The following is a 56,471-nucleotide window of genomic DNA, read 5'->3' as shown; positions in this document are numbered from 1 at the left end:
GAGTGTCTCGGCCTGCCTTTCACCGAGGCTGAGAACCTGCGCTGGCTCGGCGTAGATGGTCGCCGCGAAGTCCTGAGCATCAAGCCGATCCCGCACGAGCCCAGCGTGCTGCCAGTAGACCTGATCGATCACATAGTCCGTATCCGCATGGATCGTGGTCAAGGTGATGTGGCCCTCAGGCTCGCTTCCGCACAGGACGTTTGCTGCAAGGAGGACCACATCCCCCGTCTTCACAAGCCTTTGCCCCAACTCGCCAACGAGGAGTGCGCTACCACTACGGATCACGATGACTCTGACACAATCGAGAGCCGCGGGGCCGATGGGGCGAGAGCCGGCGTACGTGCATGCCCAAACCGGCCAGTAGTCGCTGCCGACCCGCAGTGGCTCAGACATGTAGGCAGTACCGCACCCGCAGCGGTCTACTCAGCGAGCGCCTGGTCGAGCATGGTGGTGAGGTCATCAAGGGTCTCAGGACTGATCAACTCTGCATTGAGGAAGAAGGTTGGCGTACCAGTCACGCCCAGGGCCACACCGTCGTTGAAGTCGTTGCGGATGAACTGGAGCGTGGCCTCAGAGTTGTACGCGGCGTCCCATTGCTCAAGGTCGAGGCCGAGTTCTTGGGCGTACTGGCGGAACAGGTCGTCTTTGGGTATCTGCTGTTCACCCCACTCGGTCTGGGTCTGGTACATCTTGGTGTACATCGCTTCAAGTTCTCCTTGCTGAGCGGCGGCTTCGACCGCTCTGGCCGCGCGTTCGCTGTTGAAGTGGCTGGGTAGCGGGAAGTACCGGATGACAAAGGACACTCGATCGCCGTAGGTCTGCCGGAGTTGCTCGATCGCCGGGAAGACCGCGGCGCAGGCCTCGCACTCGAAGTCCAGGAACTCTACGAAGGTCACAGTGGCATCTGGCACGTCGTTGAGTCGGCGGGAGTCTTCGCGTACCACGAGCGCGCCGGAGGTTTCGGTGGGGACGGGTGTGGACGGCTCGACGACGGCGGCGGGCTGGCGACTGGCTTGGATGATGCCGAAGATGACCACCGAGATCACCAGCACCGCGCAGATCAAGATGATGGTTCTTCGGGCGCCACGTTCCCCTGGTTCGGGGCGTTCGTCGACGATTGGCTTCTTGGGCTTCTGATTGCTGGGCATGTAGGGCTCCTTGCCGGAAGATGTGGGTAGGACGCGTGCTGACTGGCGGCGACGCGGTGTGTGGGCAGGTCGTTTGGTTGGGGTCCTTACCCGAAGAGGGCTGGACCGTATTTGGCGAGCACCAAGGTGGTGATCGCTCCGAGCCAGAGCACGACGAGCAGGTTGTCGACTCCCAGGCGAAGCCCTTTGGTCAAGGTCTTGTGCAGGCTCGTTGGGAGGAACAGGTTGTTGTCGCGCAGGTTGACGTGGGTGAGTGATGCGAACACCAAGGTGGTGGACACAGTCACCAACAGGCACCAGGGGCACAGCGCCCCGATGACAAAAGTGGACTCAAAGAACAGCCAGTAGGCGAACACGAAGCCCAGGCCATAGACGATCTGGGCGGCGAGCATGAAGCCTCGCGGAAACCTGACGCCGGCGAGGCTGGCGACCGCGATGGTGATGACTACGGGCTCGGCCATCAGGCCGAGGAACGCGTTCGGGAATCCGAACAGTCCGGCCTGCCAGGATCTGGCGACTGCGCTGCAGTTGATGACCTCGTTGAGGTTGCATGGGAGTCCGACTTTGGGGTTGGCCGCTAGCCGGATGGCGTCGGTTGACAGGACGAAGGAGGCGTACAGGCTGAGGCAGGCCGAGAAGAGCATGGTGGAGAAGATCCACCTGTCGGTCTGTCTGAAACGGTGGATGCGCTCCAAAAGGTCGTCTGATGTGGTCAAGGTGGTTGGACCTGTCTGTCGTCGTTCGGACGCACCGCAGCGCCGCGCCGAGCACCAGGACCTCGGCGTTCACCGAAAGGGCGCTCGTCTGCGCACGGGTGCGAGTTGAGTCGATCAGCAGGACAGGGCGGGTGGGCCTCGGCGTTGAAGCGGGTGATAGGGGCGACGTCCGGGGGTGGCCACCACGAGGGCCGTGACGGCAACGTGGGTAGGCACGGTAAGGGTCGCCGGCCTGGCATCACTTAGGCGTGTCCGGAACCAGTCGCGGGCCGTCTTTGCTGCCTGGCGGGCGTAGAGTCCCACGCCGAGCCCGAGCAGCAGAACGACCAGGCCGGCGATCAAGGTGGTTGCTGAGAGCACCATGAAGGACTGTGCGAAGCGTCCGAAGTTCAGCCCTGGCAGGTAGCTGTGCTCTGGGCACAGCTCGGACTCGACCAACAGATCGAGGTGGACGCCGAACGGCGCGATCAGGGGCACCTGCGGCATACAGGCTGTATCGGCGATGTTCACCGATCTCACTCCGGTAGCAAGGTTGCTCGCACCGATGAGCATCAACGCGGCGGCGCCTGCGGCGCCGCCGCGTTGTGATCTCATGCTCGCTCCTCGGGTTGTCGATGAGTCTAGCTACTGGCCGAAGCGTGCCGCTGCGCTCTGTCCGACGACGGCAGTACTCGCAGCGATAGAGGGTTGACGCGAGATCACGTGGCTGATGGGGTTTGACTACCAGGCCACGAAGCTGCTTGCCGGAGGCCCTTTTCGGCTGTGGCAGTCTTGTGGGCCAGGGACGGTCCCTGGCAGTGGTCGGGACCGCAACTGTGACTCTGAGAGGTTGGATCAGTGCAACGGTCGCACATTGGGAGCCTTCCGCACACGGTCAGGCGCCGGCTCTGGAGCGCGGCCGTTGCGATCGCGTCGGGTGTTCTGCTCGCGGGTTGCGGGTCGACACAAGCCAACACTGGAGGGTTCGTGTCGGGTGATGGCAGCCTGACGGTGCTGCCTGCCGATGAGCGTCCGCAGGCGCCCGTGATCGAGGGCGTCACGCTGGATGACGAGCGGTGGACGAGTGCTGACGTCTCCGGGAAGGTGATCGTCTACAACGTGTGGGGTTCCTGGTGCGCGCCATGCCGCTCCGAGGCGCCCGCGCTCGTGGCCGCCAGCCAGAAGCTTGCCGACCAGGCAGTCTTCGTCGGGTTGAACACCCGAGACTTCGACAAGGCCGCGCCCCGTGCGTTCGTGCGGGCATTCGAGGTTCCCTATGTGAACCTGTTCGACCCTGAGGGTGCGCTTCTGCTGAACTTCTCCGGCGAGTTGCCGCCCAACGCCATCCCAAGCACGATCGTGGTCGACCTGGAGGGCCGGGTCGCTGCCCGGATCATCGGCGAGACCACAGAATCGACCCTGGTGGGTCTGATCCAAGACGTGGCAGCGGGCAAGTGATCCCGCTGGAGTTGGGCGACTGGATCCGCCAGGCTGTGGGCGGCTCGGTCGCATTGGGTTTGCCGATCGCGCTCCTCGCCGGGCTGGTGTCGTTCTTCTCACCGTGCGTGCTGCCGCTGCTGCCTGGCTACCTGTCGTACGCCACCGGGATGGGGGCTGCGGACATCACTACCGGCCAGAGCGCGAAAGGGGTGGCCGGGCGGGGTCGCGTACTGCTCGGGACGCTGGGGTTCGTGGGCGGTTTCGCGGCGGTGTTCGTCGCCACCGGAGCGCTGATGGGTTCGGTGGGTGCCGCGCTCTTCGCGTGGCAGCGGCCATTGATGGTGGCTGCCGGCGTGTTGAGCATCGCCCTGGGATTAGTGTTCACCGACTGGCTGCCGTGGGGTCGCGGGACGTGGCGGCTGCAAGTGCTCCCCCGAGCCGGCGTGGCGGCGTCGCCGCTGCTGGGAATCGTGTTCGGGCTGGGGTGGACGCCATGTATCGGCCCGGCGCTATCGGTCGTGCTCACGTTGGCCCTGAACGAGGGCACTGCGCTGCGCGGCGCCGTGCTTGCCTTCGCTTACGCGCTCGGCCTCGGGCTGCCGTTCATTGTCGCTGGACTGGCCTTCGACCGGCTGGGCGGCACGCTGGGCTGGGTGCGCCGCCACCATCGTGCCATTCAGGTCACCGGCGGGGTGACCATGATGGTGATCGGGGTGCTGCTGATCACCGGCTGGTGGGACATCGCAATGGCCGGTGTACGGCAGTGGGCGAGCAGTTTTGCACTGCCGGTCTGACCCGACACCGATCCACGTACTCACCGCCGGGATCAGCGTGAGCCACGTTGCGGCGTCAAAAGAAACCGGGCTGCCTGGGTGACCCATCCTCACGCATAAGGTCAGCATCCGATGTATGGTCAGTGTGTGCTGACTCTTGCTTCCCGGTTGGACGTGATGAATCGGTTGGGCCGGGCGATGGCCGATCCGACCCGTTCGCGGATTCTGCTCCAGTTGCTGGAGGCGCCGGGGTACCCGGCTCGGTTGTCGGAGTCACTGGGCCTGACCCGCACCAATGTGTCGAACCATCTGGCCTGCCTGCGCGGCTGCGGATTGGTGGTGGCAACGCCCGAGGGCCGGCAGACGCGGTACGAGATCGCTGACCCGCATCTGACGCGAGCGCTGGAGTTGCTGGTGGAGGCGGTGGTCGCCTACGACGACGGCGTGTCCTGTGTGAATGAGGACTGTGACGTGCCGTTGTGCTGTGGCCCGGGTGCTGGCAGGACGGGAGAGGCCCGGTGAGCAGGGAGTGCTGCGGCGAGGACGCTCCACGTGGGGACGGCTCCTTGCCGATGAGTCTGCTGCGGGAACCTGGAACAAACCAACCCGGACCCGCCGGAGACCTGAGAGTTGCGGCGCACACACCGGGCGGCGCGTGCTGCGAGCCGGCTTCCAATGGTCGCGGCGAGCGCGACGAGGACACTGAGGGGGTGCGGCCACCGTGGTGGCGGGATCCCGCTTTGCTGCCGTCGCTGGTCTCTGGGGTGTTTCTGCTTGCCGGTTATGGTCTGGCATGGGCCGGGCTCGACCTGGCCGCTGGAGGGCTTCAGGCCGTTGCCCTGGCGGCTGGGGCCTACACCTTCGTGCCGGGCGCTCTCCGGCGGCTGGCTCGCGGCCGACTCGGCGTAGGCCTGCTCATGACGATCGCGGCGGTCGGGGCGGTTCTTCTGGGACATGTCGGGGAGGCGGCTGCGCTGGCCTTCTTGTTCTCGTTGGCCGAGGCTCTTGAGGACCGGGCGATGGATCGTGCGAAGGACGGTCTGCGGGGGCTGCTGGCGCTGATTCCGCAGACCGTTCGTATCTCGCGGCTGGGCGGAGACGTGACGGTCCCGGCCGCGGAGGTGCAGGTGCTGGACATCCTGGTGGTCGGCGCTGGTGAGCGGGTTGCGACCGATGGGGTCGTGGTGATGGGCCGATCGAGCATCGACACATCGGCAGTGACTGGAGAGTCGATCCCGGTGGAGGTGGGTCCGGGCGATGAGGTGCCGGCGGGGTCGGTGAACGGCTCGGCGACCCTGCAGGTCGAGGCCACCGCGGATGGCCGGGATAACTCGCTGACTCAGATCGTGGCGCTGGTCGAGCAGGCCCACGCCCGCAAGGGGAACGGGCGCGTTTGTCGGATCGGATCGCCCGCCCGCTGGTGCCCGTGGTGCTGGTCGTGGCGGTCCTGGTGGTTGTCTTCGGGTTCATCGTCGGTGATCCATGGACCTGGACCGAACGAGCTCTGGTGGTGCTGGTCGCGGCGTCACCGTGCGCTTTAGCCATCGCGGTGCCGGTGACCGTGATCAGCGCGATCGGCGCGGCGTCGAAGTTCGGTGTCGTGATCAAGTCGGGCGAAGCGTTCGAACAATTGGGGACCATTCGCACGATCGCGCTGGACAAGACCGGCACCCTGACCCGGAACGACCCCGCGGTGGTGGACGTACGAACCTCGCCTGGCATCTCGCGGGGGGACTTGTTGTCGCTGGCTGGGGCTTTGGAGGCATCCAGCGCCCACCCGTTGGCGGCGGCGATCGCCGCGACCGTATCGGGCGCGCCCGCGGCATCCGGGGTGGTCGAAGAAGCCGGCTGCGGCATCACCGGTCAGGTCGGAGATGCCCGGGTCAGGGTCGGTAACGTTCGATGGATCGACCCCGCAGGGCTTTCGCCAGATGCTGATGCAATGGCGGGCGAGGGCATGACGGTCGTCGTGGTCGAAGCCGACGGTCAGATAGCCGGGCTGATCGGCATTCGTGACGAACTGCGACCTGAGTCCGCAGAAACGGTACGTCTGCTGCGCGCCCAGGGCATTGACACGATCATGCTGACCGGCGACAACGCCAGCACCGCGAACGCGCTGGCCCGGCAGGCCGGGATCACCAACGTGAGGGCCGAGCAACTTCCGGCCGACAAGGCCCTGGCCATCAGGGAACTTACCGGTGGCAGCCCCACGGCGATGGTGGGCGACGGCATCAATGACGCCCCAGCGCTAGCGACAGCGACGGTGGGCATCGCCATGGGCGCCAAAGGAGCAGCCGCCGCGATCGACTCAGCGGACGTGGCGTTCACCGGTCACGACCTGCGGCTCATACCCGCCGCGCTGGCTCACGCGCGCCGGGGACGGCGGATCATGACGGTGAACATTGGCCTCGCGCTGGCGATCATCGTGCTGTTGTTCCCGCTGGCGCTGTTCGGCATCGTCGGACTGGCTGGGATTGTCCTGGTCCACGAGGTGGCCGAGGTCGTGGTGATCCTCAACGGCATCCGCGCCGCCCAACGACCGGCCGCTTTGAGCAATGCCAGGTCTGCGGAACAACCCAGTGCCGTGCTGGCCAGCACCCACTAGCGGTCAGCATGACCATCACCACGACCAGTCCGCCTGCGGACGACATCAGCCAGCCCGCGCAGCCGGCGCGGCCTGCGCTGCCGCTGGGGTGGGCCATTGTGACCTCGGCTTTGGCTGGCGTGGGGCTGGACGCTGCATTCCCCGAACTCGGCTGGTGGCCGATCGCCTTCGTCAGCGTCACCCTGGCCCTGCTCGCGCTCGCCGGCCGGAAGTCGGGCGGAGCCTTTCTGGTCGCTCTGGTCTACGGCGGTGCCTTCTTCGTGGCGCACCTGAGTTGGGCGGGACGGTTTCTGGGTCCGCTGCCGTGGCTCGGTCTGGCCGGCTTGCAGGCACTGTTGTTCGCCGCGGGAGCAATACCGATCGCGTTGGCCTACCGGTGGTCCACGCGGACGCTGCGCGGCAAGTGGGGTCAGCTAGTGATCGTCCCGCTTCTGGTCGGAGGGTTGTGGACACTGCGCGAGTCCATCATGGGCAGCTGGCCCTACGGCGGGTTCCCCTGGGCTCGTCTGGGGATGAGCCAGGCCGGCAGCCCGTTCGCCGAAGCTGTCTCGTGGGTAGGTGTGACCGGCTTGTCGTTCCTGATAGCAGCCGTCTGTGCAGGGATCGCGCAGTGGTGGCGGATCGGTCGCCGGCGTGACTGGCGGGGCCTGGTCATGCCTGCCGCGGTGACCGCCTTGCTGCTCGTGACACCGCAGTTCCCCACCACCCCGGCTGGTGAGGTGACCGTGGGCTGGGTGCAGGGCAACGGGCCGGCCGGCTACTTCGACGCCGCGGCCCCTGGTGCGATGCTCACCGCACAGACCGCCGCGACCATGCCGCTGATCGGCCAACCGATGGATGTGCTGGTCTGGCCCGAAGGAGGGGTCGACAGTGACCCACTCAACAACCTGGGGACCAGCAGGGCACTCGATGAGCTGTCCCACCAGGTCTCGGCGCCCTTGCTGGTGAACGCTGCAACCCGCCGCGGGGAGAACACCTACAACACCTCCCTGCTCTGGCCGCCTACCGGCGGCGAAGTCCAGCTGTTCGACAAGGCGAATCCGGTGCCGTTCGGCGAGTATGTGCCCGACCGCTGGCTCTACCAGCGAATCGCACCCGACCTGATCGGCCTGATCGGACGCGAGTACACCCCCGGCACCAACTCCCCGCACATCAACCTGAACGGCGTCGGGGTGGGATTGGCGATCTGCTTCGACGTCATCTTTGATGACGTCATCTGGCAGGGCGCCCAAGACGGGGCTCAGCTATACCTGCTCCAATCCAACAACGGCGACTTCCGCGGCACCGACGAGAACCTGCAACAGGCCGCCTTCGCCCGGATGCGAGCAATCGAAACCGGCCGAAGCGTCGTCAACGTCTCCACGACCGGCACCAGCCAAGCCTTCGCCCCCGACGGCACCCTCCTCGACGACCTTCCCGCCGACACCGCCGGCGCCCGCGTCACCACCATCCCACTACGCACCGGACTGACCCCGGCTGTCACTCTCGGCACATGGACCGCCGGCCTTCTGGCCGCGACCAGCCTGCTCGGCCTCCTGCTGCTCGGGTTCGCAGTTCGGCGCTAAAAGCTGCCACGCGCGTCCCATGTCCTCGACCCGGCCGATTCCGGCTACCGAGGGGGCTGGCGAAAGGTTCGCCCCATTCTTGGGACGAACCTGCCGACCCTAGCGGCGTAGTCGCGGTAGGCGTCGCCGTGGGCGGCGCGCAGGTAGGGCTCCTCGACCGCCCGGACTTGCACCTGGATGGCGACGAGCAGCACGACCGTCGCCGTCAACGAGGCGATCGTCGGGGCCAGCAGGAACAACCCGACGCTTGACACAGCCATCCCGGAGAACACCGGGTTGCGCACCATCGCGAAGGTCCCATCGGTCACCATCTCGGTGTGCTCCTCCGGGTCGACGCCAACCCGCCAGGAAGCGCCCATCTCCCGCTGCGCCCGCAGCAACGTCCTCATCCCGAGCAGTGCAAGGACCAGCCCGATCCCTTCCACGATCGTGCCGCCGGGGATGGTCAGGCGTCCGATGCCGACGATCTGCGTCACCGGGCCTGCCAGTCCGAGCAGTAGCGCGACCGCGAACAGCAGCTTCCCCCACCATTGGGCGGAGCCCGCCGCACCTGCTTTGAGTCGGAACCCCGTATCTCCGTTGCGGCGCAGGTGAACCACCGCTCGAAAGCCGAACGCCAGACCGAGACCGATCAGGTACAAGGCCAGCGCGATCCAGCCGTTCAGGGCCGTCACTCCACTCGCCCGTCCAACTCGGTCTGGGTGCGGCCGGCGAGTTCCTGCCGTGGAGCAGCCGATCCTGCACGTCCGGCCGGACGGTCTTCGTGGGTGATGCCGTGGTGGTCGCGGTTGTGGTCGAACCGCAGCAGTCGCAGGGCGTTGAGGACGACGAGGATGGTCGAGCCTTCGTGGATGAACACGATCGGACCCATCGCTAGCCCGAGCAGGCTGGCCGGCACGAGGAACGCGACGATGGCGAGGGCTGCGATGAGGTTCTGCCGGATGAGCCGGGAGGTTGCTCGGCTGAGTCGCACCATGAACGGTACCCGTCCGAGGTCGTCGGCCATCAGAGCGATGTCGGCGGTCTCCAGGGCGACCGCCGACCCGGCAGCGCCCATCGCGATGCCCAGGCTCGCGCTGGCCATCGCGGGGGCATCGTTCACACCGTCGCCCACCATCGCCGTGGTGCGACCACCTTCGGTGAGGTTGCGGATCGCGACCACCTTGTCCTCGGGCAACAACTCACCCATGGCCCGGTCGATCCCGACCGAGCGGCCCACGGCGTCGGCGACCGCCTGGTTGTCCCCCGAGATAAGGACCAGTTCCCCGATGCCGGACTCGCGCAGGACGTCGAGCGTCTGGCGGGCTTCGGCTTTGGGCGCGTCCATCACACCGATCACGCCGAGCACGCGGGCGCCATGGGTGACCACCATGGTGGTGCGGCCTTCGTCCTGGAGTTGATCGACCGAGGCCTTGACCTCGACCGGCAGCTCGTGATCGGCCTCGGCCATCATCCGGACGCTGCCCACCAGGACGATCTCACCATCCACCGTCGCGCGGATGCCACGGCCCGTGACGGCCTCGAGGTCGGTCGCCACGCGGCGCGCGTTCGCTCCGACCAGTTCGGTGAGATCGCGGACGATGGCAGTCGCCAACGGGTGGTCGCTCAACGTCTCGGTAGCCAGGGCGATCGCATTGAGTTCATCGACGAGGACGCCTGGTGCTGGGATGGTGTCGGTTACCGTGGGGTGTCCCCAGGTGAGGGTGCCGGTCTTGTCGAAGGCCATGGCGTCGACCTTGCCGAGAGTCTCCAGCGGGGCACCGCCCTTGACCAGGACGCCGGCGCGGCCAGCCCGAGCGATCCCCGCCAGCACAGCTGCTGGGGTTGCGATCGCCAAGGCGCAGGGGCTGGCCGCGACCAGGACCAGCATCGCCCGGTAGAAGCTGTCACCGAACGGCTCGGCAAACCAGATCATCCCGACCGCCAACACCACGACCACGGCCAGGATGACCGCGGGCACATAGAACCGCTGGAACCGGTCGATGAACTGCTGGGTGGGCGATTGGGCTGTGTCAGCCTCGGTGACGAGCTTCACCACCCGCGCCAATGTGGTGTCGGCGGCCGCTGCGGTCACCACCATGTCGAACGCGCCGGGGCCGTTCACCGTCCCGGCGAAGACCCGCGAGCCACTGGAGATCGCGTCGGGATTGGCCAGGGCCTTGGCGACGTCGGGCACTGCAGCCTTCTCCACCGGGATCGACTCCCCGGTCACCGCGGACTGGTCGATCGCCGTGCTGCCGACGCTGACGAAACCATCCGCAGGTACCCGCGAGTTCGGTCGCACGACCGCGACATCGCCCACCTGAAGCTCTTCCACCGGACGCTCAACAAGCTCGTCCGGGCCGACGCGGAGCGTGGCCGTGCGGGGTGCGAGCTCGCCCAGCGCCTTGATCGAGCGAGTCGCGCGGGCCATCGCGTACTCCTCCAGGGCGTGTCCGAGGCTGAACAGGAACAACAGCACGGCACCCTCGGAGAGCCTGCCGACCGCTGCTGCACCGGCGGCGGCCACGATCATCAGGAAGTCCACTTCGAACCGGCCCCGGCGGATCGAGCCCCACGCCCCCCGCACGGTGAAGAAGCCCCCACAGAAGTAGGTCGCAAGATACAGGCCCAGCACCAGCGGTTCCGGGGCACCAAAGCCGAACTCAGCGATCAGCCCCGCGATGTAGGTCACGCCGGAGGCGATAGCGAAGTACAGCTCCCACCTGCCCTGTCCGTGGGAGTCGTCTTCGTGATCTTCATGCGCAGCACTCATGATCTAAACATATCATGATGTAATGATGCATTGCCACAGATCGCTCGGAATCTGGTTGGATCAATCCAGGCCGCGTTCCGGAAGAGGGGTGGTGGTTCATGAGGTTGAATGCCAGCGAAGCCGAGCGCATCGCGGAGGTGATGGGCGGCCTGGCGACGCCGGCGCGCGTCCTGATCCTCGCTCGCCTGTTGGACTCCCCGGCCACCGTCAGTGAGCTCGTCACAGAACTGGCGATGTCGCAAGCCTCGGTCTCCAACCACCTGCGCATCCTGCGCCACCTGAACCTCGCCGCCGGCGACCGGCAGGGACGCAACGTCCTCTATCGCCTGCAGGACGACCACGTTCGAGCGATGGTCGAACAGATCCTGAACCATGCCAGTCACGACTAGAACCCTGAATGGAATCTGAGAAACTCTTAGGCTAGTCTTACCGCCGTCGAGAGGGGACGGGGTGGCTGCCAGCGAGGTTCGCGCGAAGCGATTGCCGGGAACGGCAAGGATTATCGCTCTGGCAGCTGCCGTCCTCATCGGCGCCAGCGGGTCGCTGGACCAGGGACACACGGCTCATGCCGCTGATGCGCCGTTGCCCCCCGCCTCGGCGGCAGCCGTCGCCGCTGAGCGGGCGCCCACCTTCGAGGACCTGCTGGAGAACCGCAGCAAACAACTCCAGGCAACCGCCGCTCAGGTCGACCAGGTGCGGTTCCAGTCTCTCCTCGCCAAACACGAGAAACGCGAGCGCAAAGTCGCCTCCGACATCGAGGCAGAACTCACCCGGTTGAAGGACCTCAGCAGGTTCACCTGGCCCACCAAGGGTGGCGTGGCCTCGGGATTCGGGATGCGCAAGCACCCCATCCTCGGCTCCATGCGCCTGCACAACGGCGCGGATATCGGAGGCGCGTGCGGGAACCCCATCTACGCCACTCAGTCCGGAACCGTGACCAGGGCCAACTTCAGCCGCAGCGCCGGCAACAACGTCCGGATCGACCACGGTCGTATCAAGGGCAAGAACGTCGAGACCTCCTACCTCCACATGAGCAAGTACGCCGTCAGCGCAGGCCAGAGTGTCACCAAGGGCGACGTGATCGGCTACGTCGGAACCACCGGGCTGTCCACCGCCTGCCACCTCCACCTAGCCCTCTACGAGAACGGCAAGGGTGCCGACCCTGTGCCCTACCTCGTGAAGGACTGAGCGGTGGCCATCTCCCAAGCTCGGACTTCTCCGACCACCAGTGCCGGCATCCAACCACCCCGCGACACCGGAACCTCACGTCGAGCACTGCTGGGCGGTGGATTCGCACTCGCCGGTAGCTGGCTTCTCACCGGATGCGTACCCGCGGCGAGCGACCCTGCGATTCCCGGTGGCTCGCGGTGGCCACGTGGATCGCTCACCGATCAACCCATCGTCCAGAAGACGCTGCGGGCAGCGCCTTCGATCATCGACCTCGGCGGCACGCTGGCCGAGGCCTGGGCCTACAACGACACCCTTCCCGGGATCGACCTTCGAGCCAACCCGGGCGATCTGCTGCGCCTCAACCTGGACAACCAACTCCCCAGCCCCACCACGATCCACTGGCACGGAATGCCCATTCCGAACGACGTCGATGGCGTCCCGGGACTCACGCAGAACCCGATCCAGCCAGGGCAACAGCATCTCTACGAGTTCACCGCACCCCAGCCCGGCACTTACTTCTTCCACTCGCACGTCGGAGTCCAACTGGACCGCGGCCTCTACGGGCCACTGATCGTCGATGATCCCGCAGAGCCGGGCCGTTACGACGCCGAATGGACCGTAGTCCTGGATGACTGGCTGGTCGTCGACGGTCAAACCCCCGAGGACATGTTCCGGCGCCTGAACGCCCGCCGCCCCTCGACCACCGGCACCCAGGCCGTTCAGCTGTCCTCCCGCAACGAGCCGTTCTTCGGCGACGCTGGCGACATCCCCTATCCGCTCTACCTGATCAATGGAGCAGTACCGACAGCGCCCGTAACCCACCAGGGCCGCCCCGGCGACCGTGTCCGGCTCCGCGTGATCAACGCCGCCTCGGACACGATCTTCGCCCTCGCCCTCGGCGGACATCGCCTGACCGTCACCCACACCGACGGCCACCCGGTCAAGCCGCACACCACCTCCGCGCTCTATCTCGGCATGGGCGAACGATACGACCTCCTGGTCACCCTCGGTGACGGCGTCTTCCCTCTCGTGGCCAAGCCATGGAACAAGCCCGGCCACGGCCTCGCGCTGGTACGCACCGGGTCCGGGAGCCCACCGGAACCACCGGTCCAGCTGGCCGAGTTCACAGGCCAACTCACTCAGGGGCTCGACCTGTACCCGGAGGAGTCGTCGTTGCTCCCGACCCGGCCGATCGATGCGCGCGCGACCATCGAGCTGGGCGGGCAGGCCAACCCCTACCGGTGGGTCATCAACGGTGCGCCCTTCGGCCAGAATCAACCCCTTGAAGTGGTCGACAACGACCGCCTCCTGCTCGAGGTCGTCAACACCACCACACGCGCACACCCGGTGCACCTGCATGGCCACACCTTCGCGCTGGACAACGGACTGAGGAAAGACACCCTCCTGGTTCCCCCATCCAGCACCACCGCCGTGCACCTGGATGCCACCAACCCGGGAACATGGGCACTCCACTGCCAAAACGAGTACCACACCAAAGCCGGCATGATGCTCACCATGCGCTACAAGGGCCGCTGACCCGCTCGCCGATTGCCTCCGCCAGGCCGTGTCGCCCAACTACACTGGGCGTGTCCGGACGAGGAGCGCTGATGAGGAACCGTCACCACAGCCTCTGGAGCGCTGCGCTGATGACGGTGCTGGGCGGGATCGGCCTGGCTAGCGCGGCCGGCAGTCTGGACGTGAGCGACAAGACCTGTTCCCCGCAGCTTCCGCTACTCGCCTCCGTGGGCGTCCACCTGGACCTGTTCGCACAGGCTCGAAGCTGCCCCGAACACAGCTATCTCCCCGGCAGCAACTTCGACACCACGGTACGGCTGTGGGTGCTGGTCTCGACCTCAACCCTGGCCGCCGGCATCGTCGGCGTGCTGCTGGCGCTGGGCGCAGGACTATGGGTACGCCGCACCCTGCGGTCGGCGCGCGACTGGCTGCACCGAAGGTTCCCGACGCCGTCATTCACCAGGCCAGTCGTGGCCAAGCCTGTACTTGCGGCCGCCACCCCGCGGCCTTTCCACTCTTTCGAGCACTATCAGCCATCGCAACGTCGCGGGCCACCAGTTTCGTTCTGCTGACTAGCCCTCTTCGTTCGCCGCGCCCAGCCGGATCGCGGCACCGCTTCCGCACGCGGTTCATGCCTCCGACGCCGTGGGCGTGACGAACGAGCCATCCCGATGGCGAACTCAGCGGGCAACCCAGGTTCGCACACGACGGACTCGATGGTGTCCTTCGGCCCGCTCCGCAGTTCACCGTCCGCTGCAAATCGCGGGAGCCGTCACCATCGCTACGCAGTCATCAGGAGACTGACATGAGCAAGGATCAATCGACTCACCCAAGCGCTGGTGACGCCCGAGCGGCGCCGCGAGCCCCCATCAGGCTGAGGACCAGGACGATCGTGATGCTCCTCATCGGGGTCGCATTCATCGCTCTGTGGGTCTACCTCGGACTCCAGTTGACCCGTCCGGTACCGACGCCGGCACATTCAACGATCTCGGCAGTTCACTCCAGGTGAGCGAGATCCAGGCAGTGATCCCGAGAGGGATAGCCGACTTCGTGCGAACAGTGGCGAGTGACCATGGCGGTGAAGCGGCCTCGCACACTGTCGTCTCTGAGTTGGCCCACCAGGGCCAGCGCCGACCGCAGCCCGATCGGGCGCGCGCACGGCTCTACGCCTGCGCCGGAGTTGTCGTGAAGATACACCCCTTTGGGGCCGATACAGCACTCCTACGACGCCGGCTGCAGGTCATCACCCAACCCGGAGCAAGCCGCTTCTGGGTTCAGCCACTGCACGGCATTCCGATACTCGCGCCCGACGGACAACTCACCACGATCTGGCCACGAGTAGCCGTGCTGGCTCCCGACCACCGGCCACCGTGGACGCAGTTGGGAACCCTGCTTGCTGAGCTGCATCGCACCCGTCCCGCTGGGTCGTCATTCCCGCAGGCGGGCGTGCTTGCCCGGCTTGGCCGGGCGATTGACTATCTGCGCCGCCGTCCCTACGACGACCTGATCTGGCTGGTCGAACTCGGCGAGAACCTTGCCAGCCGGCTACGCCGGCCACAACGCACCGCGATGATCCACGGCGACCTCCACCTGGGTCAACTGGGCCGCCCCTCGCCGGCGGGCGACTGGTACCTGCTCGACCCCGACGACACGGGCGTCGGCGACCCGGCCTGGGACCTTGCGCGCCCAGCCGCGTTCTGGGCGGCAGGGTTGCTCCCTGACGAGCCCTGGACGATCCTCCTCAATGCCTATCGAGCCGCTGGCGGTCCCGCCGTGCCGCCAGCCGGCGACCCCTGGACCGACCTCGACCCACCGGCTCGCGCCGCGACCCTGATCGCGGCCGCTCGCTCTCTCCGCTCCGGCGAGTCCCCAGCCACGACCCGCGCACTGCTACAGGCGTGCCGCCGGATGCAGGACAGTTGACAGCCCCAGCAGAAACCACAGGTGCCGGCGGTTCACCGTGCCACGCCGACATCCGAGTCAGCGTCAGCGACCCGCCTCACTCCGACGCCCGGGTGCATCCGCACAAGCCACAACGGCGAGCGGGCCGGACGGCCCGCGACCGAGGCTGTCCTCGTGGTTGGCGAGCACCGCCCGCGTCGCCACCAGTCGATGAACGCAGGTCCGCGAGACTAGCTGGAAAAGAACAACCCCGCCAGGCCGCCTTTGCGATACCGACGATCACCGTGCTTGCCCCAAGCGGGGCCATAGCCGGGCGGTGGCGGTGCCTGGCTGACGAACCGGCCCTCCATCTGCGTGAGGTGCTCAAGTTCACCGAAGTCGAGGAAGAGCCCTCGACAACTTCCGCACTGCTCCAGCTGGATTCCGTTGCGCTCATAAGTTCGCATCGCGCCGTGACACTTCGGGCACACAATCGCCGCCCGCGGGGGTTCCTGCCCCGGATAGGGATCGTATGGACGCGGGTGGTTCGGATAGGTCATGCCACCAATCATGACGACCCGAGCCAAATCATCGGCCAGCTCATCGAGGCCGGGACGGAATGTGGAACGCGGGGTCTGGATGAAGACGAAACCGGCGTCTGGCTTGCACAAACGCCACGGAACAAGACGGGAGAGTTGTGTGACTCCTCCAACACCAAGTTGTGCATAGACACACCAGGGAGCCGTCGGAGAGGGTGGAACTCGAAGGGGAGTAGTTCCGTCCAGGCCCTCGGTTCGGACGCGGTGCGTCGACATGCTGGCGGTCATCCTGATCCGCCCGGCGTAGCACCTCATTTTGCGAGGCGAACGAGACCTTCGGCCACGGCCTTGACCTGGAGTGCCCAATGCCTGCTGCCCTGATCCGCCGCGTCCTGCTGTGTCTACTCGTTGCAGGCCCAGCCGTCGCCATCCGTGTGTTGGGAGTTGAGTTCTCAGCAGTGGCTGAGGTAGTCGTCTTCGGCGCGGCTGTGGTGGCAGCAGCGTTCCTTCTCGCCTGGGCCGCCGAAGCCGCCCAGAAGGACATCTCGGGCGCCCTCGCCATTGCCTTGCTGGCACTGATCGCAGTTCTCCCGGAGTATGCCGTAGACCTGTACTACGCCTACCGCTCCGGTTCCGATCCGTCCTACCTCCACTTCGCGGCCGCGAACATGACCGGCTCGAACCGGCTGCTACTCGGCTTCGGCTGGCCCCTCGTCGTGGTCGTCGCACTCGTCGTCGCGCGCCGCCAGGCACGCCGGGACGATGCACCCACCCCCAATGCGCTGGAGCTGCCTGTTGCCAGCCGACGAGACGTCGGCTTCCTCGCTATCCTCGGGCTCGTCGCGTTCGTGATCCCGCTCATCGGGAGCATCCCGCTGTGGTTCGGGGTCGGTCTCATCGTCGTGTTCGGCCTCCATCTATGGCGAGCCGCGCAGACCTACGACGCTGACCAGGAGGAGTTCGTAGGCGCGGCAGCGCTGATTGCCGGGCTTGACGCCCGACCGAGGCGCATTCTCGTCGTGGCGATGTTCCTCGTCTCCGGGGCGGTGATCCTGATCTCAGCCGAACCGTTCGCCGATGCACTAGTCGCCTCAGGCTCGGCGCTCGGCATCGACAGCTACTTTCTGGTTCAGTGGCTCGCCCCGCTAGCCTCGGAGGCCCCGGAGTTCATCATCGCGGTGATGTTCGCCGCCCGCGGCAAAGGTGTGGCTGCCATCGGCACGCTGATCGCATCCAAGGTCAACCAGTGGAGCCTGCTGGTCGGCTCACTGCCCGTGGCGCACTTCCTGGGCGGTGGACCCAGTTCGCTGGCTCTAGACAGCCGCCAAGTCGAGGAGTTCACCTTGACGGCCACCCAGACGCTGCTCGGGGTGGCAATCATCCTCGCGCTGCGGTTCCACTGGTGGTCCGCGATCGGGCTCGCCGCGCTCTTCGGCGTCCAGTTCCTCATCACTGACACCACCGGACGGTACGTGCTGAGCGCCATCCACCTCGCCCTCACCATCGGCTTCCTCGTCGCTCATCGACACAGCATCCTCCCCACACTCGTCGCGCCCTTCCACGAGCAGCCCGCAGTCGATCAAGACGAGCCGAAGACCGTTATGGACACCCACGCCTAGGATGACCCCGATGAAGCGCTCTCCTGCCACCCGCATGGTCGAGGACTATGTAACGCTGATCTGGAAAGCCCACGAATGGCCTGGCGGGGAGCCCTCTACAACAGACCTAGCCGCCCAACTCGGCGTGACTCCCTCGACCGTCTCGGCCAACCTAAAACGACTCGCCCGCGACGGACTCATCTCCTACGAGCCTTACGGCCCAATCGAGTTGACCGACGACGGGCGCGCAATCGCGATAGACATCGTTCGACGACACCGAATCGTGGAGACCTATCTCGTCGAGCATCTAGAGCTGTCCTGGGACCAGGTCCACGACGAGGCGAACCACCTGGAGCACGCCGTTTCCGACCTCGTACTGGACCGCATGGACGCCGCACTCGGGCACCCCACCCACGACCCCCACGGAGCCCCGATCCCCGACCCTGACGGACGGATCCCGCCCGATCACAGCCAAGCTCTCAACGAGGCCGAACCCGGCACCTCCGTGCAAGTGCTGCGCGTCTCGGATCGCTCGCCCGACATCCTCCGCTACCTCACCGGACACGGAATCTCGGTCGGTACCAGACTTACCGTCACCGACGTCAGCCCCGCGGCTGCGGCCGTCCGGGTCACCGTCGACGACACTACGATCGACCTCGGCCTCCCGGCCGCCATTGCAGTACGCGTCAGCCCCCGAACAGACCCAGAAGCACACACCCCTGGTCCCGCCTAGGTTCCGCCAATGAAGGGCCTCGGCATGGACAGCGCTCAGCCGGGGCTCACGGGAGCACACAGAGAGCACTGCACATGGCTTATCCCAGCAATCAGCCGGACCCAGACAGCAGGACGGACAAGACCTCGCCCGCGCCGCCGGTCACCTACGCTGAGCAGCTCAGCTGCCAAGCAGGACGACCCGCAGCGCTGCTCGGCATCCTCATCGCGTTCGCGTTCTACTTCACTCTCACGCCATGGATCTCGCTGGCGATCACCGCCGTCTCCCACTACGTGACAGCACCCGACGTGCCTTTCACCGACTTTCAGAGTTATGCCGCCAGCTACCAGATACCCACCGGACTCGCGGCGAACGGCATCGCCATCGCCGGGCTGCTCCTGTGCTGCTGGCTCCTGATGACCCGACTCCACCGTGCCCCGCTTGGACAACTCTCCTCGGTGGAACAACGTCTGCGCCGCGGCTATCTCGGGATATGTCTCGGGATAGCGACCATCCTCATCCTTGGCGGGAGCTTGCTGGTCGGCTACCTCCAAAGCCAGCCCTTCCAGTTCGCGCCGCAGCCGCAGTGGTGGAGCTTCCTTGTCGTCGTGGCAATCGTCACCCCGTGGCAGGCCGCAGCCGAAGAGTACCTCTTCCGCGGCTACCTACTACAGTCGATGACCAGACTCACCGCCAACCCCTGGATCGGGGCCGCCGCATCGTCACTCGTGTTTGCCTCACTCCATGGCGTCCAGAACGCCGCACTGTTCGTAGACAGACTCGCTTTCGGGCTGCTCGCCTCGACCCTCGTGATCCTCACCGGCGGTCTCGAAGCAGGCATCGCGGCTCACATCATCAACAATGTCGGCGCCTACTCCATCGCCGCAATGACCTCCAGCATCGCGCAACTCCGGGCAACGCAGGCGATCTCATGGACCGACGCCCTCACAAACATCACCATCTTCGCCGCCTTCGCCACGGCGGCGACACTCGTCATACGACTACACCGGCTACCCACGAGGATGGATAACGCGGACGCGTCATAGGCCCAACCCCTGTCAACGACTCCCAAACAGGCAACAAAGCGCGCTACCCCACACCTCTCAATCACCACCCACACCGCGGACCCCAGCACGCCGAGCGCCAACGGGCTCCTACTGCTCGCTGCCTGGCCGACCTACGAACGCAGGATCACCGCATCGGGGACACCCCCGCCGCTCACCCAGCGGAGTGATCGCGGCCGGCGGTCGCGTAGCCTCCGCTACCCAAGCGGCGAGAACGCTGACACGGCAGTCAGTGCGATCGCCGCTTGTAGAGGCAGGACCCCATTGCCAAGCGCCATCAGTTGCTGGTTCGGCGGAAGGCCATGTCGTGGATCGGAGAGCCAGGCGGTAGGGAGTCCCATGAGCCACTCCACGAACTCCGGTGCTGGACGCGGGCCATTCTCGTTCCTCAGGAGTGCGGGCGCTGGTGCGACTCGTCCGGTGATGTGCTCCCAACGAGCCACGGCGTGGGCATAGCGTCCCCAGCGGTGAAGATGTCCTCGGTCAGCGACCACAACGTCGCCGAGTCGCTGTGCCTGCTGAGCGAGCCATCCGGTCCGTGGAGCGCGAGGTCGATGATCTGGTGCGAGAGTGCGATCGTGCCCCGTCTCGCCTTCACCTTGTCCAGGGTCTCTCCACCTCGAAGCGAGTCCGACGCGAGCGGGGTTCGGAACAGCGTCTTGACGCTGGGCCAGGAGGAAGATGCGGAACCGGGGGTGAGGAGCGCCGACAAGGGAAGCAGGTAGACCGACCCATCGTGCATCCATCCGCAGGTCGGCCAAATCGCCGAGTACGGCGCCGGCTGCTCGTAGAGGTCGAGTTGCGCTGTCTCCCAGATGCCACGGGTCGGGCTCCAGAGCGCGAAGGGCTGTATCGTCGGGGGTTGCTGCGCAGGGGTTGCGCGGGGCATTGTCGTCTCCTTCGGTGATCGGTCGGATGGCTGGGGACGAGAGCAGACCGCGGACGTTTTCGATGACGACCCATTGGGGTTGCAGCACTTCGATGGCTGTGCCCATGTGCGCCCATAGACCTGAGCGGGTTCCGGGTGCGAGACCGGCGCGCTTGCCGACGGTGGACACGTCTTGGCAGGGGAAGCCGCCGATCAGAATGTCAACGGGCTCGACCTGCGACCAGCTGATCCTTGTGATGTCGCCCAGATTCGGGGCGTCGGGCCAGTGGTGGGCGAAGACCCTGGCCACGGGCTCATTGATCTCAGAGAACCAGACGGTCTCTCCGCCGAAGACATGTTCGACAGCGAGGTCGAGGCCGCCGTATCCCGAGAAGAGCGAACCGATCCTCAGCGGACTCGCGGGATCGGTCGGTGTGTCGTGCATGAATGCTCCGGCTGACGGGATGATCCCCGGCCAGAACTCGCGTGAGTCGTGTCGCCGGGCTGGTCACCTGTCAGGTGCACCACTACGTCGTGCTGACCTGTCCTCGCGGTCGCCGGCCCAGTGCCATCCAGTCCATCGACCAGCAACGTCCATTCACGACAGCCCGCACTCAGGAAGCTCCGCCACACCCTGCCTTTTCTGAGCTGACACGCCTCTTGCAGGTCGAGGTCTAGGGCCCTGTGGCAGCAGAAGTCACAGGAGGCTGGCGCTCACCTGCCCGGCAGGACCGGGAGGTGGGCATGACGGTTTCCATGCGGGTGATGTCGGCGGGCGATGGCTACAGGTACCTGCTGCGGACGGTCGTGGCCGCTGACGGCGATCGTCCGCTTTCGACGCCATTGACGCGCTACTACATGGAGGCAGGAACACCGCCTGGCCGTTGGCTGGGTGACGGCGTGGCCTCGCTCGGCGACGGTGAACTGGCTGTCGGGGATGTGGTGTCGGAGGCGCAGCTTCAGCTGTTGATGGGCATGGGCCGTGATCCGATCAGCGGCGATCCGTTGGGCTTGGCGTTCCCGGTCTACAAGACGCCGGCGGAGCGGATCGAGGCCCGGATCGCTGATCTGGACCCGGCGTTGTCGCCGGGTCGCAAGGGTGAGGTGGTCGCGCAGATCGTTGCCGAGGAGGCCGCGCGGGGTACTCGGCGGGCGGTGGCCGGGTTCGATTTCACGTTCAGCATCCCGAAGTCCGCGAGCGTGTTGTGGGCGGTGGCGGATGCGGGGGTTCAGGCGTTGATCGGTGAGGCGCATCATCGTGCGGTTGCGGAGGTGGTTGCGTTCATGGAACGCGAGGTTGCAGCCACCCGCACCGGTGCAACCGCCGGGGACGGCGCGGTTGCACAGGTCGATGTCACCGGGCTGATCGCGACGGCGTTCGACCACTTCGACTCCCGCGCCGGCGACCCCCACCTGCACACCCATGTGGTCATATCCAACAAGGCCAAGACCGTGCTCGACGGCAAGTGGCGCTCCCTCGACGGCCGACCGATGCACGCCGCCGTGGTCGCGTTGTCGGAGTTGCATGAGGCGGTGTTCGCCGACCACATGACCCGCACCTTCGGCGTTGCCTGGGAGGCCCGCGATATGGGGCGCGACAAGAACCCGGCCTGGGCGATCACCGGCGTCCCCGAGGAACTGATCGCGGAGTTCTCGACCCGCGCCCGCCACATCGATGCCGAGACCGACCGCCTCATCGCTGATTACGTCACGGCGCATGGGCGGCGTCCGTCCCCAGCGACGATCATGAAGCTCCGAGCCCAAGCCACCCTCAGCACCCGCCCTGAGAAGGACGTCCGGTCCCTGGCGGAGTTGACCGCCGAGTGGTGGACCCGCGCGACCAAGACACTCGGCCACGATGCGACCCTGTGGGCGCGCGGGGTCACGGACAACGACACACCGTTGCTGCTGCGCGCCGACGATGTACCCCTCGACGTAGTCGACGAACTCGGCCATTCCGTGGTGGAGGCCGTGGGTGAGAAACGTTCGACCTGGCGCAGGTGGAACCTGATGGCCGAAGCCTCCCGACAGACGATGGGATGGCGATTCGCCACCATCCACGACCGCGTAGCCATCGTCGCCATGGTCGCCGACGCCGCCGAACACGCCTCCCTGCGCTTGACACCCCCCGATCTGGCCACCTCCCCTGCGGCGTTTCGCCGGTCGGATGGGTCCTCGGTGTTCCGGCCGAAGCACTCCACGGTGTTCTCCTCCGAGGTACTGCTTCAAGCTGAGGACCGGCTGCTCGACCGCTCCCGCACATTCACCGGCCCGACCGTCTCGTTGGCGAGGGTCGAGAAGATCACCCGCAAGCGTGATGCCGAGGGCCGGCTGCTCGGTGTCGATCAGGCCGACGCGCTGGTCCGGATCGCGGTGTCGGGGCGGGTGCTCGATGTGTTGGTCGGTCCCGCGGGCTCGGGCAAGACCACCGCGATGAACGCGCTCCGCCGAGCCTGGGAGACCGAACACGGTCCCGGCTCCGTCGTCGGTCTCGCACCATCCGCGGTCGCCGCCCAAGTCCTCGCCGACGACCTCGGCATCGACACGGAGAACACCGCGAAGTGGTGGCAGAACCACCTTCTGCACGGCACGACCTTCGAGGCTGGTCAGCTTGTCATCATCGATGAGGCGTCCCTGGCCGGCACCCTGTCTCTGGACCGCATCACCCACCTCGCCCAGGAGGTCGGAGCGAAGGTCCTCTTGGTGGGCGACTACGCCCAGCTGCAATCGGTCGATGCCGGCGGGGCGTTTGCGATGCTCGCCGGCGACCGTCACGATACGCCCGAGTTGGTCGATGTCCACCGCTTCAAGAACGGGTGGGAGAAGACCGCATCCCTGGAGCTCCGGCACGGACGAACCCAGGTCATCGACACCTACCTCAACCACCACCGCATCCACGACGGCGACCACGAGACCATGACCGACGCCGCCTACACCGCATGGCGGGCAGACCGGGACACCGGCCTGGTGTCGGTGCTAATCGCCGAAACCCAACAGGACGTGACCGCCCTCAACACCCGAGCCCGCGCCGACCTGATCCTCGACGGCACCCTCACCCCCAACCGCGAGATCGAACTCCACGACGGCACCACCGCCGGAGTCGGGGACACCATCATCACCCGCCGCAACGACCGACGACTCCGCACCACGAACGGACGCGACTGGGTACGCAACGGCGACATATGGACCATCACGTCCGTCCGCGGCGACGGGACCCTCACCATCCGCAAACCAGGCCGCCGGTTCGGCGGCACGGTCGTCCTGCCAGCCGGGTATGCGGCCGAGCATGTCGATCTCGGGTACGCGGTCACCGCCTACCGCGCCCAAGGAGTCACCACCGACACCGCGCACGTCCTCGTCGAGCCGACCTCCACAAGAGAGAACTTCTACGTCTCCATGACCCGCGGCCGCCACACCAACCATGCCTACGTGATCCTCGACCACGCCGACGACCATGCAGAACCGCACCCCGGCGAGAACCCCGACGCGAGTGCACGAAGCGTCCTCTACGGCGTTCTGCAGCACACCGGCGCCGAACTGTCCGCCCACGAAACCATCGTCACCGAACAGAACCAGTGGGGCTCGATCGCCCAACTCACCGCCGAGTACGAGACCCTGGCCGCCGCAGCCCAGCATGACCGCTGGGCCACCCTCATCCGCGGCTCCGGACTGACCACCGACCAAGCCGAGAACGCGATCGAGTCCGACGCCTTCGGCCCGCTCACTGCCGAACTCCGCCACGCCGAAGCCAACCATCACGATGTCGAGGCGCTCCTGCCACGTCTCGTCGGCGCGCGCGGGTTCAGCGACGCCGACGACATCGCCGCCGTCCTCCACTACCGCGTCGAACAAGCCACCCGACGACCCGCCCAGGCAGGCCGAGCCAGGAAGGCCCCTCGACTCATCGCCGGCCTGATCCCGCACGCGGACGGCCCTATGGCCACCGACATGCACGAAGCACTCGACCAACGACGCTCGCTCATCGAAACCCGCGCCGACGCCGTCCTAGACATCTCCCTGAACGAAGCTGCGCCGTGGACGAAGGCGCTCGGCACACCACCGACGGATCGACGGAGGTACGCAAGCTGGCGACGGTCAGCCCGCACCGTCGCTGCGTACCGGGACCGCTACCAGATCGCTGGCGAATCACCCCTAGGTGCGCCTCCAACTTCGACCGCGCAGAAGATCGACGCAGCCCGGGCCCGAGCCGAACTCGGCCGAACGAGGAAACTCACCGTTGCCGACTGGGGAACTGAGGACCCCGTTGACCGCACCGCGGAAGAGCGGAGCGGCCTGACAATCTAGTGGCCGCGAGACGAACACCCAGTACTGGGCAGCCACCACCTGACTCTGAGAGACTCAACGGCGTGGGCGAGGCGATTACCTGGGAAGAACCGGAGATGGTCGTCATGCATGGTAGGCGCAGGCCCGACTACGCTGATGACCGCCGATTCACCAGAACGTGGTGGGCGAACGGAGGGCTCGGGCCACCCGACCATCAGTGGCGGTCATATATCCAACGGGGCGAGGAAGTCGCCCGGCTTCTTCTTCACCTCAGGTACCCCGCCCACTCTTCCCGCACTAACAGCCCAGCAGTCATGGTCTGGAGTTTCGAGGTTCGAGAAGACCTCCGCTGCAATGGAACCCACCTAGGCACAGCGATCATCCAGCAACTCGCGTCTGAGTACCGTGACCGCGAAATCTATGTCGGCCCAACTCAGCAGTCTGCATCCTTCTGGGCTCGCTTCGGATGGCCGATGTGCAACTGCACTGAATGCGATGGCCGCGACCTCATCGTCCGTCGACCCAAACGTTAGGCCGTAGCTGGCCAGGGTCAGTGTCGCATTGGCCAGGCGTCCGTCAGAACGGGCAGCCCGTGGCGTCGGAGCATCGGCCTAGGGCCGCAGCACCCAGGCTCCATCGGGTCCTCGTAGGGTGCCCGCCCTAGGTTGTCACCACCGATCGGGTGCCACCTCCTGCGTCCATGGCTCAGTCCATGCCCTTCTGCTCACCTAGCGAGCTTCCGATGAGACACTTATGTCGGCGCGCAACCACGGAGCGCTCCATTTCCGCGTAGGGAGGGGACGACGTGGCGTTCGTTCGAACTAGGACGGGCGGGACGGACTACGCCTCCCCTGGTGAGCTGTATCGCGATCTCCCTCGACGTCCAGGCGCTGTTCCCGGGCTGTGGGCGCACCAGTCGGAGATGCTGAAGACATTCACGTCGAAAGCCAGCAGTCCCGACGTCGCGTTGGAACTCCCCACTGGCACTGGCAAGACACTCACAGGGCTGCTTGTTGCGGAGTGGACGCGACGCAAGCGACGCTCGCGAGTGATCTACGCGTGCCCAACCCAACAGCTTGCGCGCCAGGTGACGGACGCTGCTTACCGAGAAGGGATAGACACGGCGCTGCTCGTGGGTCGGCACTCTGACTGGCCCACCGGCGCACACGTAGCGTACGAAGCAGCCGAGGCGATCGCCGTCACGACGTACAGCAGCATCTTCAACAGCAACCCTCGCCTGGCCGATGCCGACCTGATCCTGTTCGATGACGCACACGCCGGTGAACAGTATGTCGGCGAGGCCTATAGCGTCGACATAAACCGATGGAAGTCTCCGGCAGAGTACACGGCCGTGCTCGACACACTCGCTCCCGCCCTTGATGGCGTGTTCCTTGAGCGCCTACGCGATTCCCAACCTGACCCTGGGATCGGTAGTGACGTGCGGATGGTAGTGCCGCTTCGACAGAGCGGCTTGATCGCCAAGCTCGACGGCGTATTGGGTTCACTCCGGGCGCCGCATACCTACCGCTACGCGATGATCCGCGCCGGCCTAGCCTCGTGCCTGGTGTATGTGGCCTACTCAGGAATCTTGGTCCGTCCATACGTGCCACCCACCCATCAGAACGGGCTGCTATCTGGTGCACGGCAGCGGGTCTACTTGTCCGCGACGCTGGGTGAAGGGGGCGAGCTTGAACGTGCGTTTGGACGCCCGGGAATCCTTCGACTCCAGCAGCCGGATGAGAGCACCGCACCACGGTACGGACGACGGTTCTTCGTGTTCCCCGAGTTCGTCGAAGGCGCCGACACGACCGACCTCAACCGGGCGATCGTCGCAGCCGCGGGCAAAGCACTGATCCTGGCACCTCGCACCGAGGCTGCCATGAGCGACGCCAGCGCGCTCGCGCAGCCAGGATGGCCTGTGTGGGGGATCGACCAGGTTGCTGAGAGCATGGCCCCGTTCGCCAAGCTGCCGCATGGCGTCTGCGGACTCGCCGCTCGCTATGACGGGCTCGATCTCCCGGGGGACGCGTGCCGCCTCGTCGCCCTCGATGGGGTCCCTGACCAAGACAATCTTCAAGAACGGTTCCTGCAGTCCCGCGCTCGGGCCGGCGCTGCCCTGGCGGCTCGGGTGCGCACGCGTGTGATCCAGGGCGCTGGTCGGTGCACAAGAGGTCCCGGAGACACGGCGGTCGTGCTCGTTCTCGGTCCTGATCTCTCGCGTTACCTTACTCGACCAGAGATCGTCGCGGCACTTGACTCTGAACTCCAGGCCGAAATCCGCTTCGGCCGCGAGAACTCTCAGGCCGGCACAGCCGGTGACATGCTCAGCAATCTCCACGCCTTCCTCAACCAGGACAGCGATGAAAGCTGGCGCGCCGAAGCCGAGCCTGCCTTGACCGACTACCGCCGCGAAATGACTCAACAGGCACCCGATGGCACCGCAGCCTTGTCAGCCTGTGTGGAGCACGAAATAAGGGCCTGGGCTGCGGCCAATATCGGCGCCTGGGACGACGCGGCCAGGCATGCCCACGAAGTTGCGCGAGTCACGGGCGCGGCGGGTTCCGCCACCAAGGGCTATCGAGCATTCTGGACCTATCTGGAAGCCGCCTGGGCCGATCAAGCCGCCGATCAGACCGGCGACGCCGCCGGCAGGACTGCGGCACAGGGGCTAGTGCGGCTCGCCGAAACGATCATGGGACTTGGGTCATGGGTCCGCCAAATGGCACCATTCCCGACTATGCAACGGTCCGCGCTCAGCGCCATCGATGCGAATGCCGTCAATGCGGTGGCCTCAGTACTGGACTCAGGCGCTAATCAGGGCAAGGTCCGCCGACGCATCGGTGAGATACGCGCTGGTCTGGCAGAACGCGCCCCAAGCAAGTACGAGCCCGCACTTACCGAGTTGGGCAAGCTCGTGGGTGCGGACGCGTCCAAGCCGCCCGGCACTGGTCGATGCGACTCCGCCTGGTGCTGGGGAACGAACTCTGGCTCGCGCTAGAGGCCAAGAGCGACCATGAGCCCACTGGCGTTGTCCCGCATAAGGACATCCGACAAGCGAACGACCAACTCAGGCTGCTTGCTGCGGATCGCGGGGTGGACGCTGTCCCGCCGGAGAGTGCAACCGTCGTCATCTCGTCGAAGCCCGCCATCCATGACGACGGAGTTGCGGGGGCGGAACCGCATGTGCATCTCGTCGCACCGACGACGATGTCCGAGCTCGCCCTTGATGTTGCATCCGTCTGGGATGAGCTTCTGACGAAGAGCACCACAGCTTGGACGCTCCCGCAGCTGCGCCAGTTGGTGGCCGAGAAGTTCAGCTCCCGCGGAGTGCTCCCGTCACAGATTCACGAGCGACTCACCCGCGATCCTGTTGCATCGAAGGGCGGACAGCCATGACCACCCCGCGGCATCCGCCATTTCCCGCCGGGACCCTTGAGCACACATGCAAGATCGTCGCTGAGTTGTATAGCGGCTCCGAACTCACACGCATCCTGGCCGAAATCCCACTCCGGACCGACCCAGGTGAGGGCCACACCAAGTGGCGACGCCTTGCGCACGCCGTCAGCACTAACCAGGCGCATACCCAGACCGGCAACGCCCTCATCGCGCTCATCACTGCATCGATGCGACCGGAGCGAACTCTTGACCGTGCGGATGCAGCGCGTCAGACCCGCGACCAGCTGAACCAAGCACTCTCACTCGTTGCGCTGCAGGTCCGCGACGATGGGCGCGTTGGTCGCACAAGTCAGGCCCGAACCACAGACGAGGCTCAAGCTCGAACCGAGCACCTTCGCGGCCTTCTCCAACACCGAGGCGCTCATCCCGAGGTCCTCGCCTACTGCCGTCCAGAACTACTAAGAAAGGACTACTACGAAGCTGTGTTCGAAGCCATCAAGGGCCTTGGCAGCAGGCTGCGGCAGTTGACTGGTGTCGATGGTGATGGCTACGGCCTGGTGGAAGCAACAATGGCCGGCAGCTCTCCTCGGCTACGCATCAACCCGCTAGGAACGCGAACACAACGTGACGAACAACTCGGCCTCGCCAACCTCGCCAAAGGACTGTTCAGCGCATTCCGCAACCCCGCAGCGCACGAGCCACGGATCGAGTGGTCTCTGTCCGAACAAGACGCCCTCGACGTCCTCGGCACTCTCTCGGTCATCCACCGGCGTCTAGACGTAGCAACGGTCACCGCGAGCTAGGAGAAGACATTCCGAGGCAACGGGCCGGTCGGATCAAACTCAACCAATCGGCAGCAACCCCCACACAGCCCGCAATCGCGCCAGGCCGCCATGCGTGGGCGTCCGTGTTGGTCGGCCGGGATAGGGCGGGACGCACCGCCGAGTGTGGTTGACAGTCCATCGTGGACCTTCCATGCGCAGCCGGCGTGGCGTAGCCTGGACCGTGAGGCGGATTTCTCCTTCCCTTTGGGCCGCTCGCGGCAGACCTTCCGGTCACTCTCCACGCACCGTCTCACGAGATGTTCATGCGCTGAGAGGAGCCCCGCCATGATCGGCCTTCTATGGACCGCAAGCGTCGAGACCCGCTACTTCCTGCGTCGGTACATGCCGAGCAACATCGTGCTCGATCTGATCCGCACCCGGCAGGGCTTGAAGTGGGGGGTGCCTGCCATGCTGCTCGCCGCGCCGTATCTGATGGTGGCCTACTGGTGCACCACCGTGATCGAAAACGGTGGCCCTGGCTGGGTCCACCTCATCGTCCTCGTCTGCATCTGGAACGCCTTCAAGATGATCTTGATCGGCCCGGTCAGCGTCGCACTACTCGTGGGAGCCCGAGTCCGAGAGCGTAGCGCACGCCGCCAGCACCAGCAGAGCAACACCGAGCTAGCCGGCAGCACGGCCCAAGTCGGCCGGACCATCCACTGAACCCCGCAGAGGCAGCACAAGCAAGCCGCTGTAATCCGAGCGGCCTGCTGGGAGAGGTCCGCCGTGCATCGGGCGGTGGACTACAGCGTCCGTGACGAATCTGTCTGCCGATCCCGGATCTGAGCTGCATCGAGCGGCTCGCGGGCGATCGACCTCGATGAGCCGGCATCCGGGTTGTGTTCGAGTAGGACAGCGAGGTCTGAGGAGTCTGCCACCAGCGATGCGGTCCCCTCGCGCAAGAGACCGTGCGTGCCGACGCTCGTGGCGCTCGTCACCGGACCGGGCACAGCACCGACGGCGCGTCCCAGCTCCTGAGCCCGATGCGCCACCGCCAGCGAACCCGAACGCCAAGCGGCCTCCACGATCACCGTTGCCGACGACAATGCGGCCATGATCCGCGCCCGGGCCATGAACCGGTGTCTCGTCGGCGTAGTACCCGGCGGCAGTTCGCTGACGAGGAGACCGACATCAGCGACTCGTTCGAGGAGGTCGCTGTGACCGGTCGGGTAGAGCCGGTCAACACCGCAGGGAAGAACAGCGATGGTGTCTCCCCCGGCTGCCAGGACGGCGCGATGAGCAGCGCCCTCGATCCCATAGGCTCCACCCGCCACGACCACGCGCTCATCGCGAGCGACAGCGCCCGCGAGTTCGCCGGCGACGTGCTCCCCATAGGATGTCGCCGCCCGCGCTCCGGTGATCGTCACTTGGTCGGGCAGTGGACGGGACAAGAACGAGGATGCACCACGCGTCCACAACACATACGGGGCAAAGTCGCCGAGATCGTTGAGGGCAGCGGGCCAGTCCCGATCTCCGGGGATGAGGACGCCGAACCCCAGCTGCTGTACCTGGTCGATACGTCCGGCTAGCTGCTGAACGTCGAGCCGAGTGAGATGGTCGCGCCACACCTGGGCATTCAGCGGACGCAGACCCACCACAGCATCGTCGCGCTCAGCAAGCCACAGCGTCTTGACGGCGCCCAGATGCGCCACCAACCGGCCGGTCACCGGATCGTTCGGCTCAACAAGCATCGACAACGCGATCCGTGCCGTCCGCTCGTCACGGGCCACGTCACTCAGACCATCCATCATCGGTTCCTCTCGGTGATCGTCACCGAGAAGGTGCGCACGGCACCATCCAGCGGCCTTCCCCAGCGGTCCGCGTCAAGCTACACTCAACGACTCGAACGTGTGTTCGATACTGAGTTGCGTAGTGAGTCCCCAGGGAGAGTCCCCAGGGAGAGTCCCCAAGGAGAGAAGTCGTCATGACATCGGATCAGAAGGTAGACACCAGCCACGTCACAGTTCACAGGCTGCCGCCGGCCACCCTCCGACGCAGCGAAGAACCTCGCTGGGAGGTTCGCGCAGAAGGGCAGGTCATTGGCTGGGTCGAAGCCCATCTCGGCAAGGGTCACACCTTGTTCTACTTCGCGACCGGCATCCACCCCCACAACGGGCGGGAGTACAGGCTTGAAGGAACCACCAGCTTCGACGAGAGAGTCAACGCCGTCGCCGACTTCTACCGCGACCCCATGACGCAACGCCAGCACCTCGGAGGCTACTCCGGCACAGCGTAGTCCTGAATCTGTTCCGTCACGCCTAGTCGCCCGTCGGAGCGGCACGTTCACGGATGCGCAGCAGATCCGCGACGACCAGGTATGTCTGAACGACGCACGTGTCGACTTCGTACGTGGTCACGTCGCCGTGCACGCCCTTGCTTGCGAGATCGTTCAGCGCGCGGAGCCGTGCGTCGACATCTTTGAGTGCAGCCTGCACTACGGCGCCGTTCTCATGCTTGCCGACCGTCTCGGCTACGTACTGCAAGAGCCGGTTCACAAACGCCGCATCGTCGAGCCGATGGGACTTCCCGTCGACGCCCGTCACTGGTTCTGACCTGGCCGGATAGAGCTGGTCCGCCAACGTTTTCAGCACTCGCCGACAGGACGTCAAGGCGTGCGCTCGGTCTTCGTCGCCGCCGTCCTTCAGCCGCCGGTAGGCGGTCTGAAATTGCTCAAGAGCCGGTGGCGATATCGTCGTGAGCTGCTTGTCGACGTACGCCCTCAGTCGGTGAAAGGTCTCCGCTGTAGCCTCGCCGAACGTGAGTTCGTACTCGGTTTCGGTCAAGAACTCCCAGAGCCGGGCCTTGATGCGGGCAAGCACATTCTCAAGCGTCATGCGCGATGCGACAAGCTGCGTACGAGCCCGTTCCTGGTCGGACACGTGCTTGCCGAGGTCGTAGCTGTGCATCCCCGGAGGCGGCGAGATGAGTGTCGCAGCCTCCTGCTCCCGCAGCGTCTGCGCCAACTCCTCGATCTGTTGAACGCTGCGAAGGTTCGCCTCCTGCGCGCCAGACTCCGTCCGCCGCCGACTGATGTAGCCGTCGTATTCCGCAGTCCACTTCGCGTTGGCCTCGTCGCCTGGGATCGTCGTGAGCAGGCGCGCCGCCAGGGACTCACGCGAGGCTCGTGAGGCTTCTGACTGGTTCGTGAACTGGTTGGCTACATCAGTCGACTCCATCGTCAACCAGGAGAGCGCCACACCATCGCCCCGCAAGGATGCGATCCGCTGACAACGCCGCGTGAGCGCAGCGACCGTCATGCCGGGCGCATCAAACTGGTCCAGCGTCTCCTGGACAAGGTTCGATGCGCGGTCAACGTCAGGCACCCGCTAAGGCTATCGACTCAGCTGTCTCCAGGCTCACACACGTTCGACTCGATCCAGTCGTCGAAGCCAGTTCAAGCGGTTGAGCCGGTGGACTTTCGCTAGGCTCGCATCAGTGGTGACGCGGCCGTTGGATGCCGCCCGTTCCGGGAGGGTGTTCTGTGTACTTGAGCCGTGTGCGAGTGCGGGGCTTGCGGGGCTCGGTCGACCACCCATTGGAGGTGTCGCTTCCCGGGCGGTTCGCGGTGATCGCAGGCGCGAATGGTGGTGGAAAGACCACGTTCAGCGACGCGGTGTACTTGGGCCACCCACAGCGGTTCCCACACTTGCCGCGCCACTCGGCTGCTGCCCTCGGACCGGGCGACCGGGACATCGAGGTGGCCTACAGGTTTGAGGCGGATGCAGCGAAGGAAGGTCCGCTTGGCCTCCAGCTACAGTTACAGAGCGGCCGTTCGGTGCCGGGTACAGTCGCGGCGGACTGGGCGCGAACCTTGCACCGGAGTATGGGGAGCATAACGACCAAAGTCCTGTCAGCGTCCGTGAGCGGGGTTGAGGACAAGATCCTGCTCGTGCACCTGCCAGCGTGGCGCAACCCGCTCGATGAGCTTTCGCGGCGCAAGACCCGAGTCTTGGTGGAACTCCTGCGTGCGCAGCAGCAGAACCGCGGCCGCGGCCGCGATTTGTCGGACCTGCGAGCGCACGCGTCCCGACTGCTCGAACAGCTCGCGACGCACGAGGTTCTCGACGGGCTGGAAGCTCGGGTGGGCGACAAGCTCCGGGCTCTCTCGGCCGGCGTGTCGCGCAACTGGGCCTACATTCGCGGTCAGGTAGTCGATGACCGCTACCTGGCTAGAGTGCTGGAGCTAATGCTCGCCACCATCGAGGGTCGCGTCGGCGCGCTGCCCTTGGAGATCGTTGCCCTTGGCTATGTGAACCTGCTTCACATAGCGGTCACGCTTGCCGCCATCCCCGACGCCACCGAGATAGCAGCAGCTGCCGCAGAGGCACCCCGGGGTCACCCCGTCGGCCCAGCGCCGGACGAGGCCCCGCTGGCAGTTACGCCGTCCGAGCCAACTGAGGAGGATCTTGCCGAAGCTGACCGTGTTCTGGCCCAGGCGAGGGCCGAGAGCGAGAGTGTCGAGGACTCGTTCTTCCCGGACAGTGCGTTCCACGTGACCCTTCTCATTGAGGAGCCCGAGGCCCATCTGCACCCGCAGCTGCAGCACTCGCTGGTGCGGTACCTGCGGCGTCAGGTGGAACTCCGTCCTGAACTCCAAGTCATCCTGTCCAGCCACGCAACCGACATCATCACCTCCTGCGACCCGACCGAGCTGATCATTATCCGCCACGACAAGCTGGGCCGCCCTATCGCGCGGGCTGTCGCCGATATTCCACTCACGGCACGAGACGAGGTTCTACGGAAGGCGAGGTTGCACCTGGACGCCAGCCGATCGGCTGCGTTGTTTGCCAATCGCGTTCTGCTCGTTGAGGGAGTCACTGAAGCAGCCGTACTTCGTGAGCTTGGATGGGCGTGGGCCGGCGACGACGAGGACAAGCAAGCGTTTGTCGACGCGCTCAGCATTGTTCCGATGGGCACCAAGGTTGGACCTTGGGCCGTAAGGCTTCTCGCCACCCGAGACCATGAGCTCTGCAGTCGTTTAGCGGTCCTCCGAGACAGCGACACGGATTTCGATGACGCGCCCGAACAGCCGAGCTGGGCTCTGGACCACGACCCTGACGTGCTGCTCGTCGAACACAGCCATCCCACGTTGGAGCCGCAACTCACCAAACTCAACGAAGACCAGATCAAGCAGGCCCTTCAGGACATCGGCCTAGACGTGCCCGACGAAGTGACCCCTGAGGCGGTGCGCGACATCTTCCGCGGCAAGCACAAGCAAGACGGCGAGTCGGTCAAGGCCGGGCCAGGCGCATCGAAAAAGGGCGAGTTCGCCGAAGCGCTCGCCGGGCGGCTTCGCGACGCCCGATACGCAGGAAGCATCGACGTTCACGTGCCGGCTCCCTACGTGAACATCTTCGAGTTCCTGTACGCCGACCCCTCGTCGCCGCCCTTCTCGGGCTCGACATCGGAGGATGCGGGACCGGGGGACGGCCCGGTAACCGACGGGGCAGACCAGGGCGTCACGACCGGGCCCGCTGACGTCGACATCGACGAACTCATGAAAGACTTCGGACTGTCGTGACCGGGGCTCTCGCTCACGCGGGCGCGATCAACACGCTGACTGCGCAGCAACGGCACGCTGCGGCCACCGGTGAGAAGAATATCTTCATCGAAGCTGGCCCCGGTACAGGGAAGACGACTGTCTCCGCTCAGCGATTCGGTGTGCACAGGTTCGCAGCCCGATACCGGCACGACGCACGTGCCGTCGTCGCCGTTAGCTTCACGCGTGCGGCCACGTTCAACCTGCGCCGCCGCGTGCAGCGCCTCTGGGGTACGGAAGCTCTCGCCTGGCCCCACCGAGTCGTCACCCTCGACACGATCATGTCCGACCTCTTTCACGACCTCCTTCGTGAGGAGCTAGTCGAGTGGCCTGACGCGAAGAAGTTGTGGCCCGGCGGCGATGTGAAACTTGACGTCCGCGACAGCTGGGCATCTTGCGGCGGTACGTCCTCCACTCGTTCCATCTACGAACTAGGGCTGAATGGCAAGGCTGTGACGTTCAGGTCGGCATTCGCGGAGGACTACGCGAACCGTGTCCCGGCGGTCAGCATCTTGCCGCACATGCGCCAGGGCATCTGCACCCACGACGATGTCCGGACGATCCTTGAACACGCCCTTCACCGCCCCAATTGCGCCGCACGCATTCAGGCGCGCCTCGGACAGCAGATCCGCGCACTCGTGGTCGACGAGGTCTTCGACGCGAACGAGCTCGACATCGCCATCCTCGAATCGGCCATCGCCGCTGGCGTCGCAGTTACCCTTGTCGGCGACCCCTGGCAAGCGCTCTACCTCTTCCGAGGCGCCAAGCCTCAGGTCGTGCGCGACTTCCTGGATCGGAACGGCATCCCGACGCTGCGCCTCACGCAATCGTTCCGCTGGCAATCGGAAGAACAGGCCGAGCTCGCCACCAACCTTCGCAACGGCGCCAGAGTCACACTGCCCATCGATTCCGACGACATCGACGTCGCTATCGCGCTGTACTGGAAGGACCTCTGGGCGGTGGGCGGCGGCGTCCTCCCCTCGCCTACCACTCGTTCAAAGGCGGGTACGAAGAAGCCGCTGCGACCCTGCTGCTCAACCACGCCACCCGGAACATCCTGGACCTCGACGCCACCTACCTCGGCGATGCTCTTGCCGCACTGAACATCCAAGACCGAGACATACCGAGGCAACTTGAACCCCAGTTGCAGGGCGTGATCGAGACGCTCCAGCCCGGCACACCCGCGGCCATCAAGGCCGCATACAACCAACTTGTCACTGTTGTTGGCGCCGTCTCCGCGCGCTACCTGCGGCCGCCCCACGCAGCCCACACCAAACGGCTCACCATGCTCCAGTCACGTCTGACCCACTCCGGCCGCCCAGTTCCTGGTCTCACCACACACCAGGCCAAAGGGGGCGAGTGGGACATCGTTGGCGTCGTCTTGAGCGACACCGAACGCAGCTCCCTCGGCGTCGGCCTCTCAGTCACCCAGGACACGCACCGCAAGATCTACGTTGCCACTACCAGAGCCCGCTACCGCACAATCGAGGTCATGTCGGCGCCACCACCGCCAAGCAAACGAGCGGCAGGCAAGACCGCCAAGTCGACGACTGCCAAGCACATCGCTGGCCTGACATAGTTGTCGCGATGGCCGGAGCGCGAGTGGGTCATTGCCGGCTCTGGCAATTGCTAGACGGCCTATAACGCGGTGTCGCTGCGGCCGGTTCCGGCGGCCATGGTGTGTGGCGGAAGGCTTGAGACTTGGATGCCAGTTGGCCGAGCCGGTCACATGAATAGTCGGAACTGATAGCTGTCGTCCGGGAGCGCTGGCACCCTGCTAATGATTCGTGCCAGCCGCTGGCTGTAGGAGATAGTCACGGGGTCACACCGTAAAGGGCGTCGTTGTTCCAGTCGAGCTTCGACAGGGCAAGGATTTCGCTGGCAGGAATCTCCAGGGGGCCAGCACCCGCGTCACGCTTGAACGCAATCGGGGTCGGTAGAGCCTTGGCTGCCTGATTATAGTTCTCACCCGTCAGCGCGACACCCTTCGCCGTACCGGCGATCCACAGGAGTGCCTCCCGCCCAGAGAGATACTGAAGAGACCCGCGGCCCACAGGCCATTCGTTGGCGACCGCCGAGTTGCCCTTGCCGCCGCGGAGGGCAACCCCGGTCCAGGGTGTGTCTAGACGTACCTGGAGGCACTCGATGTCAGGAACGGCCGGGCTCCACGCGTCGAAGACCCCTGCGACTTCTTCCTCACGCCAGGTTGTCGTCTTGTGGATCACAAGCCGCTGGGGCAGAGACCCGGCCCTGCGCCGCTGGTAGAGGCGAGCGCTGCGCGCCATGACGGTGCGCATCTCGTCGCGGGTCAGATGCGGGTTCTCCAGGTCACGGTCGGCGCCGACGTTGTAGGCGATAAATTCGAAGCCGCCGCCTTCGGCGTCGAAGACCTGCGAGCAGCAGGTGACGAACTCGTTGGCGGTCCCGCCGCGAATCGCGTAGGCCAGCCCGAGGTAGGCAGTGTCGGACTCAGTGGGACGCATCATCCGGAACGGCACGCCGCCAGCCTTCGTCAGCAGCGCAATCGACAGCCGCCAGTACATGGAGCACTTGTACCTGAACTGCAGCGCGGAGGTCTCGCGGATCATCTGGATAGGACAGCCCAGCAGCGCGGCCGTCGCCTTCAACCGGTCGTGCAGGTCCAGCGCACCGTCGGCGCTGAGCCTCAGAGGCTCCCAGGCTGCAGGGAGTAGGAAGACGATGACGTCCCAGGAGTCGCGAACGGTGTGGAGGTGCCGCACCGCACGGGCAAGCGCCTCGCTGAGTCGGTCGTGCGCGTCAGCACCGGTGCCGATCTCGGCGCTCCGGATGTCGACGTGGGCGTCGGACTGAGGAAGAAGCTCGGCCTTGAACAGCGCCTCGAACCCCGGATATCGCGGCACGTATGCCAGACGGTCGCTGGGTTCGTGTGCCTGGGTGGCACCGCGGAGGAAGTCGTAGAGCTTCGGCTTGTCACCGTTGAGGGTGATCGTGGCGAGTCGCACGCTAGCGGTCGGCGGTCCGGCGTAGGGGCCGTGGTCGAGCAGTCCGACGAGCGGGTGACCCGCGGTTGCCGGGGTCGGGCTGCTGTCAAACTTCAGCATCGGTTCCTGAAGAATCGTGTGCGGTGCCCAGGGCTGGCGAGAGTCAAAGTCGAGGGTCATGCTGACCTCCAACTATGTGCGGAGAACGCACCGAGAGTGAAACCACCGAAAGTGTCAGGGTCGCAGGTACGGGGAAGGCGCAATGAGACGTCCTTGCGCTGTGGCGCGATCGAAGTAGCCCAGACATCGATGATGCTTGCCCACTTCTCGTTCTGCTTGCGTTGCACCCAGCGTTCCCGACGCCAATCCGCTGCTGGGTCCACAACCGGACTATCGTCGTCCTCGTCGCGTTCGAGGCGCTCGACCCAGGTAAACGGGGTAAAAATCATCCACGGAGCACCCCAGCGCCACTCGACGTGGAGGCGTGCTGCCTCGGCCCAGGCACGTTGCTCTGCTAGCCGGTTCTGTCCACGACCTTTACCTAGATGGCCGGTCACTTGGCCGTCGTAGGCCTTCTTGAAGCGGCGAAGAGTAAGCTGACGCGACTCGCTGAGGTCATCCCACTCGTGCAACAACACCAGAGCGTCGCGGCGAGTTGTTCTGGCTCGTGCCGGTAGCCAGGATGCGACCGACCGGGCCAGGCCTTGGACGAGTAGAGCGTGCAGGCCCGGCTCCAGGTCACCGCTGAGCAGGTCGATGTCGACGTTCTCGGGGTGGTGCCGACGATGCGCGCCAACTGCTCGGGTCACCCCAGCCCCATACGCTTCCGCCGGCTTGGACGGCGACTCCGCGCCATCCGGCTTCCTTGGATCGTCGGCGGAACTCCTCGTTGTCGATGCCGGACAGTGAAGCGTGCAGGACCGAGGTCGGCGCGGCCAAGACAGGGAGCGCGTTGTAGCGAATAATCGGGTAGCTGCGCTTGCTCGCCACGGGCGGAGAGGCGTCGGCGACCCGTGACGCCGACTGAAGACCGTTGATATACGTGCGGGCATCGTCGGTGAGTTCGGCTTGCAGGACGAGGCTGGCCATCAGCTCGTCGAAGGTCTCCAACGCCACCAGGTAGGAGGCGACCCCGCGTTCGGCTGCTATCTCCAAAAGGCGACGCACCCGTTCGGGCAGCCGACCTGGTTCCCTGGTGAACCACCACAGACCAGCAGGCCATGCGCTATCAAGAAGTGTGGAGCTCTCCAGCATCTCCATGACGCTCTCGTCACGACCGCTATAGCCCACGACAGCCAGCCCCACACTCCTGCTGACGTCCTGCACGGACTGGCGCAGCACCTGGTCTTGCACGACCAACTCTTCGGTCAGGTTCTTCAGCGACGACTCACGGAAGTCGCCATGGAGCTTGACCAGCAGCGGGTGACTCTCGGCGGACAGGATGCGGCGCGCACGGTCGACACTGTTCAAGGCGGCAACGTAGAGGCGCCGTGGATCGCTGACATCGTTGACGGCCGTATAGGACTCGGCTGCCGCTTGCTCGATCAGGTCATCGAAGTTGGTCGTGGTGACGATGTCGATGAAGCCAGCGGTCATCAGCGCTCCGAAGACCCTCTGACCGAAACTAGGCCGGCAGCCCTTCAAGATGCCTTGCAGGTACGAGCGACGAGCCGACTCGTCTGGCAGAGCCAGCTTGAACGCGCACGAGTAATCATCCGCGGAACCGAACGGAACCATGCCGTTGCGGCCGTCGAAGTAGGCTGTCAACACCGAACGGACGTTCGGGTCATTAGCGTTTAGGTTCTGACGGATGAGCCCGTGCCGCTCCGCGTACACCCGCAGTAGGAGGTCGTCGCGGACCTGGTTCGCGGTCCGCAAACCGGCCGACGCGCTCGCACCCGCGCCAAGGAGCCATGCGAACCGCCGAGGCTGAACAGCCCAGGCCCGCACGAAGTCTCCCTGATCTAGAGTATCCACGCTCAATGCTCGCACGGGGTCATGACCGATCCATGCCTGACACGCACTGCCCGGACTTCGACGCGCCAGCAGCGCACTCAGCATGTCAACTTCGAAATCGTTGACTCCGTCCTTGAGTTCGAACTACCGGCCCCACTGTCGCCTCAAAAGGGTCCGCTGACTTCGCTTGTCCCTGGTCACCGCCAGCAGGCGTCCGTCCCGACCCCCTAGATCAAGAGGCCTACCTCGACCAGCGCCGCCCGCACAGCCTTGCGATCCACTCCCATCCTGCGGCCGATCGCTCGCATCGAGATGCCCGCCCGTGCTAAGCGGACGGCCTCGGCCTTCTCGTTGAGGCTCAGGCCGGGCCGCCGACCCGGCACGTTGCGGCGACGGAGATGCGCGAACACTGTTGCGCGGTGGATGCCGTACCGGTCAGCCAACTCTTGGACCCCTGCTCCGGCCAGGTAGTCACCCACCAGAGCATCGATCTCCGATGCCGTGAGGAAAGTTTGAGCCGTCTCGACAGTCCTTGCCACTGGCCCCGATCATCCCTCGGAGCAGCGTCCTGAGGTCGACGGGAGACCTCGTAGACTCCTCGCTTCATGCGGTTGACAAGGGTTTTTGTCTTGGGGGTAATGTTGCCGAACGTGCTATCCAGGCACCCGAATGAGCGATGGTGCAACCCGGTCCTTGTGAACCACAAACCGGGTTACAACATCGCTCTTTGTCTTGGTGGTGGTGTGCTGATCGGCCCAGTCGAGGGCCTCCTGCTTCGTCGCATCCTCGATGAGCGCCGCAACGGTGCCGCGGTATCGACCTCAAGTTCCCCTCCCTCGTTGAGGTAGATACGAAATCCAGCGCCGATGACGCCCCAACCCCATCAGCGCTGAGCACGTAGGGCGCGACGACGTTCACGGCGATGAGGGCCGGGCCTTCGATGACGCCGGCGTTGTGGATCACCACGTCGAACGGCGCGAGATCGTTGACCTCGCCAGCAATCCGGCGCACGGCCTCGAGGTCGGCGAGGTAGCCGAAGACCCGTCCCGCACCTGGTCGATGAGCCGATGATCTTCGACCCGCGAGGTTGCGCGGGCGTGCAGGACGACCTCGTGGCCCTGCTCGACGAGGCTCTGCGCGGTGAGCAGGCCGAGGCCGGACCCGGCTCCGGTTACCAGAACCCGTGCCATCAGCCGGCGAGCTCGATCGTGACAGGGCGAACGCTGTCCCAGCCCTGCAAGCCGGAGAGGTCGCCGTCCATCGCGCCGATGCGCACGATCCCGGTGAAGCGGCCCACGTTCGCGTAGTAGAGCACGACGGACCGGCCCGGCGCGTACCAGCCGATGGTGCCGGCCGGAGCACTCTCGCCGGCGGGCATGCCCTGCATCGTCAGCGGCCCGGGCGGCTCAGCGAGGACTTCCTGGCGGCCGTAGTCGGAGAAGTCCAGGGTGAGCGGGAGCTGGTCGATGAGGTCCCGGGCGGCCGGGTTGTCCCACAGACGTGCCTGAAGGGTCTCGCCGCCGCCGATCCGGATGCGGATGTCGGTCACGATCATGGGGCCCGCTGTCTGTCCAGCAGCGCCGTCCTGCGGTGGTCTCCTCGCTTATGCATCATCCGTGCCCCGTTTGCCCATGCCTCAGTCGGCAAGCTCGATGGTCACGGAGAAGGGGCCGGAACGGTTCTGAAGGATGGAGAAGTCGCCGTGGATCTGCCCGAGTCGAGCGCTGCCGGTCCAGTAGCCGATGTCGGTGAAGTGGAAGGTGACCACGCCGTCGGGCGCGTAGTAGCCGATGTCGCCTGCGACGGGGGCGTCGCCCTCGGGCATGCCCTCCATCGTGATCGGCTGCGGCGGGGTTGCGGTGACCTCCTGGCCGCCGTACGGGGAGAACTCCAGCGTCACGGGTAGCTGGTCGACGAGCGACTGCGCGGCCGGATTGTCCCCGAAGGTGGCCTCGATCCTCTGCCCGTCCACAACGATGCTGATCGCCGTGCCCGCGACCGGCTCCTCCGGCTCCGGGGCCTCAGTCGGCTCACGCGTCGGCGTTGCCGTTGGAGACGGCGCGGCGCTCGTGGGCGGCGGGCTCGACGGGTACGCGGCCTGCTCCTCGGAGGAACACGCTGCCATGCCTGCGCAGACCGCGAGGGCGGCCAGAGCGGCGGGGATCCTGACGGTGCGGCCCCGCCTCATGCCACCTCCCCTCCGACGGTGACGCGGAACGTGCCCTCGGTCTCAGCGTGCAGCTGCCAGATGCGCTCGGCCAGAGCGGCGAGGTCGTAGAGGGGGTCGCCGCCGCCGATCGCGCCGGGGATGATCAGCTGCCGCACGTTCACGCCCTTCTCCGCGACGGCGTCGTGGAGCATCTCCCCGTAGGCGGACTCGCCGGCGAACGCGGTGGAGGTGCCCGCCACGTTGCTGTTGGGGGTGGCGGCGCTGGAGCCGTTGATCAGCAGGATGGTGCCGACACCGCGCTCGATCATGCCCGGCAGCACCTGGCGGATCGAGGTCGCGGATCCCAGGATGGACAGCTCGGCGGCGGCATGCAGGTCCTCGACGGTGGTGTCCAGGACTGGCTTGAGGAACTCCTTGCTCGGCACCGGGCTGAACTGCAGCACCTCGATCGGGCCGAGGTCCTCAGCGGCGTTCTCGAGGGCGGTGGCCAGGGCGTCCCGGTCGCGGACGTCGGCGATGTAGCCCTTCGCAGTGAGGCCGGAACTCGCGAGCCGCTGCTCGAGCGCCTCCAGCTTCTGGACGTTGCGGGCGATCAGCGCAACCGCGAAGCCGGCGCTTCCGAACCTGTGGGCGACGGCGGCCCCGAGCCCCGGACCGGCTCCGACGATGGCGATGACAGACATGCAGTCCACGCTAAATCAGCGCAGTCCCGCGTGGGAGTCCCTCCCAATACCCCCTTCATCCGGGTCTCCCTCGATGCAGGCGAATGCATTTCACTGGACTGCAGAAGCATGACCCGTGCCCAAACGGAGGACATCGTGATACAGAGACACCGCCTGCGGAATACCCGGACGCTGATCGCCTCCGTGGCCCTCGGGCTCGGCTTGAGCGCGTGCTCGGCGTCCCCCGAGGAGATGGAGCCCGAGGCCACCGAGCCCGGCAGCGACATCACCGGCGAGTACCTCTTCCACCAGGAGATCGACCGCCGCGTGAACGACCTCGTCCACGACACCGACGCGCAGAACCAACTGCTCGCCGCCTACGCCGAGGACACCGGCGTCACCCTCAGCTGACCCCGCCGCACCCACTACCGCCCCGCACACCAGAGAGGACGGCCCGCCATGGCCCCCACGACGACCACCCCCTCACAGCCCCGCAGGGGCGCCCACCGCCTCGGCCTCGCAGCCATCGGCCTCATCACCGCCGCGGCCCTCATCGCGGTCCCGACCGCGGCGCAGGCCCACCACGGCTGGGACGGCTTCGAGACGAGCAACCTCATCTACATCTCCGGCACCGTCTCCTCCGACGGCGACTGGGGAGACCCGCACTCGCACTTCGACATCGCCGTCGACAGCGAGATCCCCGCCAGCACCCCGGAGGAGCTGCAGATCCCCGAGGAGCTCTCCGGCCCGGAGGACAGCGTCCGGGTGCAGGCCGCGCTCGCCTATGACGGCCCGCACGACGAGCTGGAGATCATCATCGCTCCGCCGTGGTGGTCGAGCAACAACGGCCTGGACCGCTCGCTCGAGGTCGGCGAGCGCTTCCAGGGCGTCGGCTACATCAACAGCACCGACGGCGGCCTCTTCCGCCCGGTCGCGTTCTGGTACGGCGACGGCTCCTCGCCTGTCAACCAGGTGATCGGCAACACCCTCCCCGTCCGCGCACCCCTGCCCGGCGAGGAGAGCACCGGCGGGGAGACCGAGGTGCCCTCCACGATCGAGGACCCCACGGAAATGGAGAACCCGGAGCAGGAGGCAGTTGCCGACGAGTCGCAGAGCGCCTCGGACAGCGGCTCGAGCGCGTGGGTCGTCTGGGCAGTGTTCGGTGCCGTCGCCGTGGTGATCGTCGCCGGCGGGGTGTTCTACGTGCGCCGCCGCACCCGCCAGACCGACGGGCAGGACCCGGATGCCTGAGTGGCTCGAACAGATCCTACGTGAGCTGCAGGGATCCCCGCTCGGTGACGCCGTGCGCACGACCCCGTTCATGTACGCGACGCTCGAGAGCCTGCACATCCTCGGGATCGCCCTGCTCGTCGGCCCCGCCTTCGCCTTCGACCTCCGCCTGCTAGGCGTCGGACGCCGCCTGGTGCCCGTCACGAAGGCCGCGCGCTACCTGCTGCCGGTGTCGCACCTGGGCCTGGCGATCACCGTCCTCACCGGTATCTCGCTGTTCAGCGCGCAAGCCGTCGGCGTCGCAGGCTCCGGAGCCGCCCCATGGAAGCTCGGGTTGCTGCTCGTCGCCGGGCTGAACGTCCTGATCTTCCACCGCGGCGTCTACCCCCGGGTGGACGAATGGGCCGAAGCCGCCCGCACGCCCATTCCGGCCCGGGTGTCGGCGGTGGTCTCGATGACGACCTGGACGGGCGTGATCTTCGCGGGAAGGTTCCTCGCCTATGTCTGACCGCTCGCCCGGTGCATGAACCCGAGAGTCCCGCCGCGTGCGGCGGAGAATGAACGAATCGACAATGAGGAGTAATCGACGATGACGATGACAGTGAAGGCCTATGGGGCCACCAGCCAGGACGCACCCCTGGAGCCGATGACCATCGAGCGCCGCGACGTGGGCGAGCACGACGTGCTCATCGACATCGACTACGCCGGGATCTGCCACTCCGACATCCACACCATCCGCGGCGACTGGGGGCCGATCACCTACCCGCAGGTCGTCGGCCACGAGATCGTCGGCCGCGTCGCCGAGATCGGCAGCGCCGTCACCAAGCACCGTGTCGGCGACATCGTGGGGGTCGGCTGCCAGTCGAACTCGTGCCGCACCTGCGCGCAGTGCGTCCAGGGGCACGACCAGTACTGTCTGAACGGGAACACGCAGACCTACAACAGCGTCGATCCCGCCGACGGCACGATCACGCAGGGCGGCTACTCGCAGGCCGTCGTCACCAACGAGGACTACGTGCTCGCCATCCCCGCAGGCCTCGACCCGGCCAAGACCGCGCCGCTGCTGTGCGCGGGGATCACGGCCTACTCACCCCTGCGCCACTGGAATGCCGGCCCGGGCAAGCGCGTCGGGGTGATCGGCATGGGCGGGCTCGGGCACATGGGCGTGAAGATTGCCCTCGCTCTCGGCGCGGAGGTCACCGTCCTCTCCCGCGGCGCGAAGAAGCAGAGTGACGCGCTCGCCTTCGGCGCGACCCGCTACGTCAACACGACGGACCAGGCAGCCCTCGCCGAGCTGGCCGACAGCTTCGACCTCATCGTCAACACCGTCTCCGCCGGTCTGGACATCGCGACCTACCTCGGCCTGCTCGACGTCGACGGGACGCTCGTGAACGTCGGCGCGCCCTCGGAACCGTTCAGCGTGCCCGCGTTCTCCCTCGTGCCCCGTCGCCGGTCGCTAGCCGGCTCCACCACCGGCGGCATCGCCGAGATCCAGGAGATGCTCGGCTTCTGCGCCGAACACGGCATCCACCCCGAGACGGAGCTGGTCAGCGCCGAGGAGATCAACGACGCCTGGGAGCGCGTACTCTCCGCCGACGTGCGCTACCGCTTCGTCATCGACACCCACACCCTGTAAGGAGAGAAGGATCATGGCTGAACTCACCTATGACTTCACCGGGAAGACCGCGTTCGTCACCGGCGGCAGCGCCGGGACGGGCGAGGCGACCGTCCGGGCGTTCGCGGAGGCCGGGGCGGCCGTCGCGATCGTCGACCGCAACGAGGACGCCGCCCAGGCGCTCGCCGACGAGCTCACTGGGAAGGGCCAGAAGGCCCTCCCGATCGCGTGCGACGTCACCGACGAGGACCAGGTCGCCGCTGCTGTCCGCGAGACGGTGGAGGCGTTCGGGAGCCTGGACATGGCGTTCAACAACGCCGGGATCATGCTGCCCCCTGTCGACTCAGCCGACGAGACCGAAGCGGCGTTCGACCAGCTCGTCGCGGTCAACCTCAAGGGCGTCTGGGCGTCGATGAAGCACGAGCTCAAGCAGATGCGCGAGCAGGGCTCCGGGGCGATCGTGAACTGCTCATCTTTGGGCGGCCTCGTCGGCGGCGACGGCCGCACGACGTATCACGCGACTAAGCACGGCGTGATCGGGGCGACCAAGTCCGTCGCCCTGCAGTACGGCAGGCACGGGGTGCGCTGCAACGCCGTGTGCCCCGGCACGATCGAGACGCCGATGGTCGCCGCTATGGCCGCCCGCGGCGAGCTGGACCGCGAGACGTCCGCCGCCGGCGTGCCGCTGGGCCGGCTGGGCAGGCCGGAGGAGATCGCCGCGGCCGTGCTGTGGCTGTGCTCCGACGCGGCCAGCTACGTCACCGGAGCCGCCCTGCCCGTCGACGCTGGCCACACCGCACAGTAGGCGACTGAAACAGGAGCCCAGGGCCGTCCCCGCATCTGCGGGGACGGCCCCATGGCGTTGTCAGGATTGCTGCGTCAGTGTTTGCGGCCATGATCGGCTCGTCCTGGCGCTGAGTGGCGGGGCGCTTCACCATCAGTGCAAGGAGGATGCCTGCGGCGGCGAGCACATGAGGAAGACGGCGTGCCAGCCGAAGGCCTGCACGAGGAAGCCGGCGATCACCGGCCCCATCGCTGCGGCGAGCCCGGTGGTGCCGCTCCAGATCGCCTCCACGGCTATCCGCACCTCGAGCTCGTCGCCTTGTCTACCGGAGAGCCCGCTACTACCTCTTCTGCTTGTGCTCGGCCGTAGTAGCGTCTGGGTCCGCGAGCGGACCGCCATACTCGCTCGCAGCCCACGATGCCAGCAGCTGCATGCGCTCGGCGGACGGCGAGCCGGGCTCTGCGGTGTATGCGGTGAAGGTGAGCCCTGGCTCCGCCTCCAGTGACATGCCTTCGTAGGCGAGCGTCATCTCGCCGACCTCGGGGTGGTGGAAGGTCTTCAATCCTGTGCCGTGATGGCGCACGTTGTGCCCGCCCCAACGCGTGCGGAACTCCGGACTGCGGGTGCCGAGCTCGCCGATCAGGTCATGCAGCGACTTGTTGTGCGGATCCCGCCCGGCTTCCGTGCGCAGGATCGCGACGGTCACCTCGGCGAAGAAGTCCCAGTCGGGGTAGAACTCGTACGCCCGCTCGTCAAGGAACGTAAACCGGGCAATGTTCGGCGGCTGCCCCGGCATGTCGTAGATGTCGCGGTAGAAGCCGCGGGCGGGCACGTTGACCGCGAGCAGATCCATGCGCCCGTTGCGAATGAACGCGGGACCTGCGGTGAAACCGTCGAGCATCCACTGCAAGCTCGGGTGCGGGCACCAGCATTTCGGACTGCGACGGCGCGCCGGCCGCGCGACGGGGCTCGCAGCATGGGCGAGATCGAACAGATGCGCCCGCTCAGCGTCGTCGAGCATCAGTGCTTTGGCGATCGCGTCGAGAATCTCAGGGGAAGCCCCCGATATCCCTCCGCGTTCGATACGCGTGTAGTACTCGACACTCACACCGGCGAGCGCGGCGACTTCACTGCGCCGCAAGCCCAGCACCCTGCGGTTCGTCCCCTCGGGCAGCCCGACCTGGTTGGGCGTCACTTTCTCCCGCCGCGAGATCAGGAACTCGCGCACCTCGGCCTTGTTGTCCATGACCACGATTTTAGGAGTGGGCGGCTAGACGTGGGAGGCCCTGTGAGGACCACCTTTGGTGCACGCGGCGGTCATACTTCGGAACCCGCGTAGAGCGCGTCCGCCTGTACCTCGTGCCAGGTCATGCGTCGAACGGACTCGCGTAGTCGGTCCGGGCCTCACCCCTAATCCTCGGCAGTAAAGGCCCCCACCACCCGGCAGCGATCGGCCCGGCTGACAACCCGCAACCCGCCGATCCGGCCGACCTCGGGGGTCGAAGTGACGTTTTTCCAATCAATTACTACAAAATGTAGGACGTTGAACGCTAAACCCCTTTAGCTGAGCTTCTGACAGGAGTAGCGTGCCGCCCGGGAGTGCCACTATCGGGCGCCCCCGACACAGGAACACCACATCTACAAGGGGGACTAATGCCAGGTGGCACTAGCACTACTCGACTATGGGCCCGCCGGTTCTTCGCGTTCGTGCTGGCCGGATCGCTCGCGATCCTCGGCCTGACGACCGCGCACGCCGCGCCGCCCTACACCGCTTCAGCGAACCTCACGTCCATGAAGTTCACCCAGGAGTCGACCACGACCGGGTCACGCGCCGAACTCGTCGGCACCTGGTCGCTGCCGGACAACCCCGCGACGCCGGCCGGCCTGGTCGTCAACCTTCCTGAGGGGCTGAAGGGCAACAAGACCAGCTTCCCGATGATGTCGGAGGCGCACGGCGCCACCCCGTCCGAGGTGATGGGCCAGTGCACGGTCACCGATGCCCAGTTGGCGTGCGACATCGACGACGCCTACATCAAGCGCAACCCGCTCAACTTGAAGGGCACCTTCGCGTTCTGGGTCGACGTGACCACCAAGACCGACGCTGAGACGACCGTCACCTACGACTTCGGCGACGTCTCCGCTGACCTCGTCGTCACTCCTCCGACGGGCGGCTCCTGCGTCGAGAACTGCGACTTCACCGGACGCGACGACTACAAGTGGGGCTACTGGGACAACGAGACCCAGTCGATCTACTGGACCGTCGTCGTCCACGCCGGGCCGACGGGCGCGGCGGGCGGCGAAACCATCGTCGTCACCGACACCCCCGGCAAGGGCCAGTCGCTGATCAAGGACCGCTCGGCCATCGTCTACTGGACCAACACCATCGGCGACGACGGCAAGGGCAAGCAGTGGCCCATCAACTTCACCGAGATGCCTGCCGGCAGCTACACGACCAACGCCGCCCACGACGAGGTGACGATCGTTGCCACGAAGGGCTACTTCTACGAGGTGATCTTCGTCACTGACCCGGTCGACCGGACCGTCACCACCTACGACAACTCCGCGACCGTCAAGGTCGGCACCGAGGAGACCAAGACGGTCACGTCGACCCAGCGCAACCTGGGCGGCTCAGCCACCGGCATCGGCGAGAACGTGGGACGGTTCTCGGTCACCAAGCGCCTCGACGGCCCGCCCATCGACCTCGGCGAGGCCACGTTCACCGTCACCTACACCGTCACTCCCCCTCAGGGCGACCCGGTCACCGACTCCTTCGAGATCGGCGCGGGCAAGACCTGGACGAGCGGCGACTTCCCCCGTGACTCCGTGGTCACGCTCACGGAGGCCACGCCGGTCGCCCAACCCGGTTGGTCGTGGGGAACGCCCACGTTCTCCCAGTCGGAGTTCACGCTGACCGGCGGCCAACTCTCCGAGATCGTGCTGACCAACACCGCGTCGCTGCGCACGGGCGGCTTCGAGGTCGAGAAGGTGCTCACCGGCACCGGCGCCTCCCTGGTGCCCGCCGACACCGAGTACACGATCGGCTACTCGTACCCGGCTGGCAACGGCTTCGAGGCTGGGACCGGAACGCTCACCCTCAAGGCGGGCGAGAAGATCAAGAGCCCCGACCTTCCTTCGGGCGCCAAGGTGACCGTCACCGAGCAGGCTCCCGTGCAGATCGCGGGTGCGACGTGGGGCGAGGTGAGCATCGAGGGCGGCACCGTCACGATCGCCCCGGACGAGACGACACCCGTCAAGGTGACCAACACCATCACCAAGGTGCCACCGACCCCGACGCCCACACCAACGCCGACTCCGACGCCCCCGGCGCCGACGAAGCCTCCGGTCACGCCAGGCTTGCCGCACACAGGCAACTGACCTGACCTGAGAGGAGACGCCCCCGGTTCCCTTCACCGGGGGCGTTTCTCACGCCTGGCGTGGCATGATTTTCCCAGCAGGAAACACCGAGGAGCGAGATGGCAAAGTCCACCGAAACAGCAGGATTCTCCGCCGAGGAGAAGGCCGCCATGAAGGAGCGCGCCGCCGAGTTGCGCGCCGAGAAGCGGGCAAAGGACAAGGCCGCGATCTCCGAGGCCGCCCTCGCCGAGAAGATCGCAGAACTGCCCGACGCAGACCGCGCGCTCGCCGAGCGGATCCAGGCCCTCGTCAAGCAGGTCGCGCCCGATCTGGTCGGCAAGACCTACTACGGCATGCCAGCCTGGGCCAACGCGGAGGGCGACAACGTCGTGTTCCTGCAGCCGTCGTCCAAATTCGACCTGCGCTACAGCACCCTCGGGTTCGAGCAGGCCGCGAAGCTCGACGAGGGCACCATGTGGGCGACGTCCTACGCCATCACCACGCTCTCCGAGGCCGACGAGAAGCGGGTGATCGAACTCGTCACCAGGGCCATCGGGTGACGATTGGACAACGGGCCGGGGGCACCTCTAAAGTTATCTCTCGCGCGCACCACTAGCTCAACTGGCAGAGCAGCTGACTCTTAATCAGCGGGTTCAGGGTTCGAGTCCCTGGTGGTGTACCAGACAAAGGCCCCGGTTCTTCACGAACCGGGGCCTTCGTCATGCGCCGGCGAACCCGCCCCTGGCTATGCTCTTGCCACATCACCAGGGAAGGCATCGCCGTGAAGAACCGACTCCCCCGCATCGCCACCGCGGCCCTGAGTATCCTCGCCGTCTCTTCCCTCGCCGCGTGCGTCAGCGTCAGCACGACCGCACCCGACGAGCCGCAGCGCGTCGTCGCCGCGAGCCAGGAACCCTCCGACAGTCCCCAGGAGACGCCAACCCCGAGGATACGCCGACGCCCGAGGAGAGCCTCAACCCGGTCGAGGGCGACGACGACGTTCCCGACACCGACGCGGTCCACGAGGCGCTCGACCGGTACGTCGAGGCGGAGCGCGCGACCATCCCCCAGGTCCTCAAGGAGAATCCGGGTGTCTACTCCGACGTCGCCTTCGACAAGGAGTACCCCGACATGGCGACCTTCACCTACACCTACGCCACCGCGGTCGACGCCGAGCAGACGGCAGTCGCCCTCGACGACTTGATCCCGACCATCGAGTCGTTCCTCACCTCGACGGTGTTCCCGGCGATGGAGGCCTACGGCGTGGTGCCGACCCAGCGGGTCCGGTTCACCTACCTCAACAACGACGGCTCGATGGTGTGGAGCAAGGACTTCGCCTCCGGATAAGGACTTACGATGGCTCCATGCGGCTGCTGATCGTCGAGGACGAGACTGATCTCGCCGCCGCCGTGCGCCGGGGCCTCGTCGCCGAGGGGTTTGCCGTGGACGTGGTCCACGACGGGCCCGCCGGCTTCGAACTTGCCAGGCGGGGCGATTACGACGCGGTGATTCTGGACCTGATGCTGCCCGGGATGAGCGGGTTCCGGATCATCGACCGGCTGCGTGCCGAGGGTGTCGCGACCCCGGTGTTGGTGCTGACCGCCAAGCTGGGCGAGTACGACCAGACCGACGCCCTCGACGCGGGTGCCGACGACTACCTCACCAAGCCCTTCTCCTTCCCCGTGCTTGTCGCCAGGATCCGTGCGTTGCTGCGCCGGTCGAGCGCCCAAGGCACCCTGCTCCAGGTGGGCTCCGTTCGAGTCGACCTCCTCGCTCGCACCGGCACCCGTGGCGAGCGTCGCATCGACCTCACTCCCCTGGAGTTCTCACTCGTGGAGTTGCTCGCCCGCACCCCAGGGATCCCAGTGCCGAAGAGCGCCATCCTGGCGGAACTGTGGCCAGACGAGGCACGTGATCCCAACCTGGTCGAGGCGCGGGTGCTGTCGGTTCGACGCAAGCTCGACGCGCCCTTTGGGGGCAGGGCGATCGAGACGGTACGCGGGGAGGGCTACCGGCTCGTGGCCGATCGGACCGCGGGTGGCTGATCGCAGGGGTCTCGGCAGGTTGCCGGGCGGCGGGACCAGGTGGCGGATCACGCTGGCGGTCGCTTCTCTCAGCCTCCTCGCGTTCACTGCCTTCTCGTTGCTGGCATACCTGGCCGTTGAGCGCAGTCAGCGCGATCGGCTGAACGATCAGGCCGTTCAGGAACTGGGATTCCACATGGCCCAGTCGGCGACCTGCGCGTTCGACGGCCCGGACTTCGCGAACCTGCCCTACGAGATCAGCGCGGCGGGGCGTGTTCTGGTCTCGAGCCCGCTGCTCGCCCCGCACGAGGTCAGCGGGCCTGTCATGCCGGAGAGCGCATCCCCTCTCACCCTCCAAGCCGGCGAGCCGGGTTCCATGTCCTTCTTCCGGACTGAGCTCACCTTCCCCACCTCGGGCCAGCCCAACGACCTCAACGGTCAGCGGGTTCCCATCGTCTACGCCGACCTGGCCGCACCCGACAGCGCGGCCTGCGCGGAGCGGCTTCCCGCAGGCGCGAAGACCATGCGTGTGCTCGTCGTCCAGGTGGACTACCAGGTCCGCGACGTCCTCCGCCCGATCGGCCAACTGCTGATGTGGGCCATCCCGGTCGCGACGGTCATCGCCGCCGCGGCGGCGTGGTGGTCAGCCGGGCGCGCGCTCGGACCGGTCGATCAGATCCGACGACGCCTCAGCGACGTGGTCACAGCACGTGCCGCGCCTCGGGTGCGCGAACCGGGAACCGGCGACGAGTTGGACGACCTGGCGGCGGCCGTCAACGCCGCCCTCGACCGGCTCGAGGGCAGCGACGCGCGTCAGAGGACCTTCATCGCGGACGCCGCCCACGAACTTCGCAGCCCCGTCGCGACCATCCGTTCCACCTTGGAGGTCGCGCGCCTCTACCCCGATGCCGAGTCCGGCCAGGAGGCGATGGAGTCGGTCGACAGGCAGTCGGCGAGACTCGCGATCTTGGTCGACTCCCTCCTGCTGCTCGAAGCGCTTGAGGCACCGCCCACCGGCGAGCCCGGTTCGACCGACCTGGGGTCCCTTGTGGAGGCCGCCATCGAAGGCGTCCAGCCGACCCGGGTGCCCGTCACGCTTACCGTTGCGAGCGGGCTTGCGGCCGTCCGGGGCGACGGGAATGAGCTGGCCAGGGCGGTGACGAACCTGCTCGACAATGCGCTGCGGCACGCCTCCACCCGGGTCGACGTGGTGGCCTCGGTCGAGCAGGACATGATCCGGCTTGAGGTACGAAACGACGGGGAGCCCATCGCAGAGGCCGACCGGGAGCGGATCTTCGACCGGCTCGTCCGGCTCGATGCCTCACGCTCCAGCGCGACCGGTGGCGCGGGGATCGGGTTGGCCATCGTGAGACGGGCCGCGGAGCGGGCGGGCGGTTCCGTCGAGGCGACCGAGACCGCGGGCATGACGACGTTCGTGCTGCGGCTTCCCGTCGCGCCGCCGCCAACCTGATCGCACGATCAGGCGCGATCAGCGACCAGCAGCAACCCCAGGAGACGCTCCTGATGTGACGGCAACAGCCCGTCCCGTCAGGAGGTTCCCGTGTTTCTCAACCAGCCCCGTGGCAGGCTCCGCACCATCGCGCGGAGTCCCTGGACGCGACGCGTCCTCGTCTCTGCGATCGTCGCGGTCGCGGCAATGCTGCTGCTCGGCATCCCCGGCCTTCAGTCCCTGTTGCCGTACCGCATCGACCTCGACGTGTACCGGCTGGGAGCCGACGTCCTGCTGAGCGGCGGCGACCTCTACGGACCGCTGGGGGCTACCCGCGTAGGCATCAGCCTGCCATTCACCTACCCGCCCATCGCTGCGGCCTTCTTCGTGGTGTTGGCCGTTGTTCCGTACTGGGCGGCCAACCTGCTGCTGACCGCCTCGACCCTCGTGGCGATCGTCCTGGTCCAGCTACTCGTGGTGCGCGATGCCCGGTTGGGCGGACGAACGGTCGCGTTGGTGGCGGTGCTCGGGGCGCTTCTCCTCGGTCCGGTGATCGAGACGGTGGGCTTCGGACAGGTCAACGCCCTCCTCATGGCGTTGGTGGTGACGGACCTGATCGCCGGCCGGGGACGACCTTGGCGGGGCCTGCTCATCGGGTTGGCGATCGCCGTGAAGCTGACCCCGGCCGTGTTCCTGGCCTACTTCCTGGTCCGTAGGGACTGGCGGGGGCTGCTCGTGGCCGCGGGATCGGCCCTTGCGTGGACGGGCCTGGGCTTCGTCATCGCGCCGGCCGCGTCCGTGCAGTACTGGACCCAGACGATCCTCGACCCGAGTCGCATCGGGGGGCTAGCCTACGTCTCCAACCAGTCCATCAACGGCGCCCTCGTGCGGCTGACCGGCACCGGGGGCGTCGCCTGGTTCCTCCTGTGCGCCGCGCTCGGGATCGCGTGCCTGTTCGCCATGCGACGGCTGGTCGTGGCCGGGGAGAGCACCTCCGCCATGGTGATCATGGGCTGCTACTCGCTCCTGGCCTCGCCCGTTTCGTGGTCGCATCACTGGGTATGGGTGGCGCCTGCCCTCGTGGTGCTGGTCGACCGGTGGCGACGCACCGGCGCCGCCCGCTTCCTGCTGGTCGCCGTCTCGGGCATCGTCGTGTTCGTGTCACGCGTGGTCTGGGCGATGCCACACGAGGGCAACGCGGAACGCGCCTGGCACTGGTGGCAGCACATCGTCGGCAACGCGCAGGTGCTGTGGGGCCTGGCGGCCATCGCCACGCTGGCAACGATGGGAGCCAGAACGCGGCGACGAACCCCTCAGAGAGTGGGCAGTTCGGTGCCGACCGCCGGGTAGGACGACTGCGCGCCCTCGTGCTGGACGGTGTAGGCGGCAAACCTGCTGGCGTAGCCGGACGCGTCGAGCAGGCTGTCGCCCGCCGCAAGCCGGGCCGACAGCGCCCCGCAGAACGCGTCCCCAGCCCCGACGGTGTCGACTGCCTTGACCTTCGGGGAGGCGACCTCCGTGACGTCGGAGCCCTCCGCGACGAGCGAGCCTGCCGACCCGACCGTCATCACGACCGACTCGATGCCGGCCGCGCGCAGACCCTCGACGATCGCGCGGGGGTCCGTCAGGTCGGCGCCGCCCAACTGCAGCAGTGCGGCCGCGCCCTCGTGCTCGTTGACGACCAAGGGGCGGGCGTTCAGCAGCACCGTCGGGTCGACCTCGATCACCGGCGCCAGGTTCACGACAAGGCGACCGGTCACCAACCGGGCCGCGGCGAGGTTGCTCTCCGCGGAGATCTCGCCCTGCAGCACGACGACGTCGGCGCCGGAGATCACCTCGGCCCAGCCCTGCACCATCTCGGGCGTGACCAGTCCGTTGGCTCCCGGCACCACCACGACGGTGTTCTCGCCCTCGGCGTCGACGCTCACGACCGCGAGGCCCGATGGCCCCTCAAGCCTCTTGACGTGGCTCAGGTCGACGCCCGCGTCCTCGAGCCGGCTGGTGGCGACCGAGCTTGCCGCGTCGTCGCCGATCGCGCCTGCCATCACCGTCGGGGCTCCGGCGAGCGCGGCGGCGCAGGCCTGGTTGGCTCCCTTCCCGCCTGGCGAGAACGTGCCGCCTCCCGCGAGCAACGTCTCGCCGGGGAGGATGTGTCGCTGGAGCAGCAGATGCAGGTCCACATTCAGCGATCCCACGACGACGACGTTGCCCATATGTCTTCTCCTAGAGGTAGAGGCCGGTTCCGGCATCGGCGTCATTGTCCGATGCAACAGCGTGAATGTCGCGCTCGCGCAGCAGCACATAGGTGCGCGCCTGCAGTTCGACCTCGGCGCGCTCCTCGGGGTCGAAGAGCACGCGGTCGTCGGTCTCGACCGAGCGGACGCTCGGCCCGATGGCGACCACCTTCGCCCACGTCAGTCGGCGCCCCATCTGGACGGTCGCGGGGATCAGGATGCCGCTGGAACTGCGCCGCTCGCCCGCGGCGGCGTCCACGTCCACCAGGACGCGGTCGTGCAGCATGCGGATCGGCAGGCCGGGCTCGCTCACCGTTCGAGCGCCCGGCGCTGGGCCGAGGCCAGCACGCGACGGTTCGCGACGGTGTTCAGGGTCACGGCGAAGACGATGACGCCGAGCACCGCGCCGCCCGCGATCAGCAACTTGTTCAGCTTCCAGCCACCGTCGTCCTCGCGCAGCGGAGCGGTCACCGACTCGAACTCGGTCTTGGCGAAGAGCTTGACCTGTTCGACTCCCTCGCGGGCGATGTTCTGCGGCTTCAGCGACTCGACAACGTCCGAGGTGACGTCGGCCAGCGTTGCCCTGTTGGCCGCCAGGTCGGCGCGAATCTGCTCCACGGATCGGTTGCCCATGCGTAACTCCTTCGGTTCGCCCCCCAGCCTATTCACCCCGACCGGTTCACGCCAGGAAACCCCGGCCGATGACGTACCCGATCGCGGATACACTGACCCCCATGACCGCACGACTGACGACTGGTACGACCGCGCCCGCCTTCACGCTGCCCGACCAGAACGGCGAGGATGTCTCGCTCAGCGACTTCGCCGGCCGCACCGTCATCCTGTACTTCTACCCGGCGGCCATGACGCCGGGCTGCACGACGCAGGCCGTCGACTTCTCCGAGGCGCTCCCCTCGTTCCAGGATGAGGGCTACACCGTGCTCGGCTGTTCGCCCGACCCGGTGGAGAAGCTGGCCAGGTTCGCGGCACACTCCGACATCTCGTTCACGCTGCTGGCCGACCCGGCGAAGGATGTCCTCAACGCCTACGGCGCGTACGGCCCCCGCAAGCTGTACGGCAAGGAGATTGAGGGCGTGCTCCGCTCGACCTTCGTGATCGACGTCGACGCCGACGGCAAGGGCGTGGTCCGGGTCGCGCAGTACAACGTCAAGGCGACCGGCCACGTGGCGAAGCTTCGCCGCGAGCTCGGTGTCTGACTCCTTCCTGACCATTGACGCCGCCCCCGGCGCGGGTGCGGACGTCGAGTTGGAGATCAAACGCTCCCGATTCCTGACGCGGATCCGCAGGGTCGCGACCGAGGACGAGGCGCGAGCCGTGATCGAGGCCAGACGCTCCCAGTACTTCGACGCGCGGCACCACTGCTCCGCGTTCATCCTGGGGCCCGACGGTCGCACCGCGCGAAGCTCTGACGACGGCGAGCCGGCCGGGACCGCGGGGATCCCGATGCTGACGGCGCTGCAGCGCAACGACCTGACCGACGTGGTGGCGGTGGTCACCCGCTACTTCGGCGGCATCAAACTGGGCGCTGGCGGCCTCGTGCGCGCCTACACCGACGCCGTCTCGCAGGCGATGACCGCCGTCGGGACAAGGACCGTGACGCTCAGCCAGATCCTTCGTGTCGACGTCGACTTCGCCCTCGC

Annotated in this window: 59 protein-coding genes, 1 tRNA gene and 2 pseudogenes (2 of these 62 cut by a window edge); 37 read left to right on the top strand and 25 right to left on the bottom strand. The window is 66.5% G+C overall.

Annotated features, from left to right (window positions below; translation table 11 throughout):
- From BW730_RS01855 to BW730_RS01840, 4 genes are all read right to left on the bottom strand, one after another.
- A protein-coding gene (locus BW730_RS01855) for a helix-turn-helix domain-containing protein (RefSeq protein ID WP_077684798.1) crosses the window boundary here: on the bottom strand, positions 1-393 show its start. 531 nt of this gene lie to the left of the window's left edge; 393 of the gene's 924 nt are visible here — the first part of the coding sequence; the start codon lies at positions 391-393; its stop codon lies beyond the left edge, outside the window.
- A gap of 26 nt (positions 394-419) precedes the next feature.
- Positions 420-1,148 carry a DsbA family protein gene (locus BW730_RS01850; protein WP_077684797.1) on the bottom strand — a complete coding sequence of 243 codons (729 nt, stop codon included), beginning with the start codon at positions 1,146-1,148 and terminating at the stop codon, positions 420-422.
- An 86-nt stretch (positions 1,149-1,234) separates the two neighbouring features.
- A complete protein-coding gene (locus tag BW730_RS01845; protein WP_026926293.1) occupies positions 1,235-1,864 on the bottom strand; it encodes a vitamin K epoxide reductase family protein in 630 nt (209 codons plus the stop codon).
- Positions 1,865-1,978: 114 nt separating this feature from the next.
- Positions 1,979-2,458 (bottom strand): hypothetical protein, encoded by a 480-nt coding sequence (locus BW730_RS01840; RefSeq protein ID WP_026926294.1) that lies wholly within the window; start codon positions 2,456-2,458, stop codon positions 1,979-1,981.
- A 258-nt stretch (positions 2,459-2,716) separates the two neighbouring features.
- Between BW730_RS01840 and BW730_RS01835 the strand changes: the two genes are divergently transcribed.
- The 6 genes from BW730_RS01835 to lnt all read left to right on the top strand — a co-directional run bounded on the left by BW730_RS01835 (position 2,717) and on the right by lnt (position 8,226).
- The gene (locus tag BW730_RS01835) at positions 2,717-3,301 is read left to right on the top strand and encodes a TlpA family protein disulfide reductase (RefSeq protein ID WP_077687482.1); all 585 of its coding nucleotides are present in this window, start codon (positions 2,717-2,719) and stop codon (positions 3,299-3,301) included.
- Positions 3,298-4,077: a cytochrome c biogenesis CcdA family protein gene (locus BW730_RS01830; RefSeq protein WP_077684795.1), complete on the top strand. Its 780-nt coding sequence runs from the start codon at positions 3,298-3,300 to the stop codon at positions 4,075-4,077. The genes BW730_RS01835 and BW730_RS01830 overlap by 4 nt, the downstream gene beginning before the upstream one ends.
- Positions 4,078-4,203: 126 nt before the next feature.
- Positions 4,204-4,578 (top strand): Cd(II)/Pb(II)-sensing metalloregulatory transcriptional regulator CmtR, encoded by a 375-nt coding sequence (gene cmtR, locus BW730_RS01825; protein WP_077687481.1) that lies wholly within the window; start codon positions 4,204-4,206, stop codon positions 4,576-4,578.
- 218 nt (positions 4,579-4,796) lie between these two features.
- The gene (locus BW730_RS20465; RefSeq protein ID WP_261340784.1) at positions 4,797-5,597 is read left to right on the top strand and encodes a P-type ATPase actuator domain-containing protein; all 801 of its coding nucleotides are present in this window, start codon (positions 4,797-4,799) and stop codon (positions 5,595-5,597) included.
- Positions 5,483-6,661: a heavy metal translocating P-type ATPase gene (locus tag BW730_RS20460; protein WP_250637753.1), complete on the top strand. Its 1,179-nt coding sequence runs from the start codon at positions 5,483-5,485 to the stop codon at positions 6,659-6,661. The genes BW730_RS20465 and BW730_RS20460 overlap by 115 nt, the downstream gene beginning before the upstream one ends.
- Before the next feature lie 8 nt (positions 6,662-6,669).
- Entirely contained in the window at positions 6,670-8,226 is a 1,557-nt protein-coding gene (gene lnt / locus BW730_RS01815) for an apolipoprotein N-acyltransferase (RefSeq protein WP_077684794.1), read from the top strand.
- Positions 8,227-8,270: 44 nt separating this feature from the next.
- Here the strand turns inward: lnt and BW730_RS01810 are convergent, their stop codons facing one another.
- Both BW730_RS01810 and BW730_RS01805 read right to left on the bottom strand, forming a co-directional pair.
- Entirely contained in the window at positions 8,271-8,900 is a 630-nt protein-coding gene (locus BW730_RS01810; protein ID WP_226996980.1) for a methyltransferase family protein, read from the bottom strand.
- Entirely contained in the window at positions 8,897-10,981 is a 2,085-nt protein-coding gene (locus BW730_RS01805) for a heavy metal translocating P-type ATPase (RefSeq protein ID WP_077684793.1), read from the bottom strand. Before BW730_RS01805 ends, BW730_RS01810 begins: the two co-directional genes overlap by 4 nt.
- Before the next feature lie 98 nt (positions 10,982-11,079).
- Here BW730_RS01805 and BW730_RS01800 point away from each other — a divergent pair, with 98 nt between their 5' ends.
- The 5 genes from BW730_RS01800 (at position 11,080) to BW730_RS18405 (ending at position 15,589) form a co-directional block, all read left to right on the top strand.
- Complete coding sequence (locus tag BW730_RS01800; RefSeq protein ID WP_026926296.1) at positions 11,080-11,370, top strand: ArsR/SmtB family transcription factor; 291 nt, start codon at positions 11,080-11,082, stop codon at positions 11,368-11,370.
- Between the two features lie 193 nt (positions 11,371-11,563).
- Complete coding sequence (locus BW730_RS01795) at positions 11,564-12,169, top strand: M23 family metallopeptidase (RefSeq protein WP_051215013.1); 606 nt, start codon at positions 11,564-11,566, stop codon at positions 12,167-12,169.
- Between the two features lie 3 nt (positions 12,170-12,172).
- Positions 12,173-13,687 (top strand): multicopper oxidase family protein, encoded by a 1,515-nt coding sequence (locus tag BW730_RS01790; protein WP_226996978.1) that lies wholly within the window; start codon positions 12,173-12,175, stop codon positions 13,685-13,687.
- A 71-nt stretch (positions 13,688-13,758) separates the two neighbouring features.
- On the top strand, positions 13,759-14,238 hold the full coding sequence (locus tag BW730_RS01785; RefSeq protein WP_026926298.1) for a hypothetical protein: 480 nt from the start codon (positions 13,759-13,761) through the stop codon (positions 14,236-14,238).
- Positions 14,239-15,010: 772 nt separating this feature from the next.
- Complete coding sequence (locus tag BW730_RS18405; protein WP_051215014.1) at positions 15,011-15,589, top strand: phosphotransferase family protein; 579 nt, start codon at positions 15,011-15,013, stop codon at positions 15,587-15,589.
- 209 nt (positions 15,590-15,798) lie between these two features.
- Here BW730_RS18405 and BW730_RS01775 read toward each other — a convergent pair whose 3' ends face one another.
- Positions 15,799-16,107 (bottom strand): TFIIB-type zinc ribbon-containing protein, encoded by a 309-nt coding sequence (locus BW730_RS01775; protein ID WP_073186152.1) that lies wholly within the window; start codon positions 16,105-16,107, stop codon positions 15,799-15,801.
- Positions 16,108-16,451: 344 nt separating this feature from the next.
- On the opposite strand from BW730_RS01775, the gene BW730_RS01770 reads away from it, so the two are divergent.
- The 3 genes from BW730_RS01770 to BW730_RS01760 all read left to right on the top strand — a co-directional run bounded on the left by BW730_RS01770 (position 16,452) and on the right by BW730_RS01760 (position 19,442).
- Positions 16,452-17,705 carry a sodium:proton exchanger gene (locus BW730_RS01770; protein WP_073186132.1) on the top strand — a complete coding sequence of 418 codons (1,254 nt, stop codon included), beginning with the start codon at positions 16,452-16,454 and terminating at the stop codon, positions 17,703-17,705.
- 34 nt (positions 17,706-17,739) lie between these two features.
- Positions 17,740-18,417: a metal-dependent transcriptional regulator gene (locus tag BW730_RS01765; RefSeq protein WP_237267979.1), complete on the top strand. Its 678-nt coding sequence runs from the start codon at positions 17,740-17,742 to the stop codon at positions 18,415-18,417.
- Positions 18,418-18,491: 74 nt separating this feature from the next.
- Complete coding sequence (locus tag BW730_RS01760) at positions 18,492-19,442, top strand: CPBP family intramembrane glutamic endopeptidase (RefSeq protein WP_073186130.1); 951 nt, start codon at positions 18,492-18,494, stop codon at positions 19,440-19,442.
- A gap of 406 nt (positions 19,443-19,848) precedes the next feature.
- Here the strand turns inward: BW730_RS01760 and BW730_RS18965 are convergent, their stop codons facing one another.
- Positions 19,849-20,349, bottom strand: coding sequence for a hypothetical protein (locus BW730_RS18965; RefSeq protein WP_226997256.1), 501 nt, complete (start codon positions 20,347-20,349; stop codon positions 19,849-19,851).
- Between the two features lie 94 nt (positions 20,350-20,443).
- A pseudogene (locus tag BW730_RS18960) lies at positions 20,444-20,773 on the bottom strand (DNA cytosine methyltransferase); the annotation flags it as partial.
- A 299-nt stretch (positions 20,774-21,072) separates the two neighbouring features.
- Between BW730_RS18960 and mobF the strand changes: the two are divergent.
- From mobF to BW730_RS18955, 3 genes are all read left to right on the top strand, one after another.
- Positions 21,073-24,633: a MobF family relaxase gene (mobF, locus tag BW730_RS01750; RefSeq protein ID WP_145952682.1), complete on the top strand. Its 3,561-nt coding sequence runs from the start codon at positions 21,073-21,075 to the stop codon at positions 24,631-24,633.
- Between the two features lie 901 nt (positions 24,634-25,534).
- Positions 25,535-27,610 (top strand): DEAD/DEAH box helicase, encoded by a 2,076-nt coding sequence (locus tag BW730_RS01745; RefSeq protein WP_226996976.1) that lies wholly within the window; start codon positions 25,535-25,537, stop codon positions 27,608-27,610.
- Complete coding sequence (locus BW730_RS18955) at positions 27,580-28,008, top strand: hypothetical protein (protein WP_226996975.1); 429 nt, start codon at positions 27,580-27,582, stop codon at positions 28,006-28,008. The genes BW730_RS01745 and BW730_RS18955 overlap by 31 nt, the downstream gene beginning before the upstream one ends.
- A gap of 299 nt (positions 28,009-28,307) precedes the next feature.
- Here BW730_RS18955 and BW730_RS20035 read toward each other — a convergent pair whose 3' ends face one another.
- Positions 28,308-28,433: a hypothetical protein gene (locus BW730_RS20035; protein ID WP_257787362.1), complete on the bottom strand. Its 126-nt coding sequence runs from the start codon at positions 28,431-28,433 to the stop codon at positions 28,308-28,310.
- Positions 28,434-28,484: 51 nt separating this feature from the next.
- Between BW730_RS20035 and BW730_RS18950 the strand changes: the two are divergent.
- Positions 28,485-28,811: pseudogene (locus BW730_RS18950) on the top strand (TIGR02391 family protein); the annotation flags it as partial.
- 306 nt (positions 28,812-29,117) lie between these two features.
- Entirely contained in the window at positions 29,118-29,495 is a 378-nt protein-coding gene (locus BW730_RS01735) for a hypothetical protein (RefSeq protein ID WP_026927921.1), read from the top strand.
- A gap of 80 nt (positions 29,496-29,575) precedes the next feature.
- Here the strand turns inward: BW730_RS01735 and BW730_RS01730 are convergent, their stop codons facing one another.
- Complete coding sequence (locus tag BW730_RS01730) at positions 29,576-30,580, bottom strand: DNA-processing protein DprA (RefSeq protein ID WP_077687479.1); 1,005 nt, start codon at positions 30,578-30,580, stop codon at positions 29,576-29,578.
- Positions 30,581-30,756: 176 nt separating this feature from the next.
- On the opposite strand from BW730_RS01730, the gene BW730_RS01725 reads away from it, so the two are divergent.
- On the top strand, positions 30,757-31,068 hold the full coding sequence (locus BW730_RS01725; protein ID WP_026927920.1) for a hypothetical protein: 312 nt from the start codon (positions 30,757-30,759) through the stop codon (positions 31,066-31,068).
- Between the two features lie 22 nt (positions 31,069-31,090).
- Here BW730_RS01725 and BW730_RS01720 read toward each other — a convergent pair whose 3' ends face one another.
- Entirely contained in the window at positions 31,091-32,155 is a 1,065-nt protein-coding gene (locus tag BW730_RS01720; RefSeq protein ID WP_026927919.1) for a hypothetical protein, read from the bottom strand.
- Positions 32,156-32,373: 218 nt separating this feature from the next.
- On the opposite strand from BW730_RS01720, the gene BW730_RS01715 reads away from it, so the two are divergent.
- From BW730_RS01715 to BW730_RS01705, 3 genes are read left to right on the top strand one after another with little or no spacing between them, the layout of a single operon-like run.
- Positions 32,374-34,353 carry an AAA family ATPase gene (locus BW730_RS01715; RefSeq protein WP_158522453.1) on the top strand — a complete coding sequence of 660 codons (1,980 nt, stop codon included), beginning with the start codon at positions 32,374-32,376 and terminating at the stop codon, positions 34,351-34,353.
- Positions 34,350-35,474, top strand: coding sequence for a UvrD-helicase domain-containing protein (locus BW730_RS01710; protein ID WP_077684790.1), 1,125 nt, complete (start codon positions 34,350-34,352; stop codon positions 35,472-35,474). The genes BW730_RS01715 and BW730_RS01710 overlap by 4 nt, the downstream gene beginning before the upstream one ends.
- 50 nt (positions 35,475-35,524) lie before the next feature.
- Entirely contained in the window at positions 35,525-35,950 is a 426-nt protein-coding gene (locus tag BW730_RS01705) for an ATP-binding domain-containing protein (RefSeq protein ID WP_145952681.1), read from the top strand.
- A 235-nt stretch (positions 35,951-36,185) separates the two neighbouring features.
- On the opposite strand, the gene BW730_RS01700 is transcribed toward BW730_RS01705, so the two are convergent.
- The 8 genes from BW730_RS01700 to BW730_RS01670 all read right to left on the bottom strand — a co-directional run bounded on the left by BW730_RS01700 (position 36,186) and on the right by BW730_RS01670 (position 42,143).
- On the bottom strand, positions 36,186-37,526 hold the full coding sequence (locus BW730_RS01700) for an argonaute/piwi family protein (RefSeq protein WP_145952680.1): 1,341 nt from the start codon (positions 37,524-37,526) through the stop codon (positions 36,186-36,188).
- Positions 37,511-37,969, bottom strand: coding sequence for a hypothetical protein (locus tag BW730_RS17955; RefSeq protein WP_145952679.1), 459 nt, complete (start codon positions 37,967-37,969; stop codon positions 37,511-37,513). Before BW730_RS17955 ends, BW730_RS01700 begins: the two co-directional genes overlap by 16 nt.
- A gap of 103 nt (positions 37,970-38,072) precedes the next feature.
- A complete protein-coding gene (locus tag BW730_RS01695; RefSeq protein WP_158522452.1) occupies positions 38,073-39,104 on the bottom strand; it encodes an SIR2 family protein in 1,032 nt (343 codons plus the stop codon).
- 413 nt (positions 39,105-39,517) lie between these two features.
- The gene (locus BW730_RS18735; protein ID WP_226996974.1) at positions 39,518-39,769 is read right to left on the bottom strand and encodes a helix-turn-helix domain-containing protein; all 252 of its coding nucleotides are present in this window, start codon (positions 39,767-39,769) and stop codon (positions 39,518-39,520) included.
- Positions 39,770-40,249: 480 nt separating this feature from the next.
- The gene (locus BW730_RS01685) at positions 40,250-40,480 is read right to left on the bottom strand and encodes an SDR family NAD(P)-dependent oxidoreductase (RefSeq protein ID WP_077684786.1); all 231 of its coding nucleotides are present in this window, start codon (positions 40,478-40,480) and stop codon (positions 40,250-40,252) included.
- Positions 40,480-40,845, bottom strand: coding sequence for a cyclophilin-like fold protein (locus BW730_RS01680; protein ID WP_077684785.1), 366 nt, complete (start codon positions 40,843-40,845; stop codon positions 40,480-40,482). The genes BW730_RS01685 and BW730_RS01680 overlap by 1 nt, the downstream gene beginning before the upstream one ends.
- Before the next feature lie 81 nt (positions 40,846-40,926).
- The gene (locus tag BW730_RS01675; protein WP_077684784.1) at positions 40,927-41,478 is read right to left on the bottom strand and encodes a cyclophilin-like fold protein; all 552 of its coding nucleotides are present in this window, start codon (positions 41,476-41,478) and stop codon (positions 40,927-40,929) included.
- On the bottom strand, positions 41,475-42,143 hold the full coding sequence (locus BW730_RS01670) for an SDR family NAD(P)-dependent oxidoreductase (protein WP_077684783.1): 669 nt from the start codon (positions 42,141-42,143) through the stop codon (positions 41,475-41,477). The genes BW730_RS01675 and BW730_RS01670 overlap by 4 nt, the downstream gene beginning before the upstream one ends.
- A gap of 135 nt (positions 42,144-42,278) precedes the next feature.
- On the opposite strand from BW730_RS01670, the gene BW730_RS01665 reads away from it, so the two are divergent.
- The 5 genes from BW730_RS01665 to BW730_RS01645 all read left to right on the top strand — a co-directional run bounded on the left by BW730_RS01665 (position 42,279) and on the right by BW730_RS01645 (position 45,772).
- Positions 42,279-42,533, top strand: coding sequence for a hypothetical protein (locus tag BW730_RS01665; RefSeq protein WP_145952678.1), 255 nt, complete (start codon positions 42,279-42,281; stop codon positions 42,531-42,533).
- Between the two features lie 48 nt (positions 42,534-42,581).
- On the top strand, positions 42,582-43,373 hold the full coding sequence (locus tag BW730_RS01660; RefSeq protein WP_226996973.1) for a hypothetical protein: 792 nt from the start codon (positions 42,582-42,584) through the stop codon (positions 43,371-43,373).
- On the top strand, positions 43,366-43,860 hold the full coding sequence (locus BW730_RS01655; protein ID WP_077684781.1) for a DUF6644 family protein: 495 nt from the start codon (positions 43,366-43,368) through the stop codon (positions 43,858-43,860). The genes BW730_RS01660 and BW730_RS01655 overlap by 8 nt, the downstream gene beginning before the upstream one ends.
- Positions 43,861-43,941: 81 nt before the next feature.
- Positions 43,942-44,988: an NAD(P)-dependent alcohol dehydrogenase gene (locus BW730_RS01650; RefSeq protein ID WP_077684780.1), complete on the top strand. Its 1,047-nt coding sequence runs from the start codon at positions 43,942-43,944 to the stop codon at positions 44,986-44,988.
- A gap of 13 nt (positions 44,989-45,001) precedes the next feature.
- Complete coding sequence (locus BW730_RS01645) at positions 45,002-45,772, top strand: SDR family NAD(P)-dependent oxidoreductase (RefSeq protein ID WP_077684779.1); 771 nt, start codon at positions 45,002-45,004, stop codon at positions 45,770-45,772.
- Positions 45,773-45,904: 132 nt separating this feature from the next.
- Here the strand turns inward: BW730_RS01645 and BW730_RS17950 are convergent, their stop codons facing one another.
- Together BW730_RS17950 and BW730_RS01640 are read right to left on the bottom strand one after the other, a co-directional pair.
- Positions 45,905-46,054: an MFS transporter gene (locus BW730_RS17950; RefSeq protein ID WP_145952677.1), complete on the bottom strand. Its 150-nt coding sequence runs from the start codon at positions 46,052-46,054 to the stop codon at positions 45,905-45,907.
- Positions 46,055-46,091: 37 nt separating this feature from the next.
- Complete coding sequence (locus tag BW730_RS01640) at positions 46,092-46,997, bottom strand: helix-turn-helix transcriptional regulator (protein WP_077684778.1); 906 nt, start codon at positions 46,995-46,997, stop codon at positions 46,092-46,094.
- A gap of 407 nt (positions 46,998-47,404) precedes the next feature.
- Here BW730_RS01640 and BW730_RS01635 point away from each other — a divergent pair, with 407 nt between their 5' ends.
- The 7 genes from BW730_RS01635 to BW730_RS01605 all read left to right on the top strand — a co-directional run bounded on the left by BW730_RS01635 (position 47,405) and on the right by BW730_RS01605 (position 53,929).
- Positions 47,405-49,126 (top strand): DUF5979 domain-containing protein, encoded by a 1,722-nt coding sequence (locus BW730_RS01635; protein WP_145952676.1) that lies wholly within the window; start codon positions 47,405-47,407, stop codon positions 49,124-49,126.
- Positions 49,127-49,224: 98 nt separating this feature from the next.
- Positions 49,225-49,665, top strand: a complete 441-nt coding sequence (locus tag BW730_RS01630) for a DUF1801 domain-containing protein (protein ID WP_077684776.1) — start codon at positions 49,225-49,227, stop codon at positions 49,663-49,665.
- 46 nt (positions 49,666-49,711) lie between these two features.
- Positions 49,712-49,787, top strand: a tRNA-Lys gene (locus BW730_RS01625).
- Between the two features lie 167 nt (positions 49,788-49,954).
- Positions 49,955-50,452: a hypothetical protein gene (locus BW730_RS01620; protein WP_077684775.1), complete on the top strand. Its 498-nt coding sequence runs from the start codon at positions 49,955-49,957 to the stop codon at positions 50,450-50,452.
- Between the two features lie 17 nt (positions 50,453-50,469).
- Positions 50,470-51,150, top strand: a complete 681-nt coding sequence (locus BW730_RS01615) for a response regulator transcription factor (RefSeq protein WP_077684774.1) — start codon at positions 50,470-50,472, stop codon at positions 51,148-51,150.
- Positions 51,143-52,600, top strand: a complete 1,458-nt coding sequence (locus tag BW730_RS01610) for a sensor histidine kinase (protein WP_077684773.1) — start codon at positions 51,143-51,145, stop codon at positions 52,598-52,600. Before BW730_RS01615 ends, BW730_RS01610 begins: the two co-directional genes overlap by 8 nt.
- Before the next feature lie 90 nt (positions 52,601-52,690).
- Positions 52,691-53,929 carry a glycosyltransferase 87 family protein gene (locus BW730_RS01605; protein WP_145952675.1) on the top strand — a complete coding sequence of 413 codons (1,239 nt, stop codon included), beginning with the start codon at positions 52,691-52,693 and terminating at the stop codon, positions 53,927-53,929.
- Here the strand turns inward: BW730_RS01605 and BW730_RS01600 are convergent.
- The 3 genes from BW730_RS01600 to BW730_RS01590 are packed head-to-tail and all read right to left on the bottom strand — an operon-like array spanning position 53,893 to position 55,446.
- Positions 53,893-54,792 carry a ribokinase gene (locus BW730_RS01600; RefSeq protein WP_077684772.1) on the bottom strand — a complete coding sequence of 300 codons (900 nt, stop codon included), beginning with the start codon at positions 54,790-54,792 and terminating at the stop codon, positions 53,893-53,895. The genes BW730_RS01605 and BW730_RS01600 overlap by 37 nt on opposite strands.
- Positions 54,793-54,802: 10 nt before the next feature.
- On the bottom strand, positions 54,803-55,099 hold the full coding sequence (locus tag BW730_RS01595) for a GroES family chaperonin (RefSeq protein ID WP_077687477.1): 297 nt from the start codon (positions 55,097-55,099) through the stop codon (positions 54,803-54,805).
- Between the two features lie 23 nt (positions 55,100-55,122).
- A complete protein-coding gene (locus BW730_RS01590; RefSeq protein ID WP_077684771.1) occupies positions 55,123-55,446 on the bottom strand; it encodes a DUF3618 domain-containing protein in 324 nt (107 codons plus the stop codon).
- Positions 55,447-55,547: 101 nt separating this feature from the next.
- Between BW730_RS01590 and BW730_RS01585 the strand changes: the two genes are divergently transcribed.
- Together BW730_RS01585 and BW730_RS20120 are read left to right on the top strand one after the other, a co-directional pair.
- Complete coding sequence (locus BW730_RS01585; protein ID WP_077687476.1) at positions 55,548-56,027, top strand: peroxiredoxin; 480 nt, start codon at positions 55,548-55,550, stop codon at positions 56,025-56,027.
- Positions 56,020-56,471: the 5' portion of an IMPACT family protein gene (locus tag BW730_RS20120; protein ID WP_335340876.1), read on the top strand. Its footprint extends 205 nt past the window's final position; the window shows 452 of its 657 coding nt (coding positions 1-452); its start codon is at positions 56,020-56,022; its stop codon lies beyond the right edge, outside the window. The genes BW730_RS01585 and BW730_RS20120 overlap by 8 nt, the downstream gene beginning before the upstream one ends.

It is taken from the genome of Tessaracoccus aquimaris (assembly GCF_001997345.1).
Lineage (GTDB): Bacteria > Actinomycetota > Actinomycetes > Propionibacteriales > Propionibacteriaceae > Arachnia > Arachnia aquimaris.
The sequence above is the reverse complement of the archived record's forward strand: the minus strand, read 5'-3'. Positions and strand labels throughout refer to the sequence as shown.

Coding starts and splice junctions, on each gene's coding strand:
- BW730_RS18965 (WP_226997256.1), bottom strand. CDS start 20,349: ATGCCCCGCGCAACCCCTGCGCAGCAACCCCCGACGATACAGCCCTTC.
- BW730_RS01630 (WP_077684776.1), top strand. CDS start 49,225: ATGGCAAAGTCCACCGAAACAGCAGGATTCTCCGCCGAGGAGAAGGCC.
- BW730_RS01640 (WP_077684778.1), bottom strand. CDS start 46,997: ATGGACAACAAGGCCGAGGTGCGCGAGTTCCTGATCTCGCGGCGGGAG.
- BW730_RS01645 (WP_077684779.1), top strand. CDS start 45,002: ATGGCTGAACTCACCTATGACTTCACCGGGAAGACCGCGTTCGTCACC.
- BW730_RS01650 (WP_077684780.1), top strand. CDS start 43,942: ATGACGATGACAGTGAAGGCCTATGGGGCCACCAGCCAGGACGCACCC.
- BW730_RS01730 (WP_077687479.1), bottom strand. CDS start 30,580: ATGGATGGTCTGAGTGACGTGGCCCGTGACGAGCGGACGGCACGGATC.
- BW730_RS01765 (WP_237267979.1), top strand. CDS start 17,740: ATGGTCGAGGACTATGTAACGCTGATCTGGAAAGCCCACGAATGGCCT.
- BW730_RS01655 (WP_077684781.1), top strand. CDS start 43,366: ATGCCTGAGTGGCTCGAACAGATCCTACGTGAGCTGCAGGGATCCCCG.
- BW730_RS01670 (WP_077684783.1), bottom strand. CDS start 42,143: ATGTCTGTCATCGCCATCGTCGGAGCCGGTCCGGGGCTCGGGGCCGCC.
- BW730_RS01735 (WP_026927921.1), top strand. CDS start 29,118: ATGATCGGCCTTCTATGGACCGCAAGCGTCGAGACCCGCTACTTCCTG.
- BW730_RS01680 (WP_077684785.1), bottom strand. CDS start 40,845: ATGATCGTGACCGACATCCGCATCCGGATCGGCGGCGGCGAGACCCTT.
- BW730_RS01685 (WP_077684786.1), bottom strand. CDS start 40,480: ATGGCACGGGTTCTGGTAACCGGAGCCGGGTCCGGCCTCGGCCTGCTC.
- BW730_RS01585 (WP_077687476.1), top strand. CDS start 55,548: ATGACCGCACGACTGACGACTGGTACGACCGCGCCCGCCTTCACGCTG.
- BW730_RS01635 (WP_145952676.1), top strand. CDS start 47,405: ATGCCAGGTGGCACTAGCACTACTCGACTATGGGCCCGCCGGTTCTTC.
- BW730_RS01805 (WP_077684793.1), bottom strand. CDS start 10,981: ATGAGTGCTGCGCATGAAGATCACGAAGACGACTCCCACGGACAGGGC.
- BW730_RS01840 (WP_026926294.1), bottom strand. CDS start 2,458: ATGAGATCACAACGCGGCGGCGCCGCAGGCGCCGCCGCGTTGATGCTC.
- BW730_RS01595 (WP_077687477.1), bottom strand. CDS start 55,099: ATGCTGCACGACCGCGTCCTGGTGGACGTGGACGCCGCCGCGGGCGAG.
- BW730_RS01615 (WP_077684774.1), top strand. CDS start 50,470: ATGCGGCTGCTGATCGTCGAGGACGAGACTGATCTCGCCGCCGCCGTG.
- BW730_RS01660 (WP_226996973.1), top strand. CDS start 42,582: ATGGCCCCCACGACGACCACCCCCTCACAGCCCCGCAGGGGCGCCCAC.
- BW730_RS01725 (WP_026927920.1), top strand. CDS start 30,757: ATGACATCGGATCAGAAGGTAGACACCAGCCACGTCACAGTTCACAGG.
- BW730_RS01850 (WP_077684797.1), bottom strand. CDS start 1,148: ATGCCCAGCAATCAGAAGCCCAAGAAGCCAATCGTCGACGAACGCCCC.
- BW730_RS01770 (WP_073186132.1), top strand. CDS start 16,452: ATGCCTGCTGCCCTGATCCGCCGCGTCCTGCTGTGTCTACTCGTTGCA.
- BW730_RS01590 (WP_077684771.1), bottom strand. CDS start 55,446: ATGGGCAACCGATCCGTGGAGCAGATTCGCGCCGACCTGGCGGCCAAC.
- BW730_RS01785 (WP_026926298.1), top strand. CDS start 13,759: ATGAGGAACCGTCACCACAGCCTCTGGAGCGCTGCGCTGATGACGGTG.
- BW730_RS01600 (WP_077684772.1), bottom strand. CDS start 54,792: ATGGGCAACGTCGTCGTCGTGGGATCGCTGAATGTGGACCTGCATCTG.
- lnt (WP_077684794.1), top strand. CDS start 6,670: ATGACCATCACCACGACCAGTCCGCCTGCGGACGACATCAGCCAGCCC.
- BW730_RS01745 (WP_226996976.1), top strand. CDS start 25,535: ATGCTGAAGACATTCACGTCGAAAGCCAGCAGTCCCGACGTCGCGTTG.
- BW730_RS01775 (WP_073186152.1), bottom strand. CDS start 16,107: ATGACCTATCCGAACCACCCGCGTCCATACGATCCCTATCCGGGGCAG.
- mobF (WP_145952682.1), top strand. CDS start 21,073: ATGACGGTTTCCATGCGGGTGATGTCGGCGGGCGATGGCTACAGGTAC.
- BW730_RS01760 (WP_073186130.1), top strand. CDS start 18,492: ATGGCTTATCCCAGCAATCAGCCGGACCCAGACAGCAGGACGGACAAG.
- BW730_RS01675 (WP_077684784.1), bottom strand. CDS start 41,478: ATGAGGCGGGGCCGCACCGTCAGGATCCCCGCCGCTCTGGCCGCCCTC.
- BW730_RS20035 (WP_257787362.1), bottom strand. CDS start 28,433: ATGAGCGCCTCGGTGTTGGAGAAGGCCGCGAAGGTGCTCGGTTCGAGC.
- BW730_RS01800 (WP_026926296.1), top strand. CDS start 11,080: ATGAGGTTGAATGCCAGCGAAGCCGAGCGCATCGCGGAGGTGATGGGC.